47 protein-coding genes (2 of these 47 only partly in view) are annotated in these 57,671 nt (G+C 57.8%); 21 read left to right on the forward strand and 26 right to left on the reverse strand.

Annotation, left to right across the window (positions count from 1 at the left end; translation table 11 throughout):
• A protein-coding gene (locus ACZ5DH_RS04025) for an HAD family hydrolase (protein WP_464255862.1) crosses the window boundary here: on the reverse strand, positions 1-542 show its 5' portion. Its footprint begins 115 nt before the window's first position; the window shows 542 of its 657 coding nt (coding positions 1-542); it begins with the start codon at positions 540-542; the stop codon falls past the left edge of the window.
• Positions 543-834: 292 nt separating this feature from the next.
• Between ACZ5DH_RS04025 and ACZ5DH_RS04030 the strand changes: the two genes are divergently transcribed.
• On the forward strand, positions 835-1,731 hold the full coding sequence (locus ACZ5DH_RS04030) for a Rossmann-fold NAD(P)-binding domain-containing protein (RefSeq protein ID WP_464255863.1): 897 nt from the start codon (positions 835-837) through the stop codon (positions 1,729-1,731).
• Positions 1,732-2,217: 486 nt separating this feature from the next.
• On the opposite strand, the gene ACZ5DH_RS04035 is transcribed toward ACZ5DH_RS04030, so the two are convergent.
• From ACZ5DH_RS04035 to ACZ5DH_RS04100, 14 genes are all read right to left on the reverse strand, one after another.
• Positions 2,218-2,802, reverse strand: coding sequence for a serine/threonine protein kinase (locus ACZ5DH_RS04035; protein WP_464255864.1), 585 nt, complete (start codon positions 2,800-2,802; stop codon positions 2,218-2,220).
• Entirely contained in the window at positions 2,784-3,566 is a 783-nt protein-coding gene (queC, locus tag ACZ5DH_RS04040; RefSeq protein WP_464255865.1) for a 7-cyano-7-deazaguanine synthase QueC, read from the reverse strand. Before queC ends, ACZ5DH_RS04035 begins: the two co-directional genes overlap by 19 nt.
• The gene (locus ACZ5DH_RS04045) at positions 3,563-4,531 is read right to left on the reverse strand and encodes a thermonuclease family protein (RefSeq protein ID WP_464255866.1); all 969 of its coding nucleotides are present in this window, start codon (positions 4,529-4,531) and stop codon (positions 3,563-3,565) included. The genes queC and ACZ5DH_RS04045 overlap by 4 nt, the downstream gene beginning before the upstream one ends.
• Positions 4,532-4,675: 144 nt before the next feature.
• Positions 4,676-6,445, reverse strand: a complete 1,770-nt coding sequence (gene rpoD, locus ACZ5DH_RS04050; protein WP_179979344.1) for an RNA polymerase sigma factor RpoD — start codon at positions 6,443-6,445, stop codon at positions 4,676-4,678.
• Positions 6,432-8,174: a DNA primase gene (dnaG, locus tag ACZ5DH_RS04055; RefSeq protein WP_464255867.1), complete on the reverse strand. Its 1,743-nt coding sequence runs from the start codon at positions 8,172-8,174 to the stop codon at positions 6,432-6,434. Before dnaG ends, rpoD begins: the two co-directional genes overlap by 14 nt.
• A gap of 523 nt (positions 8,175-8,697) precedes the next feature.
• On the reverse strand, positions 8,698-11,148 hold the full coding sequence (locus ACZ5DH_RS04060; RefSeq protein ID WP_464255868.1) for an endonuclease MutS2: 2,451 nt from the start codon (positions 11,146-11,148) through the stop codon (positions 8,698-8,700).
• Positions 11,149-11,423: 275 nt separating this feature from the next.
• Positions 11,424-11,891 (reverse strand): GatB/YqeY domain-containing protein, encoded by a 468-nt coding sequence (locus ACZ5DH_RS04065; RefSeq protein WP_464255869.1) that lies wholly within the window; start codon positions 11,889-11,891, stop codon positions 11,424-11,426.
• A 109-nt stretch (positions 11,892-12,000) separates the two neighbouring features.
• Positions 12,001-12,204, reverse strand: coding sequence for a 30S ribosomal protein S21 (rpsU, locus tag ACZ5DH_RS04070; protein WP_040368982.1), 204 nt, complete (start codon positions 12,202-12,204; stop codon positions 12,001-12,003).
• 361 nt (positions 12,205-12,565) lie between these two features.
• Positions 12,566-12,838: an HU family DNA-binding protein gene (locus ACZ5DH_RS04075; RefSeq protein ID WP_179981664.1), complete on the reverse strand. Its 273-nt coding sequence runs from the start codon at positions 12,836-12,838 to the stop codon at positions 12,566-12,568.
• Positions 12,839-12,956: 118 nt separating this feature from the next.
• Complete coding sequence (gene rsmA, locus ACZ5DH_RS04080) at positions 12,957-13,796, reverse strand: 16S rRNA (adenine(1518)-N(6)/adenine(1519)-N(6))-dimethyltransferase RsmA (protein WP_464255870.1); 840 nt, start codon at positions 13,794-13,796, stop codon at positions 12,957-12,959.
• Positions 13,797-13,802: 6 nt separating this feature from the next.
• On the reverse strand, positions 13,803-15,845 hold the full coding sequence (gene fusA, locus ACZ5DH_RS04085; protein ID WP_464255871.1) for an elongation factor G: 2,043 nt from the start codon (positions 15,843-15,845) through the stop codon (positions 13,803-13,805).
• 24 nt (positions 15,846-15,869) lie between these two features.
• Positions 15,870-16,817: a hypothetical protein gene (locus ACZ5DH_RS04090; RefSeq protein ID WP_464255872.1), complete on the reverse strand. Its 948-nt coding sequence runs from the start codon at positions 16,815-16,817 to the stop codon at positions 15,870-15,872.
• Positions 16,818-16,833: 16 nt separating this feature from the next.
• A complete protein-coding gene (gene argH, locus ACZ5DH_RS04095) occupies positions 16,834-18,234 on the reverse strand; it encodes an argininosuccinate lyase (protein WP_464255873.1) in 1,401 nt (466 codons plus the stop codon).
• A 343-nt stretch (positions 18,235-18,577) separates the two neighbouring features.
• Entirely contained in the window at positions 18,578-19,783 is a 1,206-nt protein-coding gene (locus tag ACZ5DH_RS04100; protein WP_464255874.1) for an argininosuccinate synthase, read from the reverse strand.
• A gap of 208 nt (positions 19,784-19,991) precedes the next feature.
• On the opposite strand from ACZ5DH_RS04100, the gene carB reads away from it, so the two are divergent.
• From carB to ACZ5DH_RS04125, 5 genes are all read left to right on the forward strand, one after another.
• Positions 19,992-23,234: a carbamoyl-phosphate synthase large subunit gene (carB, locus tag ACZ5DH_RS04105; RefSeq protein WP_464255875.1), complete on the forward strand. Its 3,243-nt coding sequence runs from the start codon at positions 19,992-19,994 to the stop codon at positions 23,232-23,234.
• Positions 23,235-23,237: 3 nt separating this feature from the next.
• Complete coding sequence (gene carA / locus ACZ5DH_RS04110; protein WP_464255876.1) at positions 23,238-24,368, forward strand: glutamine-hydrolyzing carbamoyl-phosphate synthase small subunit; 1,131 nt, start codon at positions 23,238-23,240, stop codon at positions 24,366-24,368.
• A gap of 145 nt (positions 24,369-24,513) precedes the next feature.
• A complete protein-coding gene (locus ACZ5DH_RS04115) occupies positions 24,514-24,948 on the forward strand; it encodes a hypothetical protein (RefSeq protein WP_464255877.1) in 435 nt (144 codons plus the stop codon).
• A gap of 47 nt (positions 24,949-24,995) precedes the next feature.
• A complete protein-coding gene (locus ACZ5DH_RS04120; protein WP_464255878.1) occupies positions 24,996-25,238 on the forward strand; it encodes a cell envelope biogenesis protein OmpA in 243 nt (80 codons plus the stop codon).
• Positions 25,239-25,510: 272 nt separating this feature from the next.
• Entirely contained in the window at positions 25,511-26,293 is a 783-nt protein-coding gene (locus tag ACZ5DH_RS04125) for a 4Fe-4S binding protein (RefSeq protein WP_464255879.1), read from the forward strand.
• 301 nt (positions 26,294-26,594) lie between these two features.
• Here the strand turns inward: ACZ5DH_RS04125 and ACZ5DH_RS04130 are convergent, their stop codons facing one another.
• From ACZ5DH_RS04130 to pyk, 3 genes are all read right to left on the reverse strand, one after another.
• Positions 26,595-27,599, reverse strand: a complete 1,005-nt coding sequence (locus tag ACZ5DH_RS04130) for an Ldh family oxidoreductase (RefSeq protein WP_464255880.1) — start codon at positions 27,597-27,599, stop codon at positions 26,595-26,597.
• Between the two features lie 436 nt (positions 27,600-28,035).
• The gene (locus ACZ5DH_RS04135; RefSeq protein WP_464255881.1) at positions 28,036-29,079 is read right to left on the reverse strand and encodes an HD-GYP domain-containing protein; all 1,044 of its coding nucleotides are present in this window, start codon (positions 29,077-29,079) and stop codon (positions 28,036-28,038) included.
• 3 nt (positions 29,080-29,082) lie between these two features.
• Positions 29,083-30,501: a pyruvate kinase gene (gene pyk / locus ACZ5DH_RS04140; protein ID WP_464255882.1), complete on the reverse strand. Its 1,419-nt coding sequence runs from the start codon at positions 30,499-30,501 to the stop codon at positions 29,083-29,085.
• Positions 30,502-30,914: 413 nt separating this feature from the next.
• Here pyk and ACZ5DH_RS04145 point away from each other — a divergent pair, with 413 nt between their 5' ends.
• The 15 genes from ACZ5DH_RS04145 to ftsZ all read left to right on the forward strand — a co-directional run bounded on the left by ACZ5DH_RS04145 (position 30,915) and on the right by ftsZ (position 48,528).
• Positions 30,915-31,361 (forward strand): division/cell wall cluster transcriptional repressor MraZ, encoded by a 447-nt coding sequence (locus ACZ5DH_RS04145; protein WP_464255883.1) that lies wholly within the window; start codon positions 30,915-30,917, stop codon positions 31,359-31,361.
• A gap of 7 nt (positions 31,362-31,368) precedes the next feature.
• Positions 31,369-32,352, forward strand: a complete 984-nt coding sequence (rsmH, locus tag ACZ5DH_RS04150) for a 16S rRNA (cytosine(1402)-N(4))-methyltransferase RsmH (protein WP_464255884.1) — start codon at positions 31,369-31,371, stop codon at positions 32,350-32,352.
• A complete protein-coding gene (locus ACZ5DH_RS04155) occupies positions 32,349-32,651 on the forward strand; it encodes a hypothetical protein (RefSeq protein ID WP_464255885.1) in 303 nt (100 codons plus the stop codon). Before rsmH ends, ACZ5DH_RS04155 begins: the two co-directional genes overlap by 4 nt.
• A gap of 97 nt (positions 32,652-32,748) precedes the next feature.
• On the forward strand, positions 32,749-34,887 hold the full coding sequence (locus ACZ5DH_RS04160) for a penicillin-binding transpeptidase domain-containing protein (protein WP_464255886.1): 2,139 nt from the start codon (positions 32,749-32,751) through the stop codon (positions 34,885-34,887).
• Positions 34,888-35,015: 128 nt separating this feature from the next.
• Positions 35,016-36,470, forward strand: a complete 1,455-nt coding sequence (locus ACZ5DH_RS04165; protein WP_464255887.1) for a UDP-N-acetylmuramoyl-L-alanyl-D-glutamate--2,6-diaminopimelate ligase — start codon at positions 35,016-35,018, stop codon at positions 36,468-36,470.
• Entirely contained in the window at positions 36,461-37,912 is a 1,452-nt protein-coding gene (locus ACZ5DH_RS04170; protein WP_464255888.1) for a UDP-N-acetylmuramoyl-tripeptide--D-alanyl-D-alanine ligase, read from the forward strand. Before ACZ5DH_RS04165 ends, ACZ5DH_RS04170 begins: the two co-directional genes overlap by 10 nt.
• 117 nt (positions 37,913-38,029) lie before the next feature.
• A complete protein-coding gene (gene mraY, locus ACZ5DH_RS04175) occupies positions 38,030-39,106 on the forward strand; it encodes a phospho-N-acetylmuramoyl-pentapeptide-transferase (RefSeq protein ID WP_464255889.1) in 1,077 nt (358 codons plus the stop codon).
• A gap of 11 nt (positions 39,107-39,117) precedes the next feature.
• Positions 39,118-40,422, forward strand: a complete 1,305-nt coding sequence (gene murD / locus ACZ5DH_RS04180; protein WP_464255890.1) for a UDP-N-acetylmuramoyl-L-alanine--D-glutamate ligase — start codon at positions 39,118-39,120, stop codon at positions 40,420-40,422.
• A 47-nt stretch (positions 40,423-40,469) separates the two neighbouring features.
• Positions 40,470-41,600, forward strand: a complete 1,131-nt coding sequence (gene ftsW, locus ACZ5DH_RS04185; RefSeq protein WP_464256499.1) for a putative lipid II flippase FtsW — start codon at positions 40,470-40,472, stop codon at positions 41,598-41,600.
• Positions 41,579-42,655 carry an undecaprenyldiphospho-muramoylpentapeptide beta-N-acetylglucosaminyltransferase gene (murG, locus tag ACZ5DH_RS04190; RefSeq protein WP_464255891.1) on the forward strand — a complete coding sequence of 359 codons (1,077 nt, stop codon included), beginning with the start codon at positions 41,579-41,581 and terminating at the stop codon, positions 42,653-42,655. The genes ftsW and murG overlap by 22 nt, the downstream gene beginning before the upstream one ends.
• Positions 42,656-42,727: 72 nt before the next feature.
• Entirely contained in the window at positions 42,728-44,101 is a 1,374-nt protein-coding gene (murC, locus tag ACZ5DH_RS04195; RefSeq protein ID WP_464255892.1) for a UDP-N-acetylmuramate--L-alanine ligase, read from the forward strand.
• Positions 44,094-44,984 carry a UDP-N-acetylmuramate dehydrogenase gene (gene murB, locus ACZ5DH_RS04200; RefSeq protein WP_464255893.1) on the forward strand — a complete coding sequence of 297 codons (891 nt, stop codon included), beginning with the start codon at positions 44,094-44,096 and terminating at the stop codon, positions 44,982-44,984. Before murC ends, murB begins: the two co-directional genes overlap by 8 nt.
• A complete protein-coding gene (locus tag ACZ5DH_RS04205; RefSeq protein WP_464255894.1) occupies positions 44,969-45,862 on the forward strand; it encodes a cell division protein FtsQ/DivIB in 894 nt (297 codons plus the stop codon). The genes murB and ACZ5DH_RS04205 overlap by 16 nt, the downstream gene beginning before the upstream one ends.
• A 48-nt stretch (positions 45,863-45,910) precedes the next feature.
• Positions 45,911-47,146 (forward strand): cell division protein FtsA, encoded by a 1,236-nt coding sequence (ftsA, locus tag ACZ5DH_RS04210; protein ID WP_179981402.1) that lies wholly within the window; start codon positions 45,911-45,913, stop codon positions 47,144-47,146.
• Positions 47,147-47,199: 53 nt separating this feature from the next.
• Entirely contained in the window at positions 47,200-48,528 is a 1,329-nt protein-coding gene (gene ftsZ / locus ACZ5DH_RS04215) for a cell division protein FtsZ (protein ID WP_464255895.1), read from the forward strand.
• 607 nt (positions 48,529-49,135) lie between these two features.
• Here ftsZ and ACZ5DH_RS04220 read toward each other — a convergent pair.
• The 8 genes from ACZ5DH_RS04220 to ACZ5DH_RS04255 all read right to left on the reverse strand — a co-directional run.
• Complete coding sequence (locus ACZ5DH_RS04220; RefSeq protein WP_464255896.1) at positions 49,136-49,279, reverse strand: hypothetical protein; 144 nt, start codon at positions 49,277-49,279, stop codon at positions 49,136-49,138.
• Between the two features lie 1,651 nt (positions 49,280-50,930).
• Entirely contained in the window at positions 50,931-52,118 is a 1,188-nt protein-coding gene (locus tag ACZ5DH_RS04225; RefSeq protein WP_464255897.1) for a GGDEF domain-containing protein, read from the reverse strand.
• Positions 52,119-52,968: 850 nt separating this feature from the next.
• Positions 52,969-54,702 (reverse strand): single-stranded-DNA-specific exonuclease RecJ, encoded by a 1,734-nt coding sequence (gene recJ / locus ACZ5DH_RS04230; RefSeq protein WP_464255898.1) that lies wholly within the window; start codon positions 54,700-54,702, stop codon positions 52,969-52,971.
• A gap of 26 nt (positions 54,703-54,728) precedes the next feature.
• Complete coding sequence (locus tag ACZ5DH_RS04235; RefSeq protein ID WP_464256500.1) at positions 54,729-55,577, reverse strand: tetratricopeptide repeat protein; 849 nt, start codon at positions 55,575-55,577, stop codon at positions 54,729-54,731.
• A 29-nt stretch (positions 55,578-55,606) separates the two neighbouring features.
• Positions 55,607-56,314, reverse strand: a complete 708-nt coding sequence (gene pyrF / locus ACZ5DH_RS04240; RefSeq protein WP_464255899.1) for an orotidine-5'-phosphate decarboxylase — start codon at positions 56,312-56,314, stop codon at positions 55,607-55,609.
• 89 nt (positions 56,315-56,403) lie between these two features.
• Positions 56,404-57,012 carry a guanylate kinase gene (gmk, locus tag ACZ5DH_RS04245; protein ID WP_464255900.1) on the reverse strand — a complete coding sequence of 203 codons (609 nt, stop codon included), beginning with the start codon at positions 57,010-57,012 and terminating at the stop codon, positions 56,404-56,406.
• Positions 57,012-57,266: a DUF370 domain-containing protein gene (locus ACZ5DH_RS04250; protein ID WP_179981411.1), complete on the reverse strand. Its 255-nt coding sequence runs from the start codon at positions 57,264-57,266 to the stop codon at positions 57,012-57,014. The genes gmk and ACZ5DH_RS04250 overlap by 1 nt, the downstream gene beginning before the upstream one ends.
• Positions 57,267-57,269: 3 nt before the next feature.
• Positions 57,270-57,671, reverse strand: partial view of a YicC/YloC family endoribonuclease gene (locus tag ACZ5DH_RS04255; RefSeq protein ID WP_464255901.1) — the final stretch only. 480 nt of this gene lie beyond the right edge of the window; only the last 402 of its 882 coding nucleotides appear in the window; its start codon lies off the right edge, out of view; its stop codon occupies positions 57,270-57,272.

Consider the following 57,671-nt stretch of genomic DNA (forward strand, 5'->3'; position numbering starts at 1 on the left):
ACGCCCGCATTATGTGCGGTCAGCACATCCACATCGCTGTCGCCCACATACAGAGTTTGCGGGACAGAAATATGCATTGATTCCATCATGTCCAGAAGGGCACGAGGGTGTGGTTTCAGCGGTGCGTCCTTTCGGGCGCCACGAACCAGGGTAAAGGGAATGCCGGAAAAATAGTGCCGCACGACTTCCAGGGTGTGTTCTTCAGGCTTGTTGGAAAGAACCGCCAGAGGGTGTCCGGCGGCCAGCAGATTCTCCAAGGTTGCCATAACGCCATCGTAGGGGCGGCTGTGCTCACACATATGCTGCCCATAGTAGTGGCGGGCTTCTCCCTCGATCTGCGCCATGGCCTGTTCGTCAAGGCTGACGTCTGCGGGCAGGGTGCTGCGCACAAGTTTGCCAAAGCCGTTTCCCACAAAATGCCTGTAGCTCGAGAGTGGGTGTGTGGGGTAGCCATGTTTTTCAAGTATGGCGTTGCAGGCGCCGCCTATGTCGGCAAGAGAATCGAGCAGGGTTCCGTCGAGATCAAAGAAAAAGGCTTTCATCAAAACTCCCGTTGGTCCGTGGTAACAGTAGAAGCCCCACAATGGCGTTGTAAAAACATTGTAGCGGAAAAGCAGTACAAATCACAAGTCCGCACCCGTGCAAAAAAGCATCAAGGTGAATTTTACGCACAGGATTGACTGCTGGCCCCATAGTGTCGGGCTGTTTTTTGTACAAAGGCTTCGCGTATGGTGTCAAATGGTTGCACCGTGCTTCTGGACAGAGACACGGCGCCTTGTTAGAGTCTTAGCACCAGGCTGAATCAACGTATGTGACCCTGGTCACGGAGGATTTATGGCACGACATATTTTAACTCTCAAGAATATGGGCGAGAAGGCATCCTGGCTCCTTGTGCAACAGGCCATGGGCATGCCGGACGCTAAAACCCGCACCAATTTTATGAATGAGCGAGTGGCAATGCTCATATTTGCCGACTATTCCTTGCCGGAGCGGCTTTGCGTTTCGGCTGCGGTGCGGCAAATGGGCGGGGCTGTGGTATATGAAGGCAACCGTACTGTCTGGCGAAAAGAATTGGCGGCCTTTCGTGAACAGCTTATGCCGATCTTCAGTTATTATGTGGATTGTCTCTATACCTATGGCTTGTCTGTGGGTTCCTGGAATCCGGACCGACTTGCCTTGCGGTTTCCGATCATCAACGCGGGCAGCCCCGACGCGCACCCAGCGCACGCCCTGGCTGACATCGCCTGCATGCTCCGCAATTCCAAGGACCTTCGCAATGTGACCTGCGCCTGGATCGGCTGCCTCAATGGCACCCTGCATTCCCTGGTGACGGCCACGGAGTGGTTCCACTTCAACCTGCGCATAGCCCTGCCGCCGCATGTGGAGTCAACGTCTCTCAAAGTAGAAGCCGCGCGACTGGGACGCAAAATTGAATTTGTGGATACGCCCGAAGAAGCTGTGAAAGGCGCGGATTACATCTCGGTAGGCTGCCGGGGCGGTCTTACCGCTGAAGAATATGATGACTGGAGCGTGAGCGAGGATCTGTTGGCCAAGGCAAAGCCGTCCGCCAGGGTCATGCTTGGCGCAGCGCCTGCCGAAGCCATCATGGTGAGCAGCAACATCATGCGCAACGGCAAAACGTCCATGCTGGCGCAACAGTCCGAATACCGGCTGCGCATGCACAAGCGCATGCTGCACTGGGTGTTCCTGGATAATGACGACGATATGTAAAACTTCCGGACAAGCTGCTTTTGAGCGTGTTCATCCACAAAATTCAGGTCATGCCAGTTACGGCGCACAATCCCGCGCATAAGCAGCAGCGCCGTCTTTGCCCGCACGAGGCGGCGGGCAAAGACTGAAGCTGCGTTTGACTCCTTACTGGCGGGCTTTCGTTCGCGTGGACGCCTGAACCTTTTTGGGCAGTTTTACGGGGAATGCTTTGTGGGGGGGACCTTTTTGCAAAAGGGTTTCTCCCCCACGCCCCACCCCCTGAAACTCTTAGTGTATTTACGTCTGCTACAAAGGGTTTTCTTGTGGGGATACAGAGACAGTGTCTTTCAGGCGTCATGCCATTTCAAAGTTGACATTCTGCCGAGAATGCGATTTTCGGCAGAATATACGTACAGTGCGGCGCGCCGCATTCGCAACGTTGCGATGCTCCAGCGTAAAAAAAGCCCGCCAGTAAAACGGGCGGGCTTTTTTTACGCAGCGAACATGTCAGTCCGCCAGAATTTCATAGTGTTCCAGCTTGTCCCACACGGCGCTGATCAGCATGGCCATAATGGCCGCCAGGCGTGCCATGGACTGATTGTCCAGAGGCGTGGCCTCGCCTCGAACCCGGGCCGTTTCCATAGCAAGGCGCTGGCAGAAAAGTTCAGGACATTGTGACTGCTGCCCCTGGGCCAGCAACGGCATGTATTGGGCAAAGGGGCCATCCACAAAGGCTTCCAGTTCCGTGCCCGCGTCCTTTGTGCTTTTGCCGGGGGCTTCGGGGCGGTCTGCGCCCTGGCAGTGCTGTGCAGCCTGATTTTGGTCAGCGTGCTGCAAAAGGTTGCCTGTCTGGCGCAGGTAGCCCATAAGCACACTGTTGGGAGCGTACTGCATAAGGCCCGCCGTGACCACCGCATGGGTGAAGGCGCGCCATTCTGAACAAAAGCAGATGGCGCCCGGGCCATCAAGATAGCCGGACGGCAACTGGGCGCTGTGCGCCAGGCGCACCATGCCTTCCACATCCGTATTGATGGCAAAAAGAATGCAGGCCGCTTCAATGCCTTGTGCGGCAGTCAATTGTTTTTTTGACATATTTTATCACTTTCAGTCTGGCGGGCGGCCACATACTCGGCATACCCCGCTGCCCGCAACCGGCAGGCCGGGCACTGGCCGCAGCCATAGCCCCAGGTGTGACGGTTGCCGCGCTGGCCCGCGTAACATGTATGGCTTTCCTTAACAATCATATCCACCAGAGCGGAGCCGCCCAGGTTGCACGCCAGGGTCCAGGCGTCTTTTTTGCTGCGCCACATGAGCGGCGTATGTAAAACGTAGTTCGCGCCCATACCCGTGTTCAGGGCCACCTGCATGGCCTTGATGCTGTCATCGCGGCAGTCGGGGTAGCCGGAATAATCGCTCTGGCACACGCCCAGCACCATGTGACGTATGCCCAGGCCGTAAGCCCAGGCTGCCGCGTGCAGAATAAAAATGAGGTTTCGGCCCGGCACAAAGGTGGTGGGCAGGCCGTCAGGCCCCTGCTCTTCAATGGGCGCGGATGATGTCAGGGCCGTATTGGCCAGCTGGCGGAAGAGATCAATATCCAGAAGGCAGTCGGGGCCAAGGCGCTGCCCCCATTGAGGCTTCAGCGCGGCCATCCCCTGTCTGAGGTTCTGGCGGCAGGCCAATTCCACGGAATGGCGCTGTCCATAATCAAAGCCAAGGGTGCGGACATGGCCGAACCGCTCCAAAGCCCAGGCCAGACAGGTGGCGGAATCCTGACCGCCGGAAAAGATGACCAGGGCCGTTTGATCGGCCAGTGGCCCGTGAGTAGTGGTATCCTGTTCGAGAAGTCCGCTCATGGCGTCACCGGCCAGAAGGGGCAAACCCGCGCAGGGGCGTAGCCCGCCATGAAGGCATCCATCAGGTTGCCGAAATAGACACGATTTCTTGGGCGGATGCTCTGGGCTTCGGCACAGTCGGAGGGGAAGAAACGCAGGGACTCCTTGTTGCCAAGGTAAGTGTTTTTGGCCACAGGCTGCGAAAGCAGAAAGCCCCACATGCCGCGCCTTTCGGCAATGGCCTCATGCTGCAGGTTGCGCAGGCGTTCCTGCAATTGCGGGCTCAGGTCGCGGTGCGGATAAAAATAGGCCGCGCCGTTGCGCACCATGATTTCATTGAGGGATCTGCCGTCAGGCAGCAGAACTTCGGCCAGGATGCGGCCATACAGGTCGCGGTGTTTGACGCCCGCCTGAAGAAGTTTCACCTGCTGGCCCTGGGTCAGCGTTGTGAGCTGGTCCCTGGCTTCGCGCGCAAAAAGTTGACCCTTGCGGTCGCCCTTGGCCAGTTCGGGCGCGTCAATACCCGCCAGACGCACGACGCGCCTGTCCGTAAGCTTGAGGGTGTCGCCGTCAAAACAGTTCGCCACAAAACCAAGCGGCTGAGGCAGAGGCGGGGCCTCGGGGGCCGGGCTGGGGGACGCCTGAGTTGCGGGGGCCGTCTGGCTGGCAGCAGGAGCGGTGCTGTCAGGTACTGTGGCGGCAGTCGGTTCAGCGGGCGGAACGTCATCTTCAGCGGTGTCCGTGAGTATTGCCGTGGCGTCACGGGCGCTGTCGGTCTTGTTCGGGATTGCGCCGCCAACAGCGTCCGCGTCGTCCGGAGCGGGAGCTTCAGGCGTGGGAACGGCTGTCTGCTGTTGCGTCTGAGCCCAGCCACAGGTGACAGGTGAAAGGCTCAACAGGGGCAGGAGAGCCAGCAGACAAAGAAGGCCAACTCCCCTGGGCGCACTGTACAGCCGCCCGAACCTGCGCAAAGCTGATACAATCACTATGGTATCCTGCTGCATATGTGAAAAAGTGGCGAAGCTATGCCGCCCCTTTCAAAATTGAGGGTCCCGTAGAACCTGTTTCGGTTCTGTGCGGCCATGAAGCCGTGGCGGCCCGGCACAGAATGCCGGGCCGCCACGCATGAATCAGTTTTCGTAGTACGAGCGCAGGGGCTGGCTGCGAACCGGGTGACGCAGTTTGCGCAGAGCCTTGGCTTCGATCTGCCGGATGCGTTCACGGGTAACGTTAAAGAGCTTGCCCACTTCTTCAAGGGTGTGGTCGCTCTTTTCAGCAATGCCGAAGCGCTTGCGCAGCACCTGTTCCTCACGTGGGGTGAGGTCGGCCAACACAGCGGCCAGCTGCTCGGACAGCTTGGTGTTGATGACTTCTTCAGCCGGGGCCACAGCCTTTTTGTCCTCAATGAAGTCGCCGAGGCTCGAATCTTCTTCATCGCCGATGGGCGTTTCCAGCGAAATGGGTTCCTTGGCGATCTTGAGCACCTTTTTAACCTTTTCCACAGGATATTCCATACGTTCGGCGATTTCTTCCGGGGTGGGGTCGCGGCCCAGTTCCTGCACAAGATAACGCGACGTGCGGATGAGCTTGTTGATGGTCTCAATCATGTGCACGGGTATGCGTATGGTGCGGGCCTGGTCGGCAATGGCGCGGGTGATGGCCTGACGTATCCACCACGTGGCGTAGGTGGAGAACTTGTAGCCGCGCTGGTATTCAAACTTGTCCACAGCCTTCATAAGGCCGATGTTGCCTTCCTGGATGAGATCAAGGAACTGAAGCCCGCGATTGGTGTATTTTTTGGCAATGGATACCACCAGTCGCAGGTTCGAGCGGATGAGCTCCTGCTTGGCGCGCATGGCGGCGGTGTTGCCGCGCTTGATGCGCCACAGCACCTCTTCAAGATCCGTCACGTTGTGGCAGCATTTTTCCTGAAGGCGGCTGAGAATCTCGATCTTGCCGATGATCATTTCCTTGAAGGAAAAAAGCTCGTCCACGCTGAGCTTGAGATCGCGCGCAGCGTCAACGGGGTTCACCTCACGCTTTTCAAGCCCGTCAAACATGGCCTGAATTTCTGCCTGGGTGCGGCCGGTGGAAAGAATGTAGGCCGAAAGGTCGCGCTGGCAGTTGTGCATCTGGCGCACGTAGTCTTCAACCGTTTCAATGATGCGGTCGATGAGGGTTTTTTCCAGCTTGATGTCGCGCAGGCGCGTGACGATTTCTTCCTTGAAGCAGATGATTTCTTTCTGCACGGCAGTGACGCGGCGGTCCATGCAGGCGCATGTATCCAGCTTTTTGTAAATCTTGCGCTTTTTCTTGAAGGTCTGCTTGATTTCGTCAAGCAGCAGAATAACGCGCGAACGCTGGTTCATTTCGTCTTCGCTGGGGTCGTCCTCTTCAATGGTTTTAACCACATCTTTAAGTTTGATGCGGTTCTGGCGCAGGTCTTCGCCGACATTGATGAGTTCTTCTACCGCCACCGGAACTTCAACCAGGGCATAGAGCACGTCCTGCTCGCCCATTTCGATTTTTTTGGCGATGACCACTTCGCCGTCACGGTCCAGCAGGGGAACGGCGCCCATTTCGCGCAAATACATGCGCACGGGGTCGGTGCTGCGTGACGAATAGTCGGCGGACTCTTCGTCTTCGGACAGATCCAGCGAGCTGTCGGTAATTTCTTCATCCGATTCGGTGGCGGCGGCAGAAATCTTTTTGCCGTCCTTTTCCGAATCCACAATAACGATTTCCAGCTGTTCAAAGATGCCGATAATTTCTTCAAATTGCTCGGGCGTGCTCATTTCAACGGGCAGAGCCTTGTTGACCTCTTCAAAAGTCAAAAAGCCCGCGCCCTTGCCTTTAGCAATAAGCGATTGAATCTGCTGGATATCTTTAAGATTGCTCATGCCCTTTCTCCAAGGTTTCCTTAAGTGCGCGAAGATAGTCCAAATCAGCCTCAAAGTCACCTGTGCCGGTATTGGCTCTCAAGGCTGCGGATAGAGATGATTTTTGCGCTGAGGCGTAGTAATTGTTCAGATAATGCCGCAGTGATTCCAGTTCCCTGTCGCCGTTGTCACGCGGTGCGGCCTCCGGGCCGCAACATTTGCACCAGAAGTTTTTTTCTCTCTGGTCCAGTTGATGAAAAACCGCTTCCGGGCCGTGCGTTTCGATCTTGTCCCACAGCTGGCGGGCCACAGGGGATTGCAGAACCAGGTCGGCCCCCATTTCCTGCATGTCCGTCAGCCGGTGCGGGTAGCGCACGGCGAACATCATGACTTCACGATCGCGTATACTCTGTCGCGCGCGCCCGGCCGAAGTCCCGCCAGTTTCGGCGCGCGTTCTGTCGGGCCGTAAACCGCGCGACTGGACAAGCCCCTCGCGCAGGTCGGCCTCTGAAAGTTGAAGATGATTGGCCAGCCGTGAAACATAGGGACTGACCAGCTCGGGAATCTCCACCTGACGCAGGAAGTTTCGCGCCCATTCCACAGTTTCTCGTGGGGCAAGCGCCTTGAGCACATCGACGCAAAACCTGAGGCCGTCCGGGGCCTGGGCCTGCAGTTCCTCAAACGCTTCCGGGCCCGCGCCGCGTAGCAGGCTGTCGATGTCTTCTCCATCGGGCATCAGCACAACCGAGCAGGACAGGCCGCGCGTGAGCAGCATTTCGCACGAACGCAAGGCCGCCTTGCGCCCGGCGCGGTCGCCGTCAAAAAGCAGGGTCATCTGCGACACAAAACCAGAAAGCCGTTTGATCTGCTCCGGCGTCAGCGCCGTGCCAAGTACCCCCACGGCATTGTCATAGCCAAACTGGTGCAGGGTCAGCACGTCCATATACCCTTCGGTCAGCAGTACCCGCCCCTTGGTGACCATGCCCTTGCGGGCCTGCGCCAGACCGTAAAGATGTTCGCCTTTTTTATAGATGGGCGTGTCGGCGCTGTTTATGTACTTTGCTTCATCCTCATCGGCGATGATGCGGCCGCCGAAGGCTATAATCTGGTTGGACAGGCTCTTGATGGGAAAGATGAGCCGCCCCCTGAAGCGGTCATAGGCCCGCCCGTTGCCGGACTGCCCCAGCAGCCCGGATTCAACCGCCATGCGTCCATCAAAGCCCGCGCGCCGCAGCGCATCCGCCAGGGACTGCCACTCTCTCTTGGCCCAGCCAAGACCGAAGCGCTGCACTATTTCCTGGCTCAAGCCGCGCTTGTCTATGTAGGCCCGGCATTCTTCGCCGTCAGGGCCGTTGAGGGTGGCGGCAAAGTGCCCGGCGGCCAGTTCATACATGCGCAGCATCTGCTGTCGCGAGGAGCGGCGTTCACGCTCCTCGCCCTGCTGGCGGGCGCTGTTGTGGCCGCGCTCAATGGTTATACCGGCCTCTGCGGCCAACTGTTCAAGGGTTTCTTTAAAATCCAATCCGTTAATGCGGCTGTAAAAATCAAAGATGTCGCCCGAGGCGTGGCACCCGAAACAGTAAAACAATCCCTGTTCTTCGTTGACGGAAAAGGACGGCTTGGTTTCCTGATGAAAGGGACAGGGCGCCACCCAACGTGGGCCGTTGCGCCTGAGTTCCACATAGCGGCGCACGATGTCCACAATATTCATGCGCTCCTTGATGGCGCGTATGGCATCCTTGGACTGCATTGCAGATTCTTTTCCTTGGTCAGAGAACGGTATGCGTGTGTTTCGGCACTGTCGTCGTCAGTGGCGACAGCCTGTTACGCAAAAATCCTGTTCTCTGGCAGTAACAAAACGTGTTTCGTCAGAATGCTGCCCGGCTGCTTCCAACGCAAAATTCTGCAGCCCCATATCCTGCCCGGAACGCCATTATCAGAGCGTTTTTGTCTTGAAATGCCTGGGCGGCTGCATGAGCCACCGCCCACTCTGAAAGCGTAAACACTGTGTCTTAGAGCAATTTCACTAGCGATGCTGTCGCCATCCGCAAGGCTTCTTCGTCGCCTAACGGCTGCCGTTTGAAATTGCTCTGCTGACGCGAAGGCGGCAGCCGCCACGAAGTGGCGTGGACTCTGGCGAAAACCACGTTTTTCGCCAGAATGCTGCTTTGAAACAAGGAGTGTTTCAAAAGCAAAATGCTCTAAATACTTCGCGGCGGGCTACACTCGCGTTCAGCAGTAGAACATGTACTTTTTTTCAAAGGTAAAATGCTCTAACGCAGGGTTACAATGGTCATGCCGTCGCCCCCCTGATCTTCAGGGGCGAGACTGAAATTTTCCACTGCCGGAAAGGCCCGCAAAAATTCATGAACCTGTCGCCGCAAGGCTCCTGTGCCGCGTCCATGCACAACTTCCACTTCCCCGAAACCCGCCAGCAGCGCTTTGTCCATAAAGCGTTCCAGCTCCGCAAGCGCTACATCGGCACGAAGGCCCCGCATGTCAAGACGTAGTGACGCTCCATCGGCCGCTCCGGCAGGTCGGGCTGCCCCGCCGCTTTCAGACGCAACAGGCTGGCGCGGCGCATTGTCCAGAATGGAAGAGGGCTTGCCGGAAGAACTTTGGACAGCCTGACGGCCCGGTATGCGCAAAGCCTTCATGTCGGCCCAGAGGTTCACGCCGTTCATGTCCAGACGCACGCGGCTGCGGCGTTCGTCCACATCGGTGACCACGCCGCGCTTGTTGAAAATGGTGTGCAGCACTTGCTGGCCCACAACAAAATGCTCCGGACTGGGCAAAACAGATTTATTTTGCGTGGCTTCACTTTCCGTTGCCAGCGACGCACGCAACCGGGACATTTCTTTCAGGGCCTGCTTGTGCGTAGCGCGGCCTTCTTTCCAGGCGCGCATAAGTTCGGTAGCCTTGGCGCGCACATCGTCATGCAGGCGCAGGCGTTCTTTTTCCATCTTTTCGCGCTCAAGCTTGGTGGCCGTGCGCGCCTTGTCCTGCTCCTGCCGGAGGAGAGCAAGCTCTTCTTCACGCTGGGCGGCAAGATCGTTCAGGCGTCCAAGCAAGGTTGTGGCGTCCTGACCGTCTTGCAGCAAATAGTGTTCAGCCCGGCGCACGATGCTCTCCGGCAGGCCGTGTTCGCGCGCCACGTCCAGAGCCTGGCTGGCTCCAACCTGGTCATAAGCCAGCTTGAACAAAGGCTTTTTGCTCTGGGGATCAAAGAGCATCGAGGCCGCCCTGGCACCTTCCCTGGTAAGGGCGTAGCTCTTGAGCGCGGGAAAATGTGTGGCCGCCAGAACAAAGGTATGTTTGTCCAGCAATTCGTCAAGTACCGCCTGGGCCAAAGCCGCGCCCTGGGCCGGATCCGTCCCCGCGCCAAACTCGTCCAGCAGCACAATGCCGCTGGCGTCAAGATGTTTCCATGCCTTGGCCAGGTGTTCTATCTGGGCCGTGAAGGTGGACACGTTGTCCGCAAGGCTCTGTTCGTCACCGATGAAGGCGTCCATACGGCTGAACCACGGCAAATGCGAACCAGATCCCACAGGCACGGGCAGTCCGCTCAGCGTCATGGCAGCGATAAGGCCGAGGGTCTTCAGGCAGACGGTCTTGCCGCCCGCGTTGCCGCCTGTAATGACCAGGGCGCGCTCGCCGGGGCGCAGGATGATGTCCAGCGGGCGTACGGAAGCAGCGGACGCGCCCGTGCTTTTTGAACCCTGAGCTGCGGCGTCGTTGGCCGCCTTTGCCCTGTTGAGCACAAGCAGGGGGTGCCGGGCCTCAAGCAGCTGTATGCCCTCGGCCACGGGGGTAAGCGGCAGGCAGCGCCCGTCCAGCAAGGCGGCCAGACGACGTTTGGCCTGCAAAAGGTCAAGCTGCGCAAGAAGTTCAAGCGCCGCCTGAGCCCCAGGCAGTTCGGCTTCCAGCAGGCCGCGCAGGTAGAGCAGCACCTTGCGCTCTTCTTCTCGCTCCTCACGCTTGAGTTCCTGAAGACGGTTGTTGATCTCCACCAGAAACATCGGCTCGAAATAGCAGGTTTCGCCCGTCTGCGACCAGTCGTGGATGATGCCCTGCATGCGACCCTTGAAGTTGGCCTTGAGGGGCAGCACATAGCGGTCTGACGAAAGGGTCATGAACTCGTCCTGCAGGTAGGCCAGCATGTTGTACTGCAGGGCAAAGTCCTTGACCTTGCGCATGCAGCTCTGGTGCAGGCGGCGCAGTTCGCCTCGCAGGCGATAGAGTTCGGGCGAGCTTTCGTCCTTCAGAAGGCCGTCATCAGAAATGCAGCGCAAGAGGGCGGCTGTAAGCTGCACCGGCAGGGGAGCGCCGTCGGCCATAGCCAGAAGGTGCGGCCACTGCCGTGGCGCATCGGGCACAGCGATGGAGGCATGGGCTTCGCGCGCCAGACGGAGCACTTCCCGCAGCGCCCAGAAGGCGTCCACGTCGGGCTGAAAGGCGTGGGCGCGCGCGGTTTGCGCCGCGTGCAGAAAGCCCGATACGTCGGGAAAGGCGTTAAGCGTAAAGACCGCGCCGCCAGACGCCGGACGCGAGGACCAGTCCGCGGCTTCCTCATAAACGCGCGCGGCAAGATTCACGTCCTCCGCCGTGTCCAGCGGGGTCAGGTTCAGGGCGCGTTCACGTCCGACGCCTGAAATGCACAGCGAGGAGAGATGGCTGGTAATGTGATGGTATTCAAGGGCCTGGAGCGTGCGGGTATGGATCATGCTGATGCCTCAAAAGCGATGGTACGGCGAACCGCAGAAAAAAGGGCGCACGAAATGTCAGGCCTTGCAGCCCGGATGGTATGGAGGGCGCTTCTTCGCCAGGCACACAGTCTTTCCATTTGCGAGGCAACTCCCGGCTGGACGGTATATCTGGCCATGGCGATTGACGCTGGAATGCTGCGGCATGCCCACCTGCGGGAATGCGGCTTGAAAATGGAGCGCGACCGCTTTACGCCGAAGGATGTCACAAAATATCCTTCGGCAGTGCGGAATGGTCAGGACTGCAGGCGCTTTTTGACGGCCTCGGACAGAACCTTGCCGTCCACCTGGCCCTTGTGCCCGGCCATGATGGCGGAAATAACCCGGCCCATGTCCTTGGGGGATGTTGCGCCAAGTTCAGCCACTGTGGACTCGATAAGAGCCTGCAGTTCTTCCTGGCTGAGAGCCTTGGGCAGGTATTCCTTGAGCACGGCCAGTTCAGCCGCTTCTTTGTCCGCCAGATCAGGGCGCTGCGCAGCAGTGTACTGTTCGATGGAGTCCTGGCGCTGTTTGCCTTCCTTGACGATAACGTCAAGCATTTCTTCATCGGAAAGGCTGCCACCGGGCCGCCGCATGTCCACCAGGCGGTTTTTGACCGCCGTTTTCAGCAGGCGCAGCACAGTGAGCCGCACGCTGTCTTTAGCCTTGTAGGCCTGGATGTAGTCTTTTTCGATCTGCTCAAAAAGCGTGGTGGTGACGGTCATAACAGTAGTGGGGGTGAAGTGTGGAGTAATGCAGAAAATGCGGGAAACCCCAAGGGGCTTCCCGCATGACGGCCGGATGAAGGCCCCGGGCGCATATATGCGCAGCCGGTTAAGCCATGTTCATCTTCCTGATTTTTTTCATCAGCCGCTTCCGGGCGGCGGCCTTTTTCTTTTTGCGCATAACGCTGGGCTTTTCGTAGTGCTGGCGTTTTTTCATTTCTGAAAGAACACCGGCCTTTTCTACCTGCTTCTTAAAGCGACGCAGCGCGATGTCAAAGTTATAATCGTCTTCGTTAAGAAAAACTCCGGGCAAGAAAATCACCCCCTTCGGCGGCAGGGCTGGCTCTTGGCAGCCCCCAAAATAACCGTCAACGGTCTTACCCGTATACGGACAGCGACAGAGTCGCCAAATGAGTTGGTTATATAGCCCGCATACTGTAAAAGGGCAAGTCTTTTTTCAATGAAACAGAGTGGGGCGGAAGGCGGGGCCGCATCACCGCGCCGCAACGGTCGGGACGGGTTGAAAACCTGAGATAACATGCATGTCTTCGGTCCCAGTCGCCTTCGGCATACATGTTATCTGAGGTTTGTTCCCGAATTTGCCCGGCATCGGCCACAGCCATGACGGGCATTTCGGGTTTGGCCGCTATACCATGCGGCATGGCGGCGGAAGATCAGTTTAAAGAGTCTTTGAGCATCTTGCCGGGGCGGAATTTGAGAATTTTGCACGCGGGAATGGTAAGCGTGTCGCCGGTACGGGGATTGCGGCCCTGCCGGGCTTTGCGGTGCTCTACCGCAAAGGTGCCAAAGCCAGTAAGAGTGAGTTTGGATTCCTTGACAAGGGCGTCTTCGACGGAAGCGAGAAAAGCGTTGAGGGCCCGCTCAGCAGCGGCCTTGGTCAGATTGGCCTTGGCAGCGATTTTTTCAACCAGATCGGCCTTAGTCATCAGCATGTCCTCCTGAAAAGTTCCCCGGCATTGTTTTCAAGTGGCCTTGCAAGACCACTTGCCTGAAATACGCTAATATCACACAACGCAGCAAGATTATGGATAGACTGAAAACTTTTTATGCCCTGTTGTCAAGCAGTGACGCCCAAAAAGCGGAAATGCGCTGAAAATCGTGGTGAGAAAGCACTTCTGGACGTAAATTGGGCGCAATTTGGGTACTTTCGAATGCTTTTTCAAGACAAGGTTGAGCCGCGCGGCGAAAAATTCCGCCGAGTTGCTTGCGCCTTTGCTGAAAACAGATACGCAACAGTCGGGACAAGAGCGCGGGATGCGCAGGGCGCTCGCAGAGGGGCAGAGGGGTGAAGCTCAAGACCGCAGAGTCCACCTTTGGCGGTGGACTGAAGGCTCCCGGCCCCACCACAAACTCCATGCGTGGGCGGGAATAGCTCTGCACCCAGACAGAAAGCGCCCCGTAATGCCCGGTGTCCGGCTGTGCCGCAAGACGTTGCCCCACTTCTTTCTGCACCATGAAGGCCGCCATCTGCCAGCCTTCGGACAGGGAAACGATGTCCCATATAAGCGGGGAGGCCACATTGTAGGGCAGGTTGCCTATGACCTTCCACGGTTCCTGCACGCGGATGCGCCGCCAGTCAAACCGCAGGGCATCGGCAAGCACCGCCTGCGTGTTCGCGCCTCCCAGGCGCTGGCGCTCGGCGGCCCAATGGCGGTCTTTTTCGATCAGCAGCAGTCGGGCGTGCGGGGCGGCCTCGATGGCGCGGGTCAACGCACCGGGGCCGGGGCCGATTTCAACGATGCGGTCATGGGCGCACGGGGCGATAAGGGCCGCAATGCGGTGGCAGATATCTTCACGGCGCAGAAAATGCTGGCCAAGGCTTTTTTTGGCGCGGGGGGCATGCCCCTTGCCGCTGGTTTCTGTGGTGTGGTTCGTCACGGGCATCGGGCCTCAGGGCAGGTCAAAGCGGTCAAAGGTCAATACCAGCCCGGCCCGGCCCTGAGTGGCCGAGCGAAGGGAGGTGGAAAAGCCGAACAAGCGGCGCAGCGGAGCGGTGCCGCTCAGAATTTTGCGTGTTCCGTTGTCTTCAAGATTTTCAACCTTGCCGCCGCAGGTGTTGAACAGGCTGATTGACGGGCCCAGAAAATCTTCAGGAACAACTATCTCCACGCGCATGACAGGCTCCATGACAACAGGAGAAGCCGCGGCCACAGCCTCGCGCAGGGCCTGGCCTGCCGCCATGCGGCAGCCGGGCAGGGTGGTCAGTCCTTCGCGCCGTTCAACACTGGTGAGAACCACCTCCACATCTTCCACCGGGTAGCCTGTGAGTTCGCCACTCTGCAAGGCGTCGCGCACGCCCTCGAGCGCCGCGTCAAGATATATCTGGGGCAGCAGCTTGCGGGCCTCGGCAGGGTCAGCAGGCAAAAAATCGCCCACAGTCACCAGATTGCCGCTGCCGCGCGGGCGCGGCGACACACAAAGCGCAACCGCTCCCTGGTGGTGCTCCTTGCCAAGTTCACGGTCAAAAACCACACTGGCGTCAGCGGACTTGCGTATGGTTTCGCGCAGAACCACCTGAGGGTTCCCCGCACGAGGGCTGATGCCGTATTCACGCCGCATGCGCTCCAGCAGCACATCCAGGTGCAGTTCGCCCATGCCGGAAACCATGCGCGCGCCCGTGTCGTCATCCAGTTGCGCCCTGAGCGTCGGGTCTTCCTCAACATAGCGGGCCAGGGCCTCGTCAAGAACCTTGCCTTCATCGGCATTGCGCGGCTCAAGGGCAAGCGTGATGACCGGCGCGTTGGCCTCAATGCTTTCAAGCGTCAGAGGCCGCTCGCGCGCGGTATAGGTTTCTCCCGTATGGGCAGAGCGTAGCCCCACGGCAACCACTATTTCACCCGCGCCAGCCTCTTCAAGCTGCTCGCGCCTGTCGGCATGGGGCCGGTACAGGCGGCCCAGGCGGTCGTCCTTGTTCTGCGCTGCATTGCGCAAATTGTCCCCTTCATGAATGCGCCCCGCATACACGCGGACGAAGGAGTGCTTACGGTTTTCTTCGAGCAGGACTTTAAAAACCAGGGCAACGGCCGGGGCATCGGGATCAGGAGTAACGGTAATTTCTTTTCCCTGGGGGTCCACGCCCACGGGCACCGGCACGTCCAGTGGCGAGGGCAGCCAGCGGCAAACGGCGTCCAGTACGGGCTGCACGCCCGCGTTGCGCAGGGCGGAGCCGCAGAGAACAGGAGTGATGCGCCGCGCCAGGGTGGCCCGTCGAAGGGCCGCATGGATGTCATTGATGCCGAATGCGCCTTCAAGGTAGGGCTCAAGAAAGTCTTCATCGGCTTCGGCCAGTTTTTCCAGCAGCAGTTCACGCCAGGGAGAGGCCAGCGCGGCCTGTTCCGCCGTGAAGGGGGTGCGGCCTATGGTCTGACCCTGATCGTCTTCGTCAAACGTCAGGCATTCTTCATGAATAAGGTCAAGAACAGCGCTGAAGTCCTCACCCTGGCCAAAGGGGACCGTAACGGCCACGGCGTTGGCCTGAAGCCGCTGGCGCATGGCTTCAAGAACGGATTCAAAATTCGCTCCCAGCCTGTCCATCTTGTTGATGAAGGCTATTTTGGGCACACCGAAGTCTTCCGATTGCCGCCACACGGTTTCAGATTGCGGCTCCACGCCGCCCACGGCGCAAAAGACGCCCACGGCTCCGTCCAGCACGCGCAGGGAGCGCTCGACCTCAATGGTGAAGTCCACGTGGCCGGGAGTGTCTATAAGGTTGATGGTGTGGTCGTTCCACTGGCAGGTGGTGCAGGCCGACATGATGGTGATGCCGCGCTCCTGTTCTTCGGGCATGTAGTCCATGGTGGCGGCGCCGTCGTGTACTTCGCCCATCCGGTGAATTTTGCGGCTGTAGAAAAGCATGCGCTCAGACAGTGTGGTCTTGCCGGCGTCAATATGGGCAATAATGCCGATGTTGCGGATGCGGTTGATGTGGGACATGACGGCTCCAGAGCACAGGGTTTATTACAGCATGCCAAATGTCAGGCAACGCACGCGGAAAAAATCCGGCGTAAGGCCGGGGTGCAGCCAAAAACCCTCGCAGCCCGGCGTCAGGGTCAGGCCCGGGCCGCTGGCGGAAAAGGCTTTGCCATGCAGAATATCTGCCTGCTCGTGGTCGCCGGAAGCCAGATAAAGGGCATCCGGCAATTGCGCATCCCGCGCAAGCGGTATGGGCGTGCCGTGCGGGTCGCCAATGGGCAAATGGGCCGCGATGCTTGTGGCCGCGTCCAGAGCTTCTGCCTGGGCAAAATACAAGGCCTCAAGATCAATGCGGCTGCCATCGTCCGCGAGGTTCTGTCCGTTAATGGAAGTATCGGCTTCCACCAGGGCAAGTTTCGGCGGACGATATTCCTGCCAGCAGGGCAGGCCCATGCTCTGGGCCAGTTCCACGGTGGGGGCCAGTTCGCCCGCGTGCAGCAGCACCAGCCTGCCAGGACCGGGGCGGCATTCTTCAAGCAATCTGTGAAGGCCGGGGGAGTCCAGCACAAAGATGTCTTCAACACCGCTGAGTTCAAGGCTGACGAGGGCTGATCGGTGGGGCTGGCCGCCCACACAGACGGCCCCTATCTGCGGAACCCCGGCCAGAATGGCCGGAATGCAGGCGGCCGCCAGCCTGGCGGCCGCCGCGTAGGCAGGGGTAAAGGCAACTATGGCCCAAGGGGCGGCATGGCTTTCGCCACGCCGCCAGAACCCCAGATGCCCGTCGCTTCGCATGTCCCGCAACTGACCAGGATCAGAGCCAAAGTGCATATGGGCCAGGGCAAGGCCTGTTTTGACCGCCGCCCGCCATTGCGGTGGGGTGTCCTCATAGGCCTGGGCCGCAAGGCTGTCATTAAGGCGCGCTTCTTCAACCCATTGGGGCCAGGAAGCGCCCTGTGCGGCTTCAGAATTCTGATCCGTTAAAAAGGCCATGGCGGTCTGTCCCGATTTATCTGGCCTTGCCGTCCATACCGGCAAGCCATGTCCTGAGTTGGGCCACCTGCGCGGCAACGGACTGCGGGCCTGTGCCGCCGGGAGTTTCGCGCCGACGAACGGCGGCCGCATAGTCCAGTATGGCGTACACGTCGTTCTCAATGCGAGGCTCAAGCGCCTGCATTTCAGCCAGAGTGAGGTCTTCAAGGCCTTTGCCCTGGCTTTCGGCCGCTGCCACGCACTGCCCGGTGATGTGGTGGGCCTCGCGGAAGGGCAGGCCCTTGCCCACCAGATAGTCGGCCAGTTCTGTGGCGTTAAGGAAGCCGGCCCTGCAGGCTTCTCGCATGCGGTCCGTGCGAAACGTCAGTTCTTCCATCATGCCCGCCATAAGGCGCAGCGAGGCTTCAACCGTGTTGTCGGCGTCAAGAAAGCCTTCCTTGTCTTCCTGCATGTCGCGGTTATAGGCCAGGGGCAGGCCTTTCATGATGGTGAGCAGGCCCATGAGCGAGCCATAGACGCGCCCTGTCTTGCCGCGCATGAGTTCGGCCACGTCGGGGTTCTTTTTTTGCGGCATGATGGATGAGCCGGTGGCGTAGCTGTCGGGCAGGCGCACAAAGCCAAAGGCCGGGTTGGCCCACAGGATGATTTCTTCACACAGGCGCGAGAGGTGCATCATAATGGCGGACCCGCAGAAAAGCGCTTCCAGCACGAAATCCCTGTCAGAAACCGCGTCCATAGAATTGTTGTAGATGCCGGAAAACCCCACATCCTCCGCCACGCTGTGCGGATCAAGAGGATAGGTTGTGCCCGCCAGGGCAGCCGCGCCCAGAGGGGATATGCGAACCCGGCCAAGGCAGTCGTTCAGGCGCATGGCATCACGCCTGAACATCCATGCGTAGGCCAGCAGGTAGTGCGCAAGACTTACGGGTTGTGCGGGTTGCAGGTGGGTGCAGCCGGGCAGGATGTCGGCGGTGTGCTCCGTGGCGCGCTGCACCAGCACGGCGCACAGGCCAGCGGCGCGCTGGCGCCATGTCTCGAGCCTGTCCGCCACAAAAAGGCGAAAGCTTAATCCGACCTGATCATTACGGCTGCGGCCAGTGTGCAGTTTTTTACCCACGTTGCCCATAATTTCTGTGAGGCGCGCCTCAATGTTCATGTGCACGTCTTCCAGTTCCGGTTTCCAGATAAAGTTGCCGGAGTGGATTTCTTCGCGCACGCGGTCAAGCCCTTCAACCAGCAACTGGGCTTCATCGGGCGGAATAATGCCCTGATGGCCCAGCATGCGCGCATGGGCTTGCGAGGCGCGGATATCCTGGGCATACAGGGCCCTGTCGTAAGATTGAGAGTCCGTATACTGGGCCACGGCTTCTTTGGGACCTTCGGCAAAACGCCCGCCCCAGCTCTGGTTGGTTTTCATGGCAGTGTCCATTGCTTTTTAAAGTAATGATTCGGGGGCAGGGGCGCTTCATAAAAACGCCTCTGCCCCCGAAATTCCAGTACGCTTGAGCGGTACAGGGTGGAGCCGCGCTCCACTGCGGGAGGCTTTGCCGGACAGGCTGATCCTGGGACCGCCGCCTGCCCGGCGGAGGCTTTTGCAGGCCGGCCGGGGGCTGGAGCATTGTACCTTTGAAAAAGGTTGCATGCTCTAACGCTGCACGCGAGTGCAGCGCGCCGCAACGTGGCGTGGATTCAGTCGAAAAATCACATTGTTCGGCTGAATGACACCTTTTAAATGTGAAGCGTTGCAAAGGTAAACTGGTCTAGTCCTTCAGCTTGCTTTTAACGGCCGCGTGCAGGCGCAGGCGCAGGCTGTTAAGGCGGATGAAGCCCGCTGCATCCTTGTGGTCATAGTCGCCGCCCTCAAAGGTGGCCAGGTCTTCGGAAAAGAGCGAGTTGGGAGAAGTGCGGGCCAGGGGCCAGACGCCGCCCTTGTACAGTTTGGCGCGCACAGTGCCGGTGACGGTTTCCTGCGATTTGTCCATAAAGGCCTGCATGGCTTCGCGTTCGGGCGAGTACCAGAAGCCGTTGTACACGCACTGGGCGTAGCGCACGGCCAGCATGTCGCGGATGCCGAGCAGTTCGCGGTCAAGGCAGATGCCCTCAAGGTCGCGGTGCAGTTTATAGAGCAGGGTGCCAGCGGGATTTTCATACACGCCGCGGCACTTCATGCCGACAAAGCGGTTTTCCACCATGTCATCGCGGCCAATGCCGTTGCGTCCGGCGATTTCGGCCAGGGTGCTGATGATGGTGGCGGGCGAAAGGGCCTTGCCGTTGATGGCAACGGGGTTGCCGCGCTCAAAGTCCACGCTGACGATTTCCGGCGTGTCCGGGGCGAGTTCCACAGGCACGCAACGCTCGTGGCAGGATTCGTGCGGTTCGCTGCCGGGATCTTCAAGTTCGCTGCCTTCAAAGCTTGTGTGCAGCATGTTGGCGTCCATGCTGTAGCGCTTTGCGGCGCTGGAAATGGGAATGCCGTGCTTTTCTGCAAAAGCGGTGAGCGCCGTGCGGGACATGAGTTCCCATTCGCGCCAGGGCGCGATGACCTTGATCTCGGGCGCCAGAGCGGCGGCGGCGAGTTCAAAGCGCACCTGGTCGTTGCCCTTGCCGGTGGCGCCGTGCGAAATGGCGTCAGCGCCTTCCTTACGGGCGATATCCACCAGGGCCTTGGCAATGAGGGGCCGGGCGATGGACGTGCCGAGCAGGTAGCGGCCTTCGTAGATGGCCGCGCCGCGCATCATTGGAAATACGAAGTCTTTGGCCATTTCTTCGCGCAGATCAAGCACATAGGCCTTGGAAGCGCCGGTTTTGAGCGCTTTTTCTTCAACCCCCGAAAGGTCTTCAGGCTGACCGAGGTTGGCGGTGACGGCGATGACCTCACACTTGTACGTCTCGATAAGCCATTTCAGGATGACGGATGTATCAAGCCCGCCGGAGTAGGCGAGAACGACTTTTTTGATGTCTTGCATTATCAATGCCCCCTTGTGTATTCAGGACAAGAAGTATTGCGTAAATCTGGATGGTGCGCAAGGGGTTAGTGGCGCGCGCCCCTGTTTGCCCGGTCAGAGAAAATGTTGACCTTACCCTGAAGTGCATGTATTATTCTTTAGTTTGAGCAAACGGTGGCCCTCAGAGCCGCCCCTTTCGTACCGATCTCCAAAGCCGCAGGAATGTCCAATGCCTAAGCGTACGGATTTACACAAGATTCTTGTCATTGGCGCGGGACCCATCATCATAGGCCAGGGCTGCGAGTTTGACTACTCCGGTTCACAGGCCGTCAAAGCCCTCAAAGAAGAAGGCTACGAAGTGGTGCTGGTCAACTCCAATCCCGCCACCATCATGACCGATCCACAACTGGCGGACGCCACGTATGTGGAACCCATCGAACTAGACACCCTGACTGCCATTATCCGTAAAGAACGCCCGGATGCGCTGTTGCCGACTCTTGGCGGGCAGACGGCATTGAACGCCGCTCTTGGGCTTGCCAAGGGCGGCGTTTTGGCGGAATACGGTGTTGAACTCATAGGCGCACGGGCCGAGGTTATTGAAAAAGCCGAAAGCCGCGAGCTTTTCCGTGAGGCCATGGAACGCATCGGCCTCAAGATGCCCGCCAGCGGCATTGCCCGCAACCTTGATGAAGTGCGCCAGCTTGGCAACGTGCTGCCCTTTCCGCTGATTGTGCGCCCGGCCTTTACCCTGGGGGGTACGGGCGGCGGCGTGGCCTACAATCTTGCCGACCTTGAAGAGGTGGCAAGCAACGGTCTGGCCGCGAGCCCCACTACCGAAGTCATGATAGAGCAGAGTGTGCTCGGCTGGAAAGAAATTGAAATGGAAGTGATGCGTGACACCAAGGATAACTGCGTCATCATCTGTTCCATTGAAAACCTTGATCCCATGGGCGTGCACACGGGCGACTCCATAACCGTGGCCCCGGTGCAGACGCTTTCGGATTCCGAATACCAGCTGATTCGTGATTACTCCATTGCCATCATGCGTGAAATCGGCGTTGAAACCGGCGGCAGTAACGTGCAGTTCGGCATCAATCCCGCCAATGGCGAAGTTGTGGTCATTGAAATGAATCCGCGCGTGTCGCGATCTTCAGCGCTGGCCTCCAAGGCGACGGGTTTTCCCATTGCAAAGATTGCGGCCAAGCTGGCGGTCGGCTACACGCTGGACGAACTGCGCAACGACATCACGCGCGAGACCGTGGCCAGCTTTGAGCCTGCCATCGACTATTGCGTGGTGAAAATTCCGCGCTTTACCTTTGAAAAGTTCCCCGGAGCCAGGGACGAGCTGACCACCTCCATGAAGAGCGTGGGCGAAGCCATGAGCATTGGCCGCACCTTCAAGGAAGCCCTGCAAAAGGGTTTGCGGTCAATGGAAATCGGGGCCACGGGCCTTGGTTTCAACTTCAATGCCGAACTGCCCGCCCGCGAGGACATCCTTGAATCTCTGCAACGGCCCAATTCGCGCCGCATTTTTGCGCTGCGGCAGGCCTTGCTCGCAGGCATCACTGAAGAAGAAATCTTTGCCGTTTCCGCCATTGATCCCTGGTTTGTGCGCCAGTTGCAGGATATTGTGGAAATGGAGCAGCGCATCCGCAACTTTGGCATGGCCAATGACATGACCGCCAGCAACGCAGACCTGGCGGTAATTTTGCGCGAAGCCAAGGAATACGGCTTTTCCGACAGGCAGCTCGCCGAGATGTGGAAGCGCCCCGAAGCGGACATTCGCCGTCTGCGCAAGGAAATGGACATCCAGCCCACATATTATCTTGTGGATACCTGCGCTGGCGAGTTCGAGGCCTATACCCCCTATTTTTACTCGACCTACGAAAAAGGCGACGAACTCAAGCTGGAAAACCGCCGCAAGGTGCTTATTCTTGGCGGGGGCCCCAACCGCATCGGTCAGGGAATCGAGTTTGACTACTGCTGCTGCCACGCCTCCTTCGCCCTGCGTGATGCCGGGGTCATGGCCATCATGGCCAACTCCAACCCCGAAACTGTCTCCACGGACTACGACACTTCGGACCGGCTTTACTTCGAACCGCTGACCTTCGAAGACGTCATGAACATTGTGGAAAAAGAAAAGCCTGAAGGCGTCATCGTGCAGTTCGGCGGGCAGACGCCGCTGAATCTGGCCGTGCCCCTCATGCGCGCCGGAGTGCCGATTCTCGGAACCAGCCCCGACGCCATTGACCGCGCCGAAGACCGTGAGCGCTTCCAGGCGCTCATCCAGAAGCTGGGCCTGCTGCAACCGCCCAACGGCACGGCCATGAGCCTTGAAGACGCTCTGGAAGTGGCCGAGCGCATCACTTATCCCGTGGTTGTGCGGCCGAGCTACGTGCTTGGCGGACGCGCCATGGCCGTGGTGTATGACGCCGCGGAACTGACGGCGTATTTTCATGCCCAGGTGCCCGAAAAGCCGGAGCACCCCATCCTTGTGGACAAATTCCTCGAACATGCGGTGGAAGTGGACGTGGACGCCCTGTCTGACGGCAAGGACGTGTATGTGGCAGGCATTATGGAGCACATCGAAGAAGCTGGCATCCACTCCGGCGACTCGGCCTGCGTGCTGCCTTCCTATTCACTGTCCTACGACCATGTGGCCCTTATCGCTTCCCAGGCCGAGGCGTTGGCCCGCGAGCTCAAGGTTGTGGGCCTCATGAATATCCAGTTCGCCATCAAGGGTGACGATCTTTATATCCTTGAAGTCAATCCGCGCGCCTCGCGCACTGCGCCCTTCGTGTCCAAGGCCACGGGAGTTCCCCTGCCGTATCTGGCCACCCAGGTCATGCTGGGCAAGACCCTGGACGAGCTGGACCCCTGGAGCATGCGCAAGGGCGGCTTTACCTGCGTGAAGGAAGCGGTCATGCCCTTCCAGCGTTTCCCCGGGGTGGACGTGATACTCGGCCCTGAAATGCACTCCACCGGCGAAGTAATGGGCATGGGCTCCAGCTTCGGCGAAGCCTTCCTTAAAAGCCAGCTCGGCGCGGGCCAGGTGCTGCCCCAGGGGGGCAAGCTTTTTCTCTCGGTCAATGACCGCGACAAGCCTTTCCTGCCAGAAGTGGCGGAAAAATTTGCCAATATGGGCTTTGACCTGCTGGCCACCAAGGGCACTGCGGCCATATTGCGCGAGCACGGACTCAAGGTTGAGGAAGTGCGCAAGGTTTACGAAGGTCGTCCCAACATTGTGGACCTGCTTATCAATCACGAGGTAGCCCTGGTCGTGAACACGGCTTCAGGCAAACATACGGCCAAGGACTCCAAGGCCATCCGCCAGGCGGCCCTGAACTACAAGGTGCCGTATTGCACCACCATTGCCGCGGCCCGCGCCACTGCCACGGCCATCGGTTCGCGGCGGGACGAAATTCATGTGGAAAGTTTGCAGGAATACTATGCGCGGGACGCGCAGGGGTAAGCTATGAAAGCATTACTGGTGCTGGAAGATGGATTTACGCTGGAAGGCAAGTCCTTTACCGGCGAATTTGAAACCGGCGGTGAGGTTATTTTCACCACCGGCATGACCGGATATCAGGAGGTTCTTACAGATCCCTCCTATTACGGGCAGATGGTCTGCATGACCTACCCCCTCATCGGCAACTACGGCACCAGCCGTGAAGATATGGAATCCGCGGGCGTGCATTGCTCGGCCCTGCTGGTCAAGGAGTGCTGCAAAAAGCCCTCCAACTGGCGTTCCACCATGTCTCTGCCTGCCTTCCTGAAGCGCTACGAAACACCTGGCATGGAAGGGCTTGATACCCGTGCCCTGACCCTGCACCTGCGCATCAACGGGGCCATGCGCGGCATCATTTCCACCAAGGAAATGGACCCGCGCGTGCTTCAGGAACGTGCCAGGGCTCTGCCCCCCATGAAGGGGCGCAACCTTGTGCCCTTTGTGGCGGCCCAGAAACCCTATGCCTGGTATGATAACGCTGTGCAGGATGCCCCCTTGGCCGAAGACGGCAGCTATGCCTGGCGTGGAACGGGGCTGCCCCTGCTGGTTTACGACTTTGGCATCAAGTGGAATATCTTGCGCCGCCTGTGTGAAGCGGGCTTTGAACCCCTGGCTGTGCCGCCCGGTTTCAGCGCGGCTCAGGCCAGGGCCAGCGGCGCCAGGGGAGCGTTTTTGTCCAACGGCCCCGGCGACCCCGCCACGCTTACCAATGAGATAGCCTTGGTGCGGGAGCTTATCAGGATGTTCCCGGTTACGGGCATCTGCCTTGGCCACCAGCTTATCGGGCACGCGCTCGGCGGCGCCACCGACAAGCTCAAGTTCGGTCATCACGGCTGCAACCACCCGGTCAAGGACCTGACCACGGGCCGTATCGAAATTTCTTCGCAAAACCACGGATTCCACGTGGTTCTTGACGGAGTGGAGGATGTGGAAGCTACCCATATCAACCTTAACGACAATACCCTCGAGGGGTTGCGCCACAAAACGCTGCCTGTCATGAGCCTGCAGTATCACCCTGAAGCAGCCGCAGGACCGCACGACGGTGAATATCTGTTCAACCGGTTCAGGCAGGTCATCGGCGAGTCCGTTGGATCCTGATAAAGCGGAAAAGACTTGATATGGGAGTCTTCTTGTGGCTAGACTAGGAGCAAGCACTGATAGCGATTAGCGCTTTGGGTCAAATGGTATGAGTGTTCCTCCGGCGGTTAGTCCCGCCTGTTCCGTAAACAGCAAGGAGCTTCGAGTGAAAAAGTCAGTTTTGAGCCTTGGGCTGGTTCTGGCTCTGGTTCTGGCCTGCGCATCGGTCCATGCGGCTGAGACGGCCGCCGCCAGCGCTGTGCCTCATAATAATCCCGTGGAGCAGCTTACAGGCGTTGTATGGCAAAAAACGACTGAGTCCGATAAGGCTGCTTTTCTGCTTGGGGTGGAATCGGCCATTACAGTGGAATACTTCGTTAACAGCAAGATAACAGAAAAGGCTGCCAAAACGGGCAAAAAGCCGACCAGCACCCTGTCACCCTTTGAAAAGGGCTGGATGAAGGCATTTAACAACGTCAACCGCGTTGAAATCGTCAAGCAGGTGGATGGCTGGTATGCTGCCAACCCCGACAAGCTTGACCGTCCGGTTATGAGTGTTATCTGGTATGAACTGATTGCCCCGCGTCTTGCCGCGAAATAGGGCCAATGCCTTTTGAAGCGATGACAGGACTTTTCAGGAGAATTGCCATGAAGAAAGTTTTAATTATAGGTCTGCTGGCCGCCATGCTCGTCAGTGGCGTTGGCTGCACCAATATGAACAAGACCCAGCAGGGTGTTGCCAGCGGCGCGGCTCTTGGCGCTCTTGGCGGTGCCGGTATTGCCGCCATTTCCGGCGGCGCGGCCGGTTGGGGCGCTCTTGCCGGCGCTGGCGTAGGCGCTCTGGCTGGCGGTATTGTGGGTCATGAACAGAGCAAGGGCAACAGCTGGTAACAGTAGCGTCCTGAGCTTTTCGCAACACTTTAAAAGGGCCGGATAGTATATTCCGGCCCTTTTGCCTTGGACGGTCCAGAGCAGACTGCCACTGTGAACAAATCCTCGCCTTGGAGAATGCATATCCAAGGCTGAAGACGCCCGCTCCGGCGTGTACCGGTGCAAGACGCTGCGCCTGGGCTTCGCGGCGGGCGTCTGCTCACGCAGTCGCCGGAGCAATCTGAGCATGAATTGTTCCCTATTCGCTGTCATGCAACCCAAGAGAGGCACACATGAGCGGTATACTGCACGCTGTTTTTTTCAGTCCCACGCACAGCAGCAAAACCCTTTCTCTAGCCATGGCGTGGCCCTTGGCGCAAGCGCTTGGCAAGGAGCTTTGCGAGCATGACCTGACGTATCCGCCAGGGCGCGCAAAAAAATTGCGCTGTGGGCCGGATGATGTGTTGCTTCTGGCTTTTCCGGTGTATGCCGGGCGTGTGCCCCGGCTGCTTGGCGGTTTTTTGTCAGCACTTGACGGCGGGGGAGCGCGGGCCGCGGTTGTGGCCGTGTACGGCAACCGCCACTACGACGACGCCCTGCTGGAAGCTGTAGATACGCTGCAGAAACACAACTGTGATGTTGTCGCGGCGTCGGCCTTTGTCGCGGAACACAGCCTGACGCCAGTCATTGGCGCGGGCAGACCCGATGCGCGGGATATGGAACTTGCCGGGGAATTCGTCCGTCATACGGCCCAGGCCATACTTTCAGGCCATGCCGGGCCGGTGGCCGTTCCGGGCAACCACCCGTACAAGGAACTGCCCCCTGCCGTGGACATCCGCCCGAAAACTTCAGAGGCATGTACCCAATGCATGCTCTGCGCAAGCCAGTGCCCTGTGCAGGTCATCAGTGAAGACGATGCCACCGTTGTGGCTCAGGGCTGCATACGTTGCTGCGCCTGCGTGAAAGCATGCCCGGAGCAGGCCAAGTTTTTCGACCAGGAGCCCGTGTTGAAGATCGTCGCCATGCTGGAAGAAAAATGCAGGGACAGAAGAGAACCGGAAATTTTTACGGTGTAGCCCAGGCCACCGAAATGCTTTGTGGGGGAGGGACCCTTTTGCAATAGGGTCTCCTCCCCCCCTAAAATTCTTATCGTATTTTACTGTAGTACAAAGAGTTTTCGAAAGGAAGCGGGGTTCCTGAAACAGGATCTTTCAGGCAGCGATGCCATCGCAAGGTTTATCTGCTTTGGATCAGAGTAACTTTGAAATGATTCACATTTCAAAGTCGTCATTCTGCCAAAAATGCGATTTTCGACAGAATGACCGCTGTGTTGCGGCGCGCTTGCGCTCGCCGGGGCGGTTTCGCTTTGTCATTGCGTTATTCTTTGCAGAGCCCGTAAAGCTGTTCAAGCAGTGGGTCTGGCAAATCAAGCGTTTGTTTTGCCCGCGCGGTGGCCTCCAGTGCCAGTCGCCTGTCGCCGGGCAGACGCACGCCTTCCTGCCCGGTGATAACGCGCAGCAGAGTGTCAATGCGGTCAGTAAAGCCGTCTCCCGCCGTGGCCACAGGGTCCATTATCAAAAAGCTTTGCCCGATGCGCGGCGAAGGCCCTTCGGGCGCAAACAGCGAACTTGCCTCGACCGCCAGAGCCGCGCCCGGCAAAACGGCGGCCATAATCTCCACCATCAGCGCCAGTGCGTACCCCTTGGGGCCGCCAAACGGCAACAATGTTCCAGCAAAGGCCTTGGTTGCATCACATGTGGGCCTGCCCTCCGCATCCACAGCCACGCCTTCCGGAAGGCGTTCTCCTTTTTCGGCTGCCTGCAAAATCTTGCCGCGCGCCATGACCCCCATGGATATGTCAATGACCAGGGGCGGCGCGTTTTTTCTGGGGCATCCCATGGCCATGGGATTGGTGCCAAAAGTGGCCTTGCTGCCCCCATAAGGAGCGAGCGCGGCGGGGCTGTTGGCAAATGCCATGGCCAGAAGCCCCTGTTCCGCAAAATCAGCGACAGGAAGGCCCAGTACGCCCGCGTGATGCGAATTCTTTATCGCCAGCAGCGCCACGCCGTTTTCTCTGGCCGCCAGGGCCGCAACGGGCAGGCTGTCGGCCATGGCCCGAAAGGCAAAGCCACACCGGGCGTCTGTGAGAATTGTGCCTGGTCGCGGGCGCGATATCTGCGGCTTTGCAAAACCGTCTATCTTGCCCACGGCTGCCTGAGCCGCATAATAAGGAACCCGTGAAAAGCCGTGAGAGGGAATTCCTTGCACCTCCGCGCGGAGTAGGGCGTCAATGGTCACGGCAGCGTTCTCAGGGCTGACCTTGTGCCTCATGAGGGCACGCTGGCCAAGGTCGCGTGCGTCATCCAATGAAATTGAACCCATATTTCCACCTGTAAAAGTTGGGTTGTTGTCGCCATGCCGGGGGAAAGCATCACTGCCCCATATGCATCAGAACAAATCACCTTTGGGATATGCCTTCCCAAAGGTCACGGCACGCCCGCTTTGTCGCTTACCGGTGCAGATAAACTGCGCTTGCGTCTTGACGGCGGGCGTCTGCTCGTGGAGCCGTCAGAGCAATTTCAACGTGAAACTGCTGTTAAGCCAAGAAAGCAGTTATCAGTTTATGCACTGAACGGAAAGCCGTAAGTCTCGGCCCGGCAACAGTACTCAGGCGCAGAGATATGAAAGACCGCGCCATGCGGCGCGGTCTTCAGTCATGCTACACGTAAATACAACACGAGTTTTAGGGGGACGTGGGGGAGGAGACGCTTTTGCAAAAAAGGCCCTCCACCACAAAACCTTTCAAAGATAAAATACTCTAAAGCCGGGCGTCCACGACCTGATCCATATCCACCATTTGGCCAATATTACCAGAAGCAAAACCCGAGAGGAGCAGGTTTGAAAACTCCCCGTCATATCGGGCATCGCCAGCCAGATCTCTAGCGGCGGCAAGAGGTTCTTTGGCTTCGCTGTAGGGCCTGTGACCGATCATGGCCGAAAAGGAGTCCGCAAGGGCCGTGATACGTCCCACACGGCTGATCTGGTTCCCCTTCAGATGCTGGGGATATCCGGAGCCGTCCATGCGTTCATGGTGTTCATAGCAGGCCCGCACCAGCTCTTCAAAACTGACATCCATTTTGTGCATGAGTTTGATGCCCACAAGCGGGTGGGGCAAAATTTTTTCCCGCTCTTCGGGCTTGAGCGGCCCGGGTTTGTTGAGCAAAAAGGCTGGAACCTTGCTCATACCCACGTCATGCAGCAAAAGGGCGAGCGCCATGCGGTCAAGGTCTTTGCGTCTGTATTCTCCGCCAACCTGCATCCACAGCCAGAGGCCGACGCTCATGGTGTTTATGGCATGGCGGGCAGGCTGATGCTTGCGAAACAGCCGCCGCATGAACGTGTTTATACGGTGCCTGTCTGTCCACAGGTACTCCGTGATTACCATGACGTCACGGTACAGAAGCTCAAAAAGCGACTTTATGGGCTGGCTGTCGAATTCGGTATAGCGAAGAAACAGCGCACGGATGCAGATATCAGCGATTTCGGCTTCTTTGAGATTCTTGTCCTGCAAAACAAGGTCGAGCTGTTTGACGATGTGGCGCGAATAGATGTGGTGGTCTGAGCGAGCCACAAAAAGATCGCCCTTGTCACAAAGACGGGCCACCTCCTCAACCTGTTCATTGGTCAGGCGCGTTTCTTTTTTGCAATAGGGCGCCAGCACCATGATGTCTTCACGGAAGCTGAAAAGGTCCACAGGTGGGCGGTATTTGGGAAAACTCGAAAGAATTTCGCCACTTATCTGGTAATACTCCTCATTGATATTCTGGGGAACCTCTTTTGCAATCCGTGCGCTTTCGGCCATGGTCTACTTCCAGTAGATTTTGACGAGGTTGGTACCCCTTGGGGTGGAGGAGGAGCCCTTGACCTGACCGGCGGTGATGACAATGCAGTCGTCCGGTTCAAAATCATCGCTGTTATGGATGAAATGTTCGGCCCGGATAAGGTGGCTCTCTTCATCCTGCGGCCGGGCCACAAAGGCTGGCTTGACGCCCCAGACAAAGTTCAGGGCCTTGACGGTCACCGGGTCGGGGGTAAGGGCGTAAATCTGCTGCGGAGGACGCCTGGCAGAGACCTGACGGGCCGAGCTGCCGGAAAGACTGTGGGAAACAATGGCCTTGGCCTTGGCCTTGTCTGCCAGCAGGCAGGCAGAGTATGCCAGAAACTCGGGAATTCCCTTGTCGGCATCAGGTTCTTCAAGCCTGTGGTTGATCAAAAGCAGCTTTTCGGCCTCGTCGGTTATGCGCCGCATGTAGCACACTGTTTCGACAGGAAAATTCCCCATGGCCGTTTCTTCCGAGAGCATCACGCAGTCGGCTCCATCCAGCACGGCGTTGGCCACGTCAGTGGTTTCAGCGCGGGTGGGGGCGGGGCTGTTCACCATGGAAAGCAGCATTTGCGTGGCCACGATAACGGGCTTGGATGCCTTGTTGCAGGCGCTGATGATGCGTTTTTGCAGGGCGGGCAGCAGGGGCAGCGGGCATTCAACGCCAAGGTCGCCACGCGCGACCATGACCACATCCGTTTCAGCCAGAATTTCGGCCAGGTTATCCACAGCGCTCTGGCGTTCCAGCTTGACCACAACGGGCAGCTTCAGCCCGGCGGCGGCTATGAGCTCCTTGGCTTCGCGCACATCGTCAGCCGTCTGTACATACGAAATGGCTACCGCGTCCACGCCGAGCTTGAGGCCGTCCGCAAGGTCTTTTTTGTCCTTGTCGGTCAGGGCGCGTACCTTGGTGGCTTTGCCGGGCAGGGCCAGGCCCTTGCGAGACGTGACGATGCCCGCGTTGTCGGCTTCAAGCAGCACGAGGCCGTCGGGGCGACGCTCCTGCACGATAAATTGAAGGCCGCCGTCGGCCAGCACAAGGCGGTCGCCGGGGTCGAGGCTTTCCAGAATGACCTGATGGTCAAAGGGCAGGTAGGGCATTTCATCGGTGCGGCTCGCGCTTGGGCCCAGCAGAAGGCGCATGCCCTTGTCCACATCAATTGTTCCTTCAGGCACTGTTCCTAGGCGGATTTTCGGGCCGGAAAGGTCCTGCATGATGGTGATGGGACGCCCGAGGGTACGCTCCACCTCACGTATATTTTGTATGATGGTGACGAAATCCGCTGCCGAACCGTGTGAAAAGTTGAGGCGAAAAACACTGACGCCAGCTTCAGCCAGCTCATGCAACTTTTCTTTGCTGTTTGAAGCGGGGCCTATGGTTGCGACAATTTTTGTTCTCATGGTGTGTCCTTGCTTTAGATGCCAGAAGAGGCTGGTTCGGCGCATGGGCGCAGAATGAAGAATAGTAAAAAACCAGCACCATAAATCATCCTGATTTTACCACATATTGTCAAGATATCCGGTCTTCCGCACAAATGGCGTGCACAATGGGGCTCCTGCCCGCGCGCGGTGCAGGGAAGATTGTTCTTCAAAAAATCGTCTTTTGGGTTCGCCGCATCCATTTCGCGTGGGAAAAACCACTTTTTACCACTGAAGCCGCTGGGTTGAAAAAGCTTTTTTTCTACCTCCAATAATCCCCAAAACTGGCTCCAGACATAAATAACACACTTTTTACCCAGTTAGCTTGACACCCCCATTGCCTTGGGGCATAAGTGGGAAAAAGTGGTAATTGTAAGTAATAAAGTGGTAAAAAAGTGTCAAAGATCTTCACAAAAAGTCTCTCCCGCAGCCTCGACCCCAAGGGTCGTCTTATGCTGCCGCCGGAATACCGGGACGGGCTTTACGCTGAAGGGGGCACGGGCGCTTTCTGGCTTACCGCTTACTATGGCCGTCTTGTGGCCTATCTGCCTGAAGACTGGGAAAAAATCACTGAACAGCTGAGCCGTATTCCCATGCCTTCTCCCCGTCTTTCGCACTTTAAAACCAAGGTCATTGGTCTCGCGCAGGAAATGCTGCCCGACGCCCAAGGCCGGGTGCGCATTCCGCAATCCCTCATGCGTGAAGCAGGCCTTCAGAAGGACGTCATGCTGGTGGGTATGCTCAATAAATTTGAAGTTTGGGATCAGACCCGCTTTGACGCCCTGGAGCTTGAAGACGTCTCTGACGAGCTTGCAGCCAGTGGTGTGACAATCAGCCTCTAGGTTTATCATGATGCAGACCATGCACGATAATGCGGAACAGGCACGCCATGTTCCTGTCCTGCCTGTGGAAACGCTGGCCGCGCTTGAGCCGCGCGCCGGGGGGCGCTATCTGGACGGCACCCTGGGGATGGGCGGACATGCCAGCGCCGTGCTGTCGTCAGCCCCGGATATTGAATTGTGCGGCCTTGACCGCGATGAAGACGCCCTGAATTTTGCGAAGCAGCGTCTGGCCGCCTTTGGTTCACGGGCACATCTGTTCCATTGCCGGTACAGCGACTTTGCCGATGCTCTTGGCGAACTCGGCTGGGGCAAGGTGGACGGGGCCCTGCTGGACATCGGCGTTTCCTCTTTTCAGCTGGATGAAGCCGGACGCGGATTCAGTTTTTATGGCGAGGGGCCGCTGGATATGCGTATGGACCAGGGGTCGGGTCAGCCTTCGGCCTGGCATTGGGTAAACCGCGAAAGTTTCGACAAACTCAAGGACTGCATTGCCACCCTTGGCGAAGAGCCGCAGGCGGGGCGCATAGCCCGCGCCATTGTGGATGCCAGGCAAAAAGATTCCATAGACACCACCGCGCAGTTGGCCGCCCTTGTGGAAAGGGCTTATCCGGCCGCATGGCGGGCCAAGGCCCGCCGCCATCCGGCCACGCGCACGTTTCAGGCTTTGCGTATGGCCGTCAATGACGAGCTTGGCGAACTGCAACGTTTTCTGGATCAGATTTTGGCCTATTTGCCGGTGGGTGGGCGTCTGGCCGTTATTACGTTCCACTCGCTTGAAGACCGCATGGTCAAGCAGGCCATGCGCCATTGGGCAGAAGGCTGCCGCTGCGCGAGGCATATCCCGCGCTGTGTGTGCGGGCACCAGCCTGAAGTGCGCATTCTGCATAAAAAACCCGTGCAGGCCGGGCCGGACGAACTGGCCGTCAATCCTCGCGCCAGCAGCGCCAAACTGCGGGCAGTGGAAAAAATAGCCGAGGCGTCAGGCTCGTGAAGCGGAACGTCTCGGCAAAGCCTGTTGGCGGCAGAGGGTGGCTGCTGTTTCTTGTACTCGGTCTGCTGGCCTGCATGGTCATGGGTCTGGTGCTTGTCTGGAGCAACATTGAGCGTATGGACACCACCTATTTTATCAATATCGCGCAGAACACCATGCGTGAACGCCGCGCGCTGCGCGCCAAGCTTGAAGTTGAACGGGAACGCCTGCTTTCGCCCTATGAGCTGCGCCGCAGGGCAGAAGAGTTTTCCATGCGCGAACCCAAACCCGGCCAGATCCGCCGCATGGAAGCGCAGTAGCCTCCTAAGCCGGGTCTGTACCCGTAACAGGAGCGTCCGCCAGGACAGTCCGAACCGCACCTTATTGTGATAACCCGAAAGTCATTTGGGATAAGCCATGTTCAAATTCTCTTCCCGCAAGGGCAATCGGCACACGGATGCCCCAAGAACAGAAAAAAAAGCCCGTCCCGCCAACCGCGTACGGGCCAATGCTTCTGAGGGCAAGGCGCGTTTTGCCTGGGCGGAAAAAGTCGATTGGGGCCGCGTACGCATCAGGCTGGTTGTGGTCATTTTTTGTCTGCTGTGGACTGGCCTGTGGGGCCGTGCCTGGTATCTTCAGATGATTGAGGGGCCACGTCTGGCCGAACGCGCGCGGCGGCAACACATGGCCTCTGAACTGGTCACCGGACGTCGTGGCATGATTCTCGATCGCAACGGTCAAGTCCTTGCCCGCAGTATTGAAGCGCGTTCCGTGTATGCTCGTCCGCAAGAAATTGAAGACTTTCAGGTCATGGCCAATACTCTTGGCCCCATTCTGGGTATTGAACCCAAGAAGCTTTATGACGAACTTTCGCAGACCAAACGCCGCTTTGTCTGGATAAAGCGCAAGGTGGACGACTACACCGCTGAGGCGGTGCACAAGACCAATCTTGCCGGCATCGGCCTGTCCAAAGAATACGACCGCGTATACCCCTTCAAGCACATGGCCGGGCAGGTGCTTGGCTTTGTCGGCCTGGACGACAAAGGGCTTGAAGGCATCGAGCGCTCTATGGAGTCCCGCCTGGGCTGCATCCCCACCCGGCAGATCGTGCAGCGTGACGCCATGGGCCGTCGTTTTTACCTGCATGAAGAAGGGCAGAGCGAACCGCGCGGCCAGGACCTCACCCTGACCATTGATGTGCAGATGCAGTTCATCGTGGAAGAAGCCGTGGCCCGCGCCGTTCGTGAGTACGACGCGCGCTGGGGTGGGGCCATCGTGGTGGACGTGCCCTCTGGTGAAATAATGGCCTGGGCGCAGTATCCTTTCTTCAATCCCAACACCTACAAGGACGCGAGTCCGCTTGTCTATCGCAACCGCATGGCGGCTGACGCGCTGGAGCCTGGTTCCACGTTCAAGCCCTTTGTCATGGCCACAGCCATTCAGGAAAAAAAGATCACTGCCAGCACGGCCATTGATTGCGAAAGCGGCAGGTGGGAAACAAAGAATTTCACCATCCGCGACACGTCGCGGCAGGGCGTGCTGCCCGCCAGCAAGGTGCTGCGGTATTCGTCCAACATTGGTATGGCGAAAATCGGGCTCATGATCGGCGTGCCCACGTTTCACAAATATTTGCAGGCGCTCGGTTTTGGCCAGCGCACCAGTGTGCCCGTGGCCGACAGCAGGGGCATTTTGCGCATTCCGCGTGACTGGAGCGAAGTGGACATCATGTCCACATCCTTTGGGCAGAGTATTTCGGTCACGGGCCTGCAAATGGCTCAGGCCTATCTTACCCTGCTGAATAACGGCGTGTACAAGCCGCTGGCGCTTACCCGCGACGAAAATAATGTGGAAGAAGCGCACACGAGGGTCTTTTCGCAGTCCACCGCGCGCGAAGTCATGCGCATGATGCGCGACGTGGTGGAAGAAAACGACGGCACAGGCAAACGCGCCCGCATTGAAGGCGTCGAGGTGGCTGGCAAAACCGGCACGGCACAAAAGGCTGACCATCGCGCCGGAACGTACGGCAGCAAACGCCTGGCCTCCTTTGTAGGCTTCTTCCCCGCGGACAAGCCCAAATACCTTATCCTTGTCATGGTGGACGAACCCACGCGCAACCAGTACGGCGGCGTGGTGGCGGCCCCTGTGTTCAAGGAAATCGCCAGCCGGACCCTGACCTTTACGGGTCTCGTGACCGACTCCAAGGTCGCCAAGGTTGAAGAAAGCCCCGCTGCCGCTCCTGTTTCGGGACGCAGGCGCGGGCTCAAACTGGCCAGCCTTGATATTCCCTACGTGGCCGACGCCATCAAAAAGGAAGATGCGCCCGCTCAGGATCAGGGCATGCGCCTGCCCGGCCATCTGGCCAAGGCGGGCAGCCGTGTGCCCGATGTTATGGGCAAGTCCGTGCGCAACGCTGTGGAGCTGTTTGCCAGGGCCGGTGTAGTGCCCGAACTCAAGGGATCAGGCAGCCGCGTTGTCAAACAGACGCCTGCCCCTGGTTCGGTCTGGCCCGACGAAGACAACAAGGCTGAATACATCCTGTGGCTTTCGGAAAGATAGTAAGCCGGTTGCAATGAATTTTCGGCGGGTATGGCAGTGTACGCGCAGTTGTGGAGCTGATTGGTCGCCTGCCCGCTGAAACTTTGGCCGATAACAGAAAAAAATTCGGCAACTCAATGAGGTTACTTATGAATCGGGAATTTGCGGCCCTTTTGGATGAGTGCGGGCGCGGCGGCATTGAAGTGCGCGCTGATTCACGTCAGGTCGGTTCTGGCGATATTTTTGTGGCCGTGTCCGGCGTCAAGGAAGACGGGGCTCGCTTTATTCCCGCTGCGGTCGAGGCTGGAGCCAGAGTTATTGTTTGCGCGGCCAGGAGCGAAGAGGCCGAAGCGGCGGCCGGCGCGGGCTGCAGGGTCGTTTATCACGCGGATCCGCGTGAAGCTCTCTGGCGTCTGGCGCAAGCCCGCTGGCATACTGATACCTTGCCCATCCGCATCGTTGGTGTTACAGGCACCAACGGTAAAACGACCTGCACCTATCTGTTGGAGCGTCTTTTTGCCCAGGCCGGGCACAAGCTCGGCGTGATGGGTACGGTGAGTTACCGCTGGCCGGGGCACAATGAGGCCGCTCCCCTGACCACACCCGACGTTTTGAGCGTACACGCCATGCTCGCGGCCATGGCCAGGGACGGCGTGGATGTGGCGGTTATGGAAGTATCCTCGCATGCCATCGATCAGCAGCGCGTGTGCGGCGTGCCTTTTTCCGGCGCGGCGTTCACCAATCTGACCCAGGATCACCTTGATTATCATCAGGGGATGGAAAGCTACTTTCAGGCCAAGGCCCGACTTTTTCTTGAACTGCCCCGCGCTGACAAAGCCATGGCCGTGAACGCCGACGATGCCTGGGGCCGACGCCTGCTGGAACTGTGCCCCACGGCCCTTTCCTTCGGATTGCAAAAAGGAGCGCCCAACAGGCGGCACCTGTGGGGTGAACTGCTGTCTTCCACGACAGAAGGCTGTCATTTGCGTATGAGTCTTGAGGATATGCGCTGGGAACTGCGGTCTCCGCTGGTAGGCGCGTTTAATGCTTCCAATCTGCTTGCCGTTCAGGCTGTGGCGCTGGAAATGGGTATTGACCCCGAGGCCTTCAAGGCTCTGGAAAGCTTTACCGGTGTGAGCGGCAGGCTGGAAAGGGTGGACAACCCCCAGGGCCTCAGCGTCTTTGTGGACTACGCCCATACCCCCGATGCGCTTGAGAACGTGCTCAAGGCTTTGCGTGAAGCCGGGTTCAAGCGTATTGTCACCGTCTTTGGCTGCGGCGGAAACCGCGACCGCACCAAGCGCCCCATTATGGGAGAGGCTGTGGCCCGCTGGTCGGATGTGGCCGTGCTGACCTCGGACAATCCCCGCTTTGAAGATCCGGAGGCCATCCTCGAGGATGTGCTGCCCGGTCTTGCCGCGGCCAAGGAAGTTGTGGTCGAGGTTGACCGCCGCGCTGCTACCTCCAAAGCCCTTTCGATGCTTGGCAAAAATGACGCTCTGCTTATTGCCGGCAAAGGGCATGAGGATTATCAGATCATCCAGGGCGTAAAGCACCACTACAGCGACCAGGAGGTGGTGCGGGAGATACTCCGGTGCGCCTGACACTGCATGAAGTTGCGTCCTGCCTGGGCATGCCCCGGTTTTCAGGGCCCGAGGAACATACAGTCCTGACTTCTGTCGCCACTGACAGCAGGGCGGTTGTGCCGGGTTCCCTCTTCGTATGTGTTTCCGGCTGTCGGGTGGACGGACACGATTTCGCCGCCAAGGCGGTCGAGCAGGGGGCAGGAGCCATATTGGCCTCGCGCTCTTTGCCCCATATAACAGTGCCTGTTTTTGTCGTGCCTGACACGGTCAGGGCGCTGGGCTGTCTGGCCGCGCTGTGGCGCGACCGCACAAGGGCCCGCGTTGTGGGCGTGACCGGCACTGCGGGCAAGACAACCGTCAAGGAAACCCTGGCCCGGATACTGTCCCTCGCGGGAAAAACCGCGCGCAACGCCATGAACAACAATAACCAGATTGGCATGCCCCGGGCCGTCCTGAACACAGACGGTGATGAAGATTTTTGGGTTATGGAAGCCGGGATCAGCCAGCCGGGCGATATGGACGATCTGGGCGCGGTGCTGCGGCCTGACCTTGCGCTTGTTCTCAATGCGGGCGCGGCCCATACAGAGGGCCTGGGCGAAAAGGGCGTGGCCTGGCACAAAGCCCGGCTGCTCAGTTATCTTGCCAAGGGCGGCAAGGGGCTGGTCAGCGCTGACTATCCCGATCTGGCGCGCGAAGCGCGCGCTACCGGCGCAGATATCCGTTTTTTCAGCGCTGCCGGACAGGATGCCGCGTTTCGCGCGTCCTATCTGGGGGCAGCCCCGGTTGTGGCTGGTGATGATGCGGCTGGCGAAGATGTGTCCACAGCCGGATCGCGCGGCAAGTACCGCTTGTGGCTTGACGGTACGGAACTTGACGTCATCGCTCCCTTCAGAGGGGAGTATGGAGCTGAAAATGTGGCGGCCGTGGCCGCTGCCGCGAACATGCTTGGAGTTGACGCCAGCATCATCGCGCAGGGATTGGCTGACGCGCAGATGCCGGCGCAACGGTTCAATCAGGTCCAGGCCGGATCGTGGCTGCTCATTGACGATACCTACAACGCCAACCCTCTTTCCATGCGGCGCATGCTGGAAGCCGCCGCGGAGCAGGCCGGTTCACGGCCCTTTGTGGCCGTGCTGGGAGCCATGCTGGAATTGGGCGCGCAGGCCGCCCTGGAACATGAGGAACTGGGCAGGCATCTGGCAAGGCTGAACCCCGCTGCCGTTATATGGAAAGGCTCCTGCGCCGAGGACGTGCGCAGGGGGCTCAACATGGCTGGCTATGCGGGTGTCTGGCAACCCGTGGCTGATGCCGAAGATTTTGCAAAAGTGTGGCGCGACGTGCAGAGCCAGGGTCTTGAGGACCGCGCCGGTACTCGCGGTGGCGTGGCTTTATTCAAGGGCTCCCGAAGCAACAAGCTTGAAACGTTCGTGGCCGTTCTGACCAACGGGCGCGAGCAGTAGTTTTTTCTGGCGGCGTAAGGGTTCGCCAGACCGGCAAGGATGGCGGATTGCCACAGGGGCCGTCCCTGCCGCTGACAGCAACGGTCGTAGTGTGGCCAAACGAACGGATTCACGTGCATGTTTTATAATTTTCTTTCTCCCCTCGCCTCTGAATGGACATTTTTCAATGTCTTTCGCTACATCACCTTCCGTTCTATGGCCGCGCTCATGACGGCGCTGCTGGTTTCCATCATTCTCGGCCCACGGTTTATCGGCTGGCTTCGCCGCCTGAAATGCGGCCAGTATATTCATGAAGATGTCGCCGCGCACGCCTGCAAGGCGGGAACGCCCACCATGGGCGGCCTGCTTATGCTGTTCAGCCTTACAGTGAGCCTGCTTTTGTGGGCAGACCTGACAAATATCTATATCTGGCAGGCGTTCTTTGTGTTCGCCGGTTTTGGGGCCGTGGGATTTTGGGACGACATGACCAAACTGCGCCACCACAAAAACCGGGGCATTTCCGGCAAGGCCAAAATGGCCGGACAGCTTGGCATTGCCTGCGTGGCCATGCTGCTGCTTTTTGTGAATCCCGACTACAGCAGCAAGCTCACCATTCCTTTTTTTAAGGACGTGACCTTTGACCTTGGCTGGTTTTACCTGCCTTTCGGCGTTTTTGTCATGGTGGCCGCCTCCAATGCCGTCAATCTTACCGACGGGCTTGACGGCCTCGCCATCGGGCCTTCCATCGTCGCCTGCATTGTTTTTTCCATCTTTATCTATATTACGGGCAACGCCCGGTTTGCGGGCTATCTTCTGGTTCCCTACATGCCCGGTGTTGGTGAGGTGACCATTTTTTGCGCCGCGCTTGTGGGAGCCGGGCTGGGTTTTCTCTGGTTTAACGCCTATCCCGCCCAGGTGTTCATGGGGGATGTGGGTTCGCTCTCCATCGGCGGTGTGCTTGGCTATCTGGCGCTGCTGTGCAAGCAGGAACTTGTGCTCGCCGTTGTGGGCGGCCTTTTTGTGGCCGAGACTCTTTCAGTCATTGTGCAAGTGGGGTATTTTCGCTGGACAGGCGGCAAGCGCTTTTTTCGTATGGCGCCCCTGCACCATCATTTTGAACTCAAGGGCGTTCCTGAATCCAAGATCATTATCCGCTTCTGGATTACATCAATACTGCTGGGCCTCATGGCGCTCTCAGTCCTGAAGCTGCGTTGAGGAGAACTGCTATGGCATTGGAAAAAATGCGCGGTAGACGCATCAGCGTTGGCGAAACGGCCGTAGTCATCGGTGCGGGACGTTCCGGTCTTGCGGCTGCGCGACTTTTGAACCGTGAGGGCGCTCGCGTGCGTCTTCTGGACAGCAATGCCCAGGCCTTTTCCGGTCGTGAAGACCTGGCCCGCGAACTGGGGCAGCTTGGTATTGTTATTGAACTGGGGCCGCACAGTGCGGCGCAGTTCGAAAACGTCGCCTTTGTGGTGCCGAGCCCAGGCATGCCCGTGGCCCGCCTTGACGGGCTGGTGGACGTGGAACGCACGGAAATTCTGGCCGAAATGGAGTTGGCCTGGCGCTATCTGGACAGTGAACCCGTTCTGGCCATTACCGGCACCAGCGGCAAGACGACGACAGCCTCGCTCGCGGCGGCCATGCTGCATGAACAGGGATATTCCGTGTTTCTTGGCGGCAACATAGGCACGCCCTTGTCCGAGTATGTACTGTCGGGTCGCAGGGCTGACGTTCTGGTGCTGGAAATTTCGAGCTTCCAGTTGCAGACCTGCACGACGTTTTGCCCCAGAGTGGGCATCTTGCTCAATATCACGCCCAACCATCTGGATTATCATAAAGATATGGAAGAATACACGGAAGCCAAGTTCCGTCTGTTCCGCTGCCAGGATGAGGGCGATCTGGCCGTGCTTGGCGAAAACCTGAAAGATCAGGCCGTCCGGCACAATATCAAGGCCCGCCAGGTGTACGTGAAGGCCACGGAGCGTTTTGCCGGGAGCAGCCTCATGGGTCTGCACAATCGCATAAATGAAGAGGCCGCCTGGCAGGCATGCCGTTTTTTTGGCGTCAGTGAGGAAAACGCGGCACGAGCCGTGGCCCGTTTCGCGCCTTTGCCGCACCGTCTTGAACGTGTGCGTGACCTCAACGGCGTTCTTTACGTGAATGATTCCAAGTGCACGACGGTTTCTTCGATGAAGGTGGCCCTTGAAGCATTTGACCGCCCGGTACGGCTTTTGTGCGGCGGCAAATTCAAGGGCGGCGATCTGGAAGCGCTGGCGGAACTGGTAAAGACGCGCGTCGCCGAGGTCGCCTTGTTCGGCGCCAGCCGGGAATATTTTGAAAAAGCCTGGCAGGGCATTGTGCCCATGACATGGCACGCGACGCTTGAGCCGGCCGTAAAGCACCTTGCGGCTGCGGCACAGGCGGGCGACGTGATTCTTATGGCTCCGGCAACCTCAAGTTTTGACCTTTACGCCAACTATGAAGAGCGCGGCAAGGATTTCAAGCGGATAGTGGGCAGGTTGGCATGAAAAACGTCTTTAAAGCCAAGGCAAAGCCCGGCAAAGCGCACAGCGCCATGGGCCGGGCAACGGAAAGTGGCCCCTTTGCGCCCTTTGACTGGTGGCTGTTCACCATCATGCTTATCATTCTGGCCATCGGGCTTGTCATGGTGCTTTCAGCCAGCGGCATTGTGGCGGAGCAGGTAAACGGCGACAAGTACTATTTTTTCAAACGCCAGGTGCTTTTTGCGTTGTTGGGCGGCATCCTCCTGTGGGGCGCAGCCCTGCTGCCACGCGACTGGCTCTATAAAATGCAGTATCCGGCGCTGTTTCTGGCGCTTTTACTGCTGCTTGTGACGCTTTCGCCCCTTGCCCCCGCCATCAACGGCGCAAAACGCTGGATTCGTTTGGGGCCGGTAGGCATTCAGCCGATGGAGCTCGTCAAGGTGGCTCTGGTTCTTTATCTCGCGTATTTCATGAGTTCCAAGCAGGACATCATCAAAACCTTCAGTCGCGGCGTCATACCGCCTTTCGCGGTGACGGCGCTCTTCTGTTTTCTTCTGCTGTTGCAGCCGGACTTCGGCAGCGCCGTCGTTTTGGCCAGCATTCTGTTTTTTATGTGCGTGGCCGGGGGAACCCGTTTTGTCTATCTCTTTTTCTCCATAGCCCTGGCCTGCGCGGGCGCCCTGGCCCTGGCCATTTCGTCTCCCTACCGTCTCCGTCGTCTGTTGGCCTTTCTTGATCCTTTCGAGGATGCCCACAATACGGGCTACCAGCTTGTGCAGTCCTTGCTGGCCATTGGTTCGGGCAGCTTTTTTGGCGTTGGCGTCGGCGCAAGCAAGCAGAAGATGTTCTATCTGCCTGAAGCGCACAACGACTTCATCATGGCTGTTCTGGCCGAAGAAATGGGTTTTGTGGGCATGAGCGTGGTCATGATACTCTTTGGCCTTTTGTTCTGGCGCTGCTACAAGATCATACAGGGGCAGCGCAACCTGCGTGACCGCTTCACCGCCTTTGGCATTACCACCATTCTCGCCATGGGCGCGGTCATGAACCTCGCCGTGGTTATGGGGGTGGCGCCGCCCAAGGGCGTACCCATGCCGCTCATGAGTTACGGCGGCAGTAACCTGATGGCTACCATGCTCTGCGTGGGTCTGCTTTTGAACTTTTCACGGACGGCGGACACATGGACATCAACATCCTCCTGACCACGGGCGGCACTGGCGGTCATATTTTTCCGGCTCTGGCCGTGGCTGAAGAAGTGCGGCGGCGGCATCCCCAGGCCAGACTGCTTTTTGTGGGATCCCTGTACGGGCCGGAAGCGCGTCTGGCGCGCATGGCGGGCATACCTTTTGAAGGGCTGCCTGTGCGCGGCTTTTTGGGACGCGGCCTGCGTTCGGTGGAAGCCGGTTTTCGCATGACCTGGTCCGTTGGCAAGGCGCTGGGCATTGTGCGGCGCTTTAATCCGGACGTTGTGGCCGGGTTCGGCAGTTATGCGGCCTTTGCCCCCATGCTTGCCGCTCGGTTGCTGGGCGTGCCCACCATGCTGCATGAGCAGAACGCCATAGCCGGGGCCAGTAACCGCGTGCTGGCAAAACTGGCGCGGCGCATCTGCCTGTCGCTGCCGGATACCGAGGGTTTTGATCCCGCCAAGTGCGTGCTTACGGGCAATCCCGTGCGCGCAGGGGTCAATGAGGCCGGGCGGTTGCCGCGTGCCAGAGGGGCCAGGCGTCTGCTGGTTATGGGCGGATCGCAGGGGGCGCACGCTCTCAATACGTTCATAGTCGAGCACCTTGCAGCTTTGCGCGAAGCCGGGGTGGATATTCGCCACCAGACAGGCGGCGCGGACGAAGCCTCTGTGCGTGCTGCCTATACAACGGCAGGCTATGATCCTTCCTGCGTGTCGGCCTTTATTGACGACATGGCGGCGGCCTATGCCTGGGCCGATGTGGCCTTGTGCCGCTCCGGAGCCACAACTGTGGCGGAACTGTGCGCCGCGGGCCTGCCTTCAGTGCTGGTGCCTTTTCCGTATGCCGTGCACGACCACCAGACCCGCAACGCCGAAGTGCTGGCCAAAAGCGGAGCTGCCATTCTGGTGCCCGAATCGCGCATGACTGAAGCTGGTCTGGAGCAGACACTTATAAGGCTGCTGAATGACAGCGGCGAACGCACGCGTATGTCCTCGGCCGCCCTGGCTTCCGCCTGGCCCGATGCCGCCGCGCGTGTGACTACCGTTCTGGAAGAAATTGCCCGTTCCCGGTAAAAGCCTGGGAAGGACGCGTTTTATAACAAACTGTTTTCTTTGTATTATCTAGACTTTCTTTAAAGGTGCCACATGAACAGCAAGATTCGTCATATCCATATGGTGGGCATCGGCGGTGCGGGCATGAGCGGTATTGCCGAGGTTCTGCTTAATCTCAAATACGAAATATCCGGTTCGGATATGAGCGATTCCGCCGTGGTGCGCCATCTGCGCAAGCTTGGCGCGCGTATAGCCATCGGCCATGCAGCGGAAAATGTGGGAGATGTGCAGGTATTGGTCAAATCCACCGCCATCAGTGATGATAATCCCGAACTGGTTGAAGCGCGCAAGCGCAATATCGCCATCATTCCCCGTGCCGAGATGCTGGCCGAGCTTATGCGCCTGCGGCAGGGCATAGCCATTGCCGGCACCCACGGCAAAACCACGACCACCTCGCTCACAGCCACCATTTTTGACACAGCCGGGCTTGACCCCACCGTCATTATCGGCGGTCGGCTCAACGTCTACGGCGCCAACGCGCACCTCGGCCACGGCGAATATCTCATTGCCGAAGCCGACGAGTCTGACGGCTCCTTTCTCTGCCTGCTGCCAATTATCAATGTTGTCACTAATGTGGATGAAGACCATCTGGACCACTACAAAAATCGTGAAGCCATTGACAGCGCCTTTGTGCAGTTCATGAACAATGTGCCCTTTTACGGACTGAATATTGTTTGTGGCGATGACCCCGGCGTTCTGGCTCTGTTGCCCAGAGTGAAGCGTCCTGCGCTTACGTATGGCTTCGCCGAGGACAACGCGCTCCGGGCCATCCCGCTGGAAAGCGGGCGCATCAACCGCTTTGAGGTTTTGTTGCACGGGAAGACCTTGGGTGAGGTCAGTCTGCCGCAACCGGGACGCCATAATATCCTCAATGCCCTTGCATCCATTGGCGCTGCCATGGAGGTGGGCATTCCTTTTGCCAAATGCGCGGAAGGCCTGGCGGGATTCAAGGGCGTGGGACGGCGGTTCGAGTTCAAGGGCGAAAAAGGGGGCATTACCGTGGTGGACGATTACGGGCACCATCCGGCGGAAATTGCCGCAACCCTGGCCACCGCGCGACAGGTCTTTGCGGGTCGGCGTATTGTGGCGGCCTTTCAGCCCCACAGGTTCAGCCGCACCGAGGCCCATTTTGGAGAATTTTGCAAAGTTTTTGACGCCGTTGACCAACTGCTGCTGACGGAGATTTACGCAGCCTCCGAAAAACCCATCCCCGGCGTTTCAGGGCAAAGTCTGGCACAGGGCATACGGCAGGTTTCCGATACCCCGGTGGAGTATTTTCAGAATCTGGATGAACTCATGCTGGCCTTGCCCAGGATTCTGCGCGAAGGGGATGTTCTGCTCACATTGGGGGCAGGCAGCATAACCCGGTTGGGCCCGGCCTGGCTGGAAGGACGCGATCATGCGTGAAATAGCTTCGCCGCTGCTGTCCCAGCGCACAACGCTGCGTCTGGGCGGCACAGCTATAGCAGAGCTGATTCTTGAAAACCCGGCAGACGTAGCGCGGTTGCCGGATCGCCTGCGTGCTCTTGGCGGCGCGCCCGTCATTATGGGAGCGGGCAGCAATATTCTGGCCCAGGACGGTGATTTGCCTCTGGTGCTGGTGCGTCCGGACTTTGCTCAGGGGCCTGAGGTGGTCGGAGAAAGCGCTGGCAAGGTGTTTGTGCGGGCTGGCGCTGCTGTGCCCCTGCCGAGACTTTTACGGTTTTGCGCAACGCACGGTCTTGCCGGGCTTGAAGGACTGGTAGGCATACCAGGCACTGTTGGCGGTGCAGTGGCTATGAATGCGGGTTCTTTTGGCGTAGAAACATGCAGAAAGATTGAAAATATTCATGTAGTCAGTAATGGTGAAATGCGTGTTGTTGTTGCGCAAGCACTGCACTATTCGTATCGCAGCCTTTGCATTGATGATAAAAATAATGATTTTATCGTCTTGGAAGCCACATTTGGCTTGACCAGAACTGCAAGGGATGGCATCTGTAATTGCATGCGTCACAACTTTTTTGAGAAAAAGTCTAAACAACCTGTGACGGCCTGGAGCGCTGGCTGCGTATTCAAAAACCCCTCCCCGGAAATGCCTGCTGGCAAACTTCTGGATCAAGCGGGATTCAAAGGTAAAAAAATGGGCGGCATGGCCTTTTCAACCTTGCACGCCAACTTCATGATCAATGAGGGCAAGGGGAGCGCTACTGCGGCTCTGGCTCTCATGCAGGAGGCCAAAGAGGCTGTGCTGGAAAGGTTCGGCATTGCGCTGGAACCGGAAGTCAGGATAATCCCATGCCTCTTTCCCTGAAAAAAAACGCCCGTAAGGCCCGTAACTCGTATACAAGAACAAGCAATGTATCGGGCAGAAAGGGGCAGAGGACCGCAAAGCTGCGCATGCCGGCTTTTTTGGGAGCATGCTTTGGCAGGATCAAGGCTCTGAGCGGCCTGAAAAGTCTTGCAGCCATTGCGGTGTTGTTAGTGGGCATGGGGCTGGTGCTCGCCGGGGTGTGTTTTACATCCCTGTGGCTTTACAACACGGCCATCACCAGTGATTTTTTTACTACCCGGCACATAGATGTGGCAGGTAATGTCCGCCTCTCCCGCGACATGGTTTTGCAGTATGGCGGCCTTCAGGAAGGCGATAACAGCCTGGCCGTAAGCATAGCCAAGGTAGAACACAACCTGAGACAGACCCCCTGGGTGGAAGAGGTCTCGGTAAAGCGCCTTCTGCCTGACAGGTTTGTGATAAAGTTGAAGGAGCGCATGCCCTCCTTCTGGGTACACAAGGACGGCGTCCTTTATTACGCCAATGAACGCGGGGTGGTCATTGCCCCGGTAGAAAGCAAAAATTTTTTGTCCCTTCCCACGTTGCGGGTAGAATCGGGGGCTGAAGACGCCATCCCCTTTCTCGCCCGCCTGATGAAGGACATACAAAGCGGGGTGCTGCCTGTCGAGGCTGGAGCCATAGCCTCCATCACCCTGAGCCCCGGACGGGGCATTGAAGTGTACCTTGAAGACCGGGAAATGCGCCTCTCCATCGCGACGGATGACTGGGAGGGCAATCTGGCCCGGCTGGGTGTCACCCTTGGAGATCTGGCCCGAAGACACGAACTGCGTAATGTGCGCGAGGTGCGGGCCGTAAATGGCAACGTATGGGTTTTGCTTAATCAGGCTGTATCAAGCTGATATGGAATGGTTGTTGCGCGTGAAGAACAGGCGTCGTAGGAGAATGGCATGAATAAGTCCGAGCTCATCGTTGGTCTCGACATCGGCACCACAAAGATTTGCGCTGTGGTGGGTGAACTTACGGAGTCGGGCCTTGTTGATGTGGTGGGCATCGGCACCAGCGTTTCCACCGGCCTGCGTAAGGGCGTGGTGGTCAATATCGAGCAGACCGTGCAGTCCATCCGCAAGGCGGTGGAAGACGCCGAACTGATGGCAGGCTGCGAAATCCACTCTGTCTATGTGGGGATTGCGGGCAGCCATATAATGGGCATCAACAGCCACGGCGTCATTGCCGTCAAAGGCGGCGAAGTGGCCCAGCGCGACGTTGAGCGCGCCCTGGACGCCGCGCGCGCCGTGGCCATTCCGGCTGACCGCGAGGTCATCCATATTCTGCCGCAGGAATATATCGTCGATAATCAGCGTGGCATTGCCGACCCTCTCGGCATGGCTGGCGTACGGCTTGAGGTGAAGGTGCACATCGTCACCGGAGCAGTGTCTTCGGCGCAGAACATCGTGCGTTCCTGCCACCGCAGTCAGCTTGAAGTTTCTGATATCGCCCTCGAGTCGCTGGCTTCGGCCAAGGCCGTGCTCACAGAAGAAGAGCGCGAAATTGGCGTGGCCCTTGTGGATCTTGGTGGCGGCACCACCGATATTGCCGTTTTTGCCAATGATGCCATAAAGCACACGGCGGTGCTTGCCCTGGGCGGTCAGAATCTTTCCAATGACATTGCCTTTGGTTTGCGTACCCCCATCGCCTCGGCCGAAAAAATCAAGCTCAAATACGGCTGCGCGCTGGCTGATCTGGTGCGCCACGACGAATTTATCGAGGTGCCCAGCGTTGGCGGCCGCGAACCGCGCCGCCTTTCGCGTCAGGTACTTGCTGAAATCTGCGAGCCGCGCATGGAAGAAATTCTCTTCCTTGTGGATCAAACTCTTGTACGCTCCGGCTACAAGGACATGATCGGCGCTGGCGTCGTGCTTACTGGCGGCACCGCCCTTATGGAAGGCTGCCAGGAACTGGGTGAGCAAATTTTCAACCTGCCCACGCGTATTGGATACCCCCGGAACGTGGGCGGCCTCAAAGACGTTGTGAACAGCCCCAAGTTTTCTACTGCTGTGGGCTTGCTGCGCTATGGGGCTGAAAAAGAACTTTCCGGACAAAAGAAGTTTACCACCAGAAGTGAGAGCGGCGTCTTTGATGGCGTTCTGGCTCGCATGAAAAAGTGGTTTGCTGATATTTCGTAAACGAAGCAACCTCAAGCGGGCACTTTGAGGGTAGTTTAAACAGGAGAGGAACCATGTCTCAGTCAATCGTCGATGATATCGACACCTCGTTGGCAAGTAACGCTAAAATCAAGGTAATCGGGGTTGGCGGCGGCGGCGGCAACGCTGTGCAGAATATGATAGCCTCTGGCTTGCGCGGCGTTCAGTTTGTTTGCGCCAATACAGATGTGCAGGCTCTGGCCAAAAACGGCGCGTCAGTAAAAGTGCAGATGGGCGAAAAGCTCACCAAGGGGCTTGGCGCTGGGGCCAATCCTTCGGTGGGCCGTGAAGCCGCTGTGGAAAGCGTGAATGCTATTCGTGAAGCCATCGGCGATGCGGATATGGTGTTCGTTACCGCTGGTATGGGCGGTGGTACCGGAACGGGCGCGGCTCCTGTTGTGGCGCAAGCTGCAAAAGAAATGGGCGCGCTTACCGTGGGCGTGGTGACCAAGCCCTTCAGTTTTGAAGGCGCGAAGCGCAAACGTGCTGCCGAGGCCGGGCTTGAAGAATTCAAGCAGCATGTGGACTGCCTTATCACCATTCCCAATGATCGGCTGCTTGCCTTTGCACCCAAAAAAGCTCCTTTTGCTGAAATGCTCCAGAAAGCCAATGACGTGCTGTACTACGCCGTAAAGGGTATTTCTGACGTAATTGTGGGTGACGGCCTCATCAACCTTGACTTCGCCGACGTGCGCACCACCATGGGTGAAGCTGGCCTGGCTCTTATGGGCACCGGCATTGCCTCGGGCGAAAACCGCGCCCGCGAAGCTGCCCAGCGTGCCATTATGAGCCCGCTGCTGGAAGACGTTTCTCTGGAAAGCGCCAAAGCTGTTCTTTACAACATCACTGCGCCTGACGACATTACCGCTGAAGAAATTGCCGAGATCGGCGATATCATCGGCGATGCGACCCCTGAAGATTCCAACATCATCTTTGGTGTTGTTTTTGATGACAATATTGGTGATGAAATTCGTCTGACCGTCATTGCCACAGGTATTGAAGCTCCTCAGGCTATCCAGAGCTCCCAGCCCCAGGCTGCCGCCACTGTGACCAACTTCCGCAAGCCTGGCCCCGATGCGGTTATGGCCGAACCGCGTCGCATGGGCCGTATGGTTCCGCAGTCCGGCATGGCGCAGGGCAATATGGATGAGCATGAAATGGGCGAAAGCCGCCTGCCGCGCACGTCGCGCCGCTCTGAAGTGGAGCGCTGGTACGATGAAAACAGCAGCCGTCCGCCGTATCTGCTCAAGCGTGAAACCATGACACAGGGCCGCCATCGTACGCACAACCCCGGCCAGGAAGATTTCACCTACGATGAGGACGATTTCGAAATTCCGACCTTTATCCGCACCCAGGCCGACTAGGCTCAGGCCAGGAAGCGTATAGTTTAAATTTTCAGGGCTTGCCTCTTCGGCCCTGAAATGCCCGCCGGGAGGCCCATTGGGGGCCTCCCAGAGTGGGGCATAATGCTCCGCTGATGTCCGTGAATCCTAAGGATTCGCGGTTTTTTGTTTTTTGAAAGGGCCGCTGGATTCCGTGTAGTTCCGTTGACAGCCGTAATCATTTGGGGGCATTCTTGGGGGCATCTGGAACACATAAAAATATGGATGCCTAGAGCAGATTACCTTTGAAATGCTTCACATTTCAAAGTTTTCATTCAGCCGAAAAATACGATTTGCGGTAGCCGTTAGCGGGTCTTCACCGCTTACGGATAATCAATGCTGTCTTTGCGGCAGCCGTTGCTTTAGCCGTTGTGACGCAGGCTTCAGCCGTTGCGACGCAGGAAGCTACGGATAAAGACAGCCTGAGTAACTACACAGTTCACTCCATACAATCGCTGTCGCCATTCGTAAGGCTCGCAGACTCGCCAACGACTGCCGCGAAGCTACGGATAAAGACGGCAATGAGTTACGCAAAAATCTTACTCAAAGAGTCGCTGTCGTTATCCGTAAGCCGCTGACGCTGCAACGGCTAACGCGCCCGCAGGGCTTGCCTGAACCGTTGACGGAACTGTCTTACGGGGCAGGACAGCATCGCTACGGATGGCGACAGCGATTGTATGGGACAAGCCGTGTCGTTACACATGCTGTCTTCAAGCGTAGTTTCCTGCGTCACAACGCTTGAAGCATCCGTAGCTTCCTTCGTCGCAACGGCTAAAGCTCGGCTGAAGCCACGCCACTTTGTGGCGCGCTGCACTTTCGTGCAACGTTAGAGCATTTACACCTTTTCAAAGTTAAAATGCTCCAGCGGCGAAGGCATGCCGTTCTCGGTGTTGATGCCAAGGCCAGGGAAGCTGGCAGACTGGGCTGGAAGTCCAATTTTTCTTACATCATTACGAGCGCAACGCTACTATTTTACAGGCCGTCTGAGCCAGAGGGGTGACCGTGAGAACGGTCGGGTTATGCGTGTAATTCCCCATGCATTCTGGTATGACGGCCTTTTACTTTTCTTTGCCGCATTCGTTAGGTAGTAGGGCAAAATGGCATTCTAAGAACTTTGTTGCATTCAATTAGCAGTTTGCATTGAAAAATGTGGTCCATAGCCCCAGTTCACCTGCCCCGACTTTTTCCCACGCATTCATTTTTTCGCGCCGAAACAGCCGTTCCTCAGCGCAGTGGCTGCCGCCAACCTCGCTTTTGGGGGCCTGGGCGTCCGTTCGTCGGCATTGTTCGTGCCATCCCGCTGTTTCGTGACTTTTGGGTGTTCTAGTGACGCCCGCATGTCATGGCGGGTATTTGCATGCGCTACAATCTCAGCCAGCACATTCGATGTGTTGGCTAAAGAACGTGGTGCAAATATACCCCAGCGCATAACAGACTTTAAAGTACATTGTATATATGCTATTTGATTATTGTTTCGCTGTATTGCCAAATAACGCCGATTGGCAAATGCTCTTTGACGGCGGCATTTTCATTGGCTACTGTTTGCTTATGGAAAAAGAAAATTCTCTGATTGTCATTCGTCCCTGCATCAAGTGCGGCAAACTTTCAACAACAATCGAAACTTCGCGCCCGCTTGGCCGCACTCGTGACCTTTATCGCATTGTTTGTGAGTGCGGCAACGGCCCTTTACGCTGGTCGCTCAGCGTGCCTGCGGCCATTCGGTTGTGGAATTCGCATGACGCCTCTTGAAGACATGTGCCGATGATTTTGAGGCTGTGGCGGCCTGGTCTTTCCGTAAATCCTGTCGTCTTCCACTGACGCCATGCTGCTGTCATCCTGCATGCCCCGCATGGTCAGTAGAGCAGACCGCTTGTTGCGGGTTGCGCGCCAAGGGACGGCAAGCCCGTCAGGGTGAATAACCGCGTAATAGGTCACGTCTGCGTCGTCCTTCACAGGGGGACGCGGCCGACGGGGCACTCGGGATGAAAATGCACGAGCCTGCCCGCCAACAGGGGCGGCTTTTTATTGTCTGTTGCGGCACGTGCTTATGAACACGGAACTTTGCAGATCGCAAACGGCGCACTGGCGCACGCCGTGGGGGGGCAACCTCACTTCATAGCTGGCAGGGAGGCCAGTTTTTGAACCGCAGTGTCGCAGTTGGAGCGTCTGGACGCACAGGCAGTTGCGTGGCGCGCTGCTCGCCATCGGTAGCTAATGCTCGTACATGTATGGGGTAGGGGCAGATGGTTGCGCCGATTTTCAGGCATGACAGCGTGCGAGTCAGACTGCGGCGAGAACCGTGGTGAGCTTTTGCTGCGCCGTATGTGATTTTGCTGTGCAGTACTGTGCCGGAGTGAAAGTAATACGCAGTACTATAGTTATGTCTATTCGTGTAATATCTGTTGTGATTTGAATTTTTTCTTATACAAATACATATTTGCATCAGCACGGTTGATTGCGGAATGTAGAGTGTCATCCAGACTTGCGTCAAAGACGGCTATTCCGTAGGAAAAAGCCACTTGAAATCCCTTGATGGTTATTTTTTCCGCAATGGAACAAAGCTTGAGCATCCGTTCTTCAAGCGATTCAATGGTAATGTTGCGCAATAGAGTTGTGAACTCGTCCCCACCAATGCGGTATGTTTTGCCCAAATCCGTGAATTGATTGCGCAGCAGATGGGCAAGAACGCGGATGTGGGCGTCTCCGGCTGCGTGCCCGGAACGGTCGTTAATGGTCTTGAGTCTGTCAAGGTCACAGACAAGTATCACCAGTCCCTCTGCGCCGTCAGCAGGCATGTGGCGAAGGTCCAATTCAAATGCGTTTCGGTTGAACACGCCCGTCAGCAGGTCTGTATAGGCCAGTTTGCGGTACAACGGGACGGAGACTTTCTTCAGCAGCCATGCGGTTACCACTGTCACCAATATGGCCACACCAAAAGAAAAAGCGAGACATATCAGCGCAGTGCGCCGTGTATTATTTACAAAAGACTGCACGTCAAACTCGATCACCAGTGCGCCTATGGTGTTGCCATCCTGCTTGATAGGCTCACAGGCGGGGATGATTATCCCCCATGAGGTGTCCATTGTTCTTTCTCCGCGCATGGACTGGCCATCAAGGCAACGAGTCACAATGGGGATGATTTCAGGTTCAACGGGCGAGCCTATTGGGCGAAAATCTTCCGAGGCGGGGGAAAGACCGTCAACAACGTATATGGGCTCGCCCCCGGCAGCGCGTTTTACTGTGTACAGGTAGCGCACATTGGTGGTTTTGCGAAGGTCTTCAAGAAATATCTGAGTTTTTTTGTATATCTCGGAATCAGCGTCCCCTGGGATGTTAAGCTGGGTGATACTCTGAGGAGGGATGCGGCTTAACAGCATGGAAAATATGGCATCGGATCGGCTTAAAAGCCTGTCATCAAGATCGAAAAACAAAGAACGGTAAAAGATGAAAACTGTAACCAGGGCTGTGAAAAACGTAGAGCCTATAACAAGCAGTAAGATTTTTCTTTCGGTTCCGGATATCGGCTTTTCTGTGATTATCGTGTGTATGTTTTGTGTAGTTTCTGTCGGCATGAGAGTGGTCCCCACGATGTGACATGTCGGGATAGTCAGCGAATATTGAATGGGTTGTCTTAGTTTCAATATTTATTATTGCGTATTGTTGTGATAGCGATAATACTAATACTATTGTTGTGAGATGAGGATTTTTATGGAGTAATAAATATATTATGCAGGTTTTGTTGGTGCGGTATTGGCTGGTATGGCAGTGTAGTCAGTATAATTATATTAATGATTACTATTTGTAAACATCATGATGATGCGCATAGCTGCCATATGTGTGTAGTGTTTGGCATAATATTTGCTGACGCATATTATTTATTAGCACTTTTATAATATAAGTCTACCATGCCGCTTTTGTTGGATAAATTATATTAAAATGTCATTTGCGCGCCTGCCCGCCAATAGATAGGCGCCAGAAAAATTTCAGTTGTTTCATCTCGTTTAGGCTTTTTCATGCCCCTGTGGCCGCGTGGTAGTCTCCGATTTTAGGGTGCGCGCAGTTGCATGCGTCGCGACGAGGCCGTGCCGACGGTTTGCGGGTTCAAACGCCGTAACGTATGGCGCAGCCTGTGGAGCGTGCGTTCTCAAGGGCAGTCTTCATCTGCATGTTGCCCGCAGGCAGGTGTCTCTGGCGAGACCGGCACAGAGTAGGCGGATATCACACTATCCCAAAGTTTATCTGCTCTGGCATGTGCATCATGAAGATACAGGGCGTCGGCATTTTTGCGCGTGTTATTGCGTGATGTCGCGGGTATGGCCTGGTCTCTGACGAGTGCTGACGCTCCCGCTTCAAGGAAAGAAAAAGCCGCCTTTTGATGGGCGGCAACAGGTATGGAAGCACCAGCGGTTTATAGCAGTACTGTCATGCTGGCTGCCAGTCCTTGATGCCCACATCTACCGATGTGATGCCGTTGTACGTATCAAGGCGGGGGGTATAGGCCACGCGAATGCGCTTGCCCGCAATGCCCGGCGGCAGGGCCTGCCCCATGCGCCATGCCTTGGCCGTGAGTATAAGGCCGCTGTGTTCGTCCTGTAGACGCAGGCGCACATGTTCGCCGCTTCGGCCCAGGGGGGCGCGGTCCTTGACCAGCAAGGGAGGTGAGGCGAAGACAGGTTCGGCATTGCCTGGGCCAAAGGGTTGCAGCATTTCAAGTTCTTTGAGAAACATCTGGTTGCTGGCCTGAGCAAAATCCAGTTGGCATTCCAGCGTCAGGCTTGGACTCAGCGGGCTTGTGCCAAGGCTTTGAGCCACCGCAGCCTCAAAAGCGCTGCGGAAGCGGCCAAGGTTTTCCGGCAAAAGGCGTACGCCTGCCGCCAACCTGTGCCCTCCAAATCCCATAAGCATCTCGGCAGTCTGGTTCAGCCCGGCATGCAGGTCAAATTCCCGAACCGAGCGGCCTGAACCCTTGAGGCTGCCCTGATCATGGCAAAGTATGATGGTTGGCCTGTAAAATTCTTCCACAATGCGCGAGGCCACAATGCCCACGATACCGGGATGCCAGTCCTGACCGTACAGCACAAGGCTGGCCAACGGTTCGCGAGAAAGCATGTCCAGCGCCTGGATTCGAGCTTCATTATGGATTTCGCTTTCCGCGTTTTTGCGCTCTGTATTGAGCCCGTCAAGCTGTTGGGCCAGTGGCAGGGCTGAAGAAAAATCTTTTTGCCGCAAAAGGCGCAGGGCCAGTTCGCCGCTGCCGATGCGCCCGGCGGCATTTATGCGGGGCACCAGCTGAAAGCTTACCTGCCCGCTGGTAAGCTTGGTTTTGGCATCCATGCCGCTGGCAACCTTGAGGGCGGCAATGCCCGGCCGCGAGGCCATGGCCAGATGCGCGAGGCCCGCGTGCACCAGAATGCGGTTTTCGCCCGTCAGCGGCATGACGTCGGCCAAGGTTCCCAGCGCCACAAGGTCAAGGCAGTGATCCATCTTGTGGCGTCGGCCCGTGTGCGGGGCAAGAGCCGCATTGACGGCCCCCATGAGGTAGAAGGCCACGCCCACTCCGGCCAGATGCGGGCAGGGCAGGGCCTCGGCAGGGCAGAGCCGGGGGTTGCAGATGGCATGGGCCGGGGGCAGTTGTTCTTGGGGCAGATGGTGGTCGGAGACCACAACAGTCATGCCCAGTTGACGGGCGCGCTGTACGGCTTCGCCATCGGCGATGCCGCAATCCACGGTGAGCAGTATGCCGCAGCCCTGTTCCGCCAGCGCTTCCACCTGGGCAACATTGAGGCCGTACCCTTCACTGCGGCGGTCAGGGATATGCCAGCATGCTTCCAGGCCATGACTTTCCAGCACATCCAGCACCAGGGTCGAGGCAGTGATGCCGTCAACGTCATAGTCTCCCCATACCACCAGTTTTTTACCTGCCAGCAGCTCCTGCGCCAGCAGTTGGGCAGCCTCGGGAATTTGGGGCCACTTGTGCGGCGGGGTCAGCGAACCCGGCCGTGCGTCGAGAAAGGCATTGATGGTTTGCTTGTGGGTAAATCCCCGTCGCCAAAGGATTTCCAGCAGCAGGGGCGAGATGGAAAGGTCTTCGGCCCACGCGGAAGGCGGGGAACCAGGGACACCTTCGGGAAGCGAACGGAAAAGCCAGTTTTTCACAGAACCTCGGAGGCCGCGGGCCGGTTTCAGGATGCGGTGTTCGCGCTCTTGGCCGCAGCCTGCAAGGCGGAGCGGACGCCGTCTATCCTGTCGGCTGGAACAAGTTTATTTTGTATGAGCCATGCAAGAAATTTGAGCGAAGTTTCGTGTCGTGGAGAAATTTCAAGCGCCTTGAGCAGGTGATCCACGCATCCGTTGATGTCCTTGGTCTCCAGCAGAGCCCGCGCCATGTTCATATAGAGATTTTCGTCATTCTGGGTAAGTTCGAGCGCGCGCCTGTAATATTCCAGCGACTGTTCCAGCATCTTGTTCTTGCGCAGGCTGATGCCGAACTCGTTGAAAAGGTGCTTGTGTTCAGGCTCAAAAGCGCCGTCCAGCTTTACAAGGCGCTCAAAGATGTCCTGCGCCCTGTCGGCATCTCCACGCTCAAGGTATGTAAGGCCAATGCCGAAGTTGGCGCGTACGTTGTCCTCATCTATTTTGAGGGCGCGGGAGTATTCAAATTCGGCTGCAAAATTTTCGCCTTTTTCCCTGCGTTCATCACCTTGTTCAGTCGCACGCTGCATTTCCTGCATTTTGGGATAGACCGAATTGAGGTAAAACTCCGGTTCGGGCGCAAATTTGGCGATGAGTTCGTCCATGGTGATTTTGCGCTTGGGGCCGCTAGGCACGTAGTTGGTGTTGAGCGGCTGGCACTCAATGACTTTGCCGTGCTGTTCAATGAACCAGAAGCTCTTTTGTACTGTTTTGCGGGTCGTGGTGCCAGTGCCTACCCGGCGGACTTCCTGTGTGGAGAATACGCCGCGCACATCGGTTTTGTGCCCCGCCGCATGGCCCGTACCCGATGAAGGTGCCGCCTGCGTATTTTTTGTCATTTCCTGGCCAGACATCTGAATCCCCGTTGCTATGTGGCAGACGCCATGTCTGCCAGAATCTGCTCCGCTGCCGCGCGCGAGTCTGAAGCGGCGATGATGGGTCTGCCCACTACCAGGTAATTCGCCCCTGCCGCCACGGCCTGGGCCGGAGTCATGGTTCGGCGCTGGTCGTCCGCCACCGAACCGGACGGGCGGATACCAGGACACAGACAACTGAAGCCGGGGCAGGCCGCCTTGATGCCGGCAACCTCGTGCCCGGAGCAGACCACGCCGTCCAGTCCCCAACCCTGTGCGCCCCTGGCAAGAGCGAGGGCGAAGTCAGAGGTGTTTTCACGTATGCCCGGCATTTCACCCTGGGCAAAGCTTGTCAGCACCGTGACGCCAAAGAGCAGGGTTTTTTTCCCTGATACGCCGTCGGCGGCTTCACGGGCCGCGCGGCACATGCGTTCGCCGCCCTGACAGTGCAGGGTGAGCATGTCCACGCCTATCTCCGCGGCGGCTTTGACGGCCTGGGCCACCGTGTTGGGAATGTCATAGAACTTAAGGTCCAGAAAGACCTTGTAGCCCATGGCGACCAGTTCTTCCAGAAAGGCAGGCCCGGCATAGGTGAACATCTCCATGCCTACCTTGCACCAGGGCGCGGTGCCCTTGAGCGTGCGGGCGATGGCCAGGGCTTCGGCCCTGCGGGGCACATCCAGGGCGACCACCAGTTGTGGACTGGAAAGTGTATTTGTCATCAGCGCGTTTCCAATGATTTCGCTTTGCATAAAGGACCGTGCGCATGTCAGGCCACGGGTTCATCCCTGTAACCGCCGCCGTATCCCGATCAGCGGTTCAGCAGGCAGTCCGGCAGTTCGGGATTGCGGCAAGGGGCAAGGCCTGCGGCCACAAAGACGGCGCGCAGGGCATCGTATGCCGCGTCCAGTTCGTCGTTGACCACCATGGCATCATACCAGCGGGATTCACGAATTTCCTGCCGTGCATTGGTCAGCCGCCGCTCGATAGTGCCCTCGTCATCCAGCCCCCGACCACGCAGGCGGCGTTCCAGCTCTTCCATGCTGGGGGGAAGGATGAACACGAACACGGCTTCAGCCAGGGAGAGTTTCATCTGGGCCGCGCCCTGCACGTCAATGTCAAAAAGCACGTCCTGACCGTTTTGCAGGCTGTTTTTCACTGGCGCGAGGGGGGTGCCGTAAAGGTTGCCATGCACCTCGGCCCATTCGGCAAAATAGCCCTGTGCGCGGCGTTTCTCGAATTCTTCACGGCTGAGAAAGATATAGTCCTTTCCATCCACTTCACCCTGTCGCGGTTGACGGGTGGTGCATGAAACAGAATAGCCGAACTTGGGGAATTCCTGCATGAGGCGTTGGACCAATGTCGTCTTTCCGGCCCCTGAGGGCGCGCTTATAACCAGGGCAATGCCTTTTCGGGGCATCAGATTCCTTCCTCTTGCGCAAAACGTTGACTGATAGTTTCAGGCTGTATGGACGACAGAATGACGTGATTGGAATCCGTCACCAGGATTGAGCGTGTTTTGCGCCCCTGGGTTGCGTCAATAAGACGCCCCTGAGTTCGTGCGTCTTCACGCAAGCGTTTCATGGGCGAAGACGCCGGACTGACAATGCTCACAACCCGGCCGGCCAGCACGTAGTTGCCAAAGCCAATATTGATTAACCGTTCACGAGACATGGTTTATTCCAGGTTTTGAACCTGCTCGCGGCATTTTTCCAACTCATTTTTAAAGTCCACCACAAGGCGCGAAAGTTGCACGTCCGGCAGTTTGTTGCCGCAGGTGTTTATTTCGCGGAAGCATTCCTGAAGTGTAAAGTCCAGTCGTCGCCCCGCATCGCCGCCAGACTGCAAAAGGTCGTGCAGGCGTTCCAGGTGCGTAGTAAGGCGGGTAAGCTCTTCGCTTACATCCAGACGGTCTGCAAGAACGACAATTTCTTGCAGAAAACGGCCTTCTTCAAGCTCCTGGCCATGTTGGGCCAGAGCCTCGCCGAGGCGCTCGTGCAGGATGGCGGCGCGTTCTTCCTTGATGGCGGGCGCGCGCTCAGCAATAAGCCCCGTCCATTCTTCCATGCGCAGGATACG

The sequence above is a fragment of the Desulfovibrio simplex genome (genome assembly GCF_055387835.1).

Bases quoted from the DNA above. Each gene is read 5' to 3' on its own strand.
- ACZ5DH_RS04100 (WP_464255874.1), bottom strand. From the start codon at position 19,783: ATGCAAGACATCAAAAAAGTCGTTCTCGCCTACTCCGGCGGGCTTGAT.
- ACZ5DH_RS04135 (WP_464255881.1), bottom strand. From the start codon at position 29,079: ATGGCCGAAAGCGCACGGATTGCAAAAGAGGTTCCCCAGAATATCAAT.
- ACZ5DH_RS04060 (WP_464255868.1), bottom strand. From the start codon at position 11,148: ATGATCCATACCCGCACGCTCCAGGCCCTTGAATACCATCACATTACC.
- carB (WP_464255875.1), top strand. From the start codon at position 19,992: ATGCCTAAGCGTACGGATTTACACAAGATTCTTGTCATTGGCGCGGGA.
- rpoD (WP_179979344.1), bottom strand. From the start codon at position 6,445: ATGAGCAATCTTAAAGATATCCAGCAGATTCAATCGCTTATTGCTAAA.
- ACZ5DH_RS04250 (WP_179981411.1), bottom strand. From the start codon at position 57,266: ATGTCTCGTGAACGGTTAATCAATATTGGCTTTGGCAACTACGTGCTG.
- ACZ5DH_RS04165 (WP_464255887.1), top strand. From the start codon at position 35,016: ATGAATCGGGAATTTGCGGCCCTTTTGGATGAGTGCGGGCGCGGCGGC.
- ACZ5DH_RS04075 (WP_179981664.1), bottom strand. From the start codon at position 12,838: ATGACTAAGGCCGATCTGGTTGAAAAAATCGCTGCCAAGGCCAATCTG.
- ACZ5DH_RS04205 (WP_464255894.1), top strand. From the start codon at position 44,969: ATGCCTCTTTCCCTGAAAAAAAACGCCCGTAAGGCCCGTAACTCGTAT.
- ACZ5DH_RS04035 (WP_464255864.1), bottom strand. From the start codon at position 2,802: ATGTCAAAAAAACAATTGACTGCCGCACAAGGCATTGAAGCGGCCTGC.
- dnaG (WP_464255867.1), bottom strand. From the start codon at position 8,174: ATGCAGTCCAAGGATGCCATACGCGCCATCAAGGAGCGCATGAATATT.
- ACZ5DH_RS04125 (WP_464255879.1), top strand. From the start codon at position 25,511: ATGAGCGGTATACTGCACGCTGTTTTTTTCAGTCCCACGCACAGCAGC.
- murG (WP_464255891.1), top strand. From the start codon at position 41,579: ATGGACATCAACATCCTCCTGACCACGGGCGGCACTGGCGGTCATATT.
- ACZ5DH_RS04120 (WP_464255878.1), top strand. From the start codon at position 24,996: ATGAAGAAAGTTTTAATTATAGGTCTGCTGGCCGCCATGCTCGTCAGT.
- ACZ5DH_RS04130 (WP_464255880.1), bottom strand. From the start codon at position 27,599: ATGGGTTCAATTTCATTGGATGACGCACGCGACCTTGGCCAGCGTGCC.
- queC (WP_464255865.1), bottom strand. From the start codon at position 3,566: ATGAGCGGACTTCTCGAACAGGATACCACTACTCACGGGCCACTGGCC.
- argH (WP_464255873.1), bottom strand. From the start codon at position 18,234: ATGAAAACCAACCAGAGCTGGGGCGGGCGTTTTGCCGAAGGTCCCAAA.
- rsmH (WP_464255884.1), top strand. From the start codon at position 31,369: ATGATGCAGACCATGCACGATAATGCGGAACAGGCACGCCATGTTCCT.
- ftsZ (WP_464255895.1), top strand. From the start codon at position 47,200: ATGTCTCAGTCAATCGTCGATGATATCGACACCTCGTTGGCAAGTAAC.
- ACZ5DH_RS04065 (WP_464255869.1), bottom strand. From the start codon at position 11,891: ATGACCGTCACCACCACGCTTTTTGAGCAGATCGAAAAAGACTACATC.
- ACZ5DH_RS04235 (WP_464256500.1), bottom strand. From the start codon at position 55,577: ATGACAAAAAATACGCAGGCGGCACCTTCATCGGGTACGGGCCATGCG.
- ACZ5DH_RS04090 (WP_464255872.1), bottom strand. From the start codon at position 16,817: ATGGCCTTTTTAACGGATCAGAATTCTGAAGCCGCACAGGGCGCTTCC.
- mraY (WP_464255889.1), top strand. From the start codon at position 38,030: ATGTTTTATAATTTTCTTTCTCCCCTCGCCTCTGAATGGACATTTTTC.
- pyrF (WP_464255899.1), bottom strand. From the start codon at position 56,314: ATGACAAATACACTTTCCAGTCCACAACTGGTGGTCGCCCTGGATGTG.
- murC (WP_464255892.1), top strand. From the start codon at position 42,728: ATGAACAGCAAGATTCGTCATATCCATATGGTGGGCATCGGCGGTGCG.
- ftsW (WP_464256499.1), top strand. From the start codon at position 40,470: ATGGGCCGGGCAACGGAAAGTGGCCCCTTTGCGCCCTTTGACTGGTGG.
- gmk (WP_464255900.1), bottom strand. From the start codon at position 57,012: ATGCCCCGAAAAGGCATTGCCCTGGTTATAAGCGCGCCCTCAGGGGCC.
- fusA (WP_464255871.1), bottom strand. From the start codon at position 15,845: ATGTCCCACATCAACCGCATCCGCAACATCGGCATTATTGCCCATATT.
- pyk (WP_464255882.1), bottom strand. From the start codon at position 30,501: ATGAGAACAAAAATTGTCGCAACCATAGGCCCCGCTTCAAACAGCAAA.
- ftsA (WP_179981402.1), top strand. From the start codon at position 45,911: ATGAATAAGTCCGAGCTCATCGTTGGTCTCGACATCGGCACCACAAAG.
- murD (WP_464255890.1), top strand. From the start codon at position 39,118: ATGGCATTGGAAAAAATGCGCGGTAGACGCATCAGCGTTGGCGAAACG.
- carA (WP_464255876.1), top strand. From the start codon at position 23,238: ATGAAAGCATTACTGGTGCTGGAAGATGGATTTACGCTGGAAGGCAAG.
- ACZ5DH_RS04160 (WP_464255886.1), top strand. From the start codon at position 32,749: ATGTTCAAATTCTCTTCCCGCAAGGGCAATCGGCACACGGATGCCCCA.
- rsmA (WP_464255870.1), bottom strand. From the start codon at position 13,796: ATGCCCGTGACGAACCACACCACAGAAACCAGCGGCAAGGGGCATGCC.
- murB (WP_464255893.1), top strand. From the start codon at position 44,094: ATGCGTGAAATAGCTTCGCCGCTGCTGTCCCAGCGCACAACGCTGCGT.
- ACZ5DH_RS04225 (WP_464255897.1), bottom strand. From the start codon at position 52,118: ATGCCGACAGAAACTACACAAAACATACACACGATAATCACAGAAAAG.
- ACZ5DH_RS04030 (WP_464255863.1), top strand. From the start codon at position 835: ATGGCACGACATATTTTAACTCTCAAGAATATGGGCGAGAAGGCATCC.